General features: G+C 38.0%; 44 protein-coding genes, 1 tRNA gene, 1 pseudogene and 1 riboswitch (2 of these 47 running past the window's edge). Of the genes and pseudogenes, 29 read left to right on the plus strand and 17 right to left on the minus strand.

Annotation, left to right across the window (positions count from 1 at the left end):
- Positions 1-109 precede the first annotated feature (109 nt).
- Positions 110-1,756 carry a TIGR04028 family ABC transporter substrate-binding protein gene (locus ME5_RS08545; RefSeq protein WP_008040258.1) on the minus strand — a complete coding sequence of 549 codons (1,647 nt, stop codon included), beginning with the start codon at positions 1,754-1,756 and terminating at the stop codon, positions 110-112.
- Between the two features lie 629 nt (positions 1,757-2,385).
- On the opposite strand from ME5_RS08545, the gene ME5_RS08550 reads away from it, so the two are divergent.
- The 5 genes from ME5_RS08550 (at position 2,386) to ME5_RS08570 (ending at position 10,072) form a co-directional block, all read left to right on the plus strand.
- On the plus strand, positions 2,386-3,264 hold the full coding sequence (locus ME5_RS08550) for a VOC family protein (protein ID WP_008040260.1): 879 nt from the start codon (positions 2,386-2,388) through the stop codon (positions 3,262-3,264).
- Positions 3,265-3,736: 472 nt separating this feature from the next.
- The gene (locus ME5_RS08555; RefSeq protein ID WP_008040262.1) at positions 3,737-5,890 is read left to right on the plus strand and encodes a TonB-dependent receptor domain-containing protein; all 2,154 of its coding nucleotides are present in this window, start codon (positions 3,737-3,739) and stop codon (positions 5,888-5,890) included.
- 302 nt (positions 5,891-6,192) lie between these two features.
- The gene (locus ME5_RS08560; protein WP_008040264.1) at positions 6,193-7,047 is read left to right on the plus strand and encodes a TonB family protein; all 855 of its coding nucleotides are present in this window, start codon (positions 6,193-6,195) and stop codon (positions 7,045-7,047) included.
- A gap of 199 nt (positions 7,048-7,246) precedes the next feature.
- Positions 7,247-8,374 (plus strand): MFS transporter, encoded by a 1,128-nt coding sequence (locus ME5_RS08565; protein ID WP_008040266.1) that lies wholly within the window; start codon positions 7,247-7,249, stop codon positions 8,372-8,374.
- A gap of 516 nt (positions 8,375-8,890) precedes the next feature.
- Entirely contained in the window at positions 8,891-10,072 is a 1,182-nt protein-coding gene (locus ME5_RS08570; protein WP_008040268.1) for a metallophosphoesterase, read from the plus strand.
- 562 nt (positions 10,073-10,634) lie between these two features.
- Here the strand turns inward: ME5_RS08570 and cycA are convergent.
- The 3 genes from cycA to pyc all read right to left on the minus strand — a co-directional run bounded on the left by cycA (position 10,635) and on the right by pyc (position 17,472).
- Positions 10,635-12,044: a D-serine/D-alanine/glycine transporter gene (gene cycA, locus ME5_RS08575; RefSeq protein WP_008040270.1), complete on the minus strand. Its 1,410-nt coding sequence runs from the start codon at positions 12,042-12,044 to the stop codon at positions 10,635-10,637.
- A 236-nt stretch (positions 12,045-12,280) separates the two neighbouring features.
- Positions 12,281-13,618, minus strand: coding sequence for an amidase family protein (locus ME5_RS08580; RefSeq protein WP_008040272.1), 1,338 nt, complete (start codon positions 13,616-13,618; stop codon positions 12,281-12,283).
- A 395-nt stretch (positions 13,619-14,013) separates the two neighbouring features.
- A complete protein-coding gene (gene pyc, locus ME5_RS08585; RefSeq protein WP_008040273.1) occupies positions 14,014-17,472 on the minus strand; it encodes a pyruvate carboxylase in 3,459 nt (1,152 codons plus the stop codon).
- A gap of 335 nt (positions 17,473-17,807) precedes the next feature.
- On the opposite strand from pyc, the gene ME5_RS08590 reads away from it, so the two are divergent.
- Positions 17,808-18,053: a hypothetical protein gene (locus tag ME5_RS08590; protein WP_008040275.1), complete on the plus strand. Its 246-nt coding sequence runs from the start codon at positions 17,808-17,810 to the stop codon at positions 18,051-18,053.
- Positions 18,043-18,231: a hypothetical protein gene (locus tag ME5_RS08595; protein WP_008040276.1), complete on the plus strand. Its 189-nt coding sequence runs from the start codon at positions 18,043-18,045 to the stop codon at positions 18,229-18,231. The genes ME5_RS08590 and ME5_RS08595 overlap by 11 nt, the downstream gene beginning before the upstream one ends.
- A gap of 165 nt (positions 18,232-18,396) precedes the next feature.
- Here ME5_RS08595 and ME5_RS08600 read toward each other — a convergent pair.
- A tRNA-Ile gene (locus ME5_RS08600) sits at positions 18,397-18,474 on the minus strand.
- Positions 18,475-18,633: 159 nt separating this feature from the next.
- Here ME5_RS08600 and ME5_RS08605 point away from each other — a divergent pair.
- Positions 18,634-19,374 carry an SIMPL domain-containing protein gene (locus tag ME5_RS08605; RefSeq protein ID WP_008040277.1) on the plus strand — a complete coding sequence of 247 codons (741 nt, stop codon included), beginning with the start codon at positions 18,634-18,636 and terminating at the stop codon, positions 19,372-19,374.
- Between the two features lie 231 nt (positions 19,375-19,605).
- Here the strand turns inward: ME5_RS08605 and ME5_RS08610 are convergent, their stop codons facing one another.
- The gene (locus ME5_RS08610) at positions 19,606-20,067 is read right to left on the minus strand and encodes a YcgN family cysteine cluster protein (protein ID WP_008040278.1); all 462 of its coding nucleotides are present in this window, start codon (positions 20,065-20,067) and stop codon (positions 19,606-19,608) included.
- A gap of 384 nt (positions 20,068-20,451) precedes the next feature.
- Between ME5_RS08610 and ME5_RS08615 the strand changes: the two genes are divergently transcribed.
- Positions 20,452-20,850: a (R)-mandelonitrile lyase gene (locus ME5_RS08615; RefSeq protein ID WP_196793536.1), complete on the plus strand. Its 399-nt coding sequence runs from the start codon at positions 20,452-20,454 to the stop codon at positions 20,848-20,850.
- A gap of 449 nt (positions 20,851-21,299) precedes the next feature.
- Here ME5_RS08615 and ME5_RS08620 read toward each other — a convergent pair whose 3' ends face one another.
- The 3 genes from ME5_RS08620 to dnaG all read right to left on the minus strand — a co-directional run bounded on the left by ME5_RS08620 (position 21,300) and on the right by dnaG (position 26,078).
- The gene (locus ME5_RS08620; RefSeq protein WP_008040282.1) at positions 21,300-21,596 is read right to left on the minus strand and encodes an HlyU family transcriptional regulator; all 297 of its coding nucleotides are present in this window, start codon (positions 21,594-21,596) and stop codon (positions 21,300-21,302) included.
- A gap of 53 nt (positions 21,597-21,649) precedes the next feature.
- A complete protein-coding gene (gene rpoD / locus ME5_RS08625) occupies positions 21,650-23,665 on the minus strand; it encodes an RNA polymerase sigma factor RpoD (protein ID WP_008040284.1) in 2,016 nt (671 codons plus the stop codon).
- Positions 23,666-24,167: 502 nt separating this feature from the next.
- The gene (dnaG, locus tag ME5_RS08630) at positions 24,168-26,078 is read right to left on the minus strand and encodes a DNA primase (protein WP_008040285.1); all 1,911 of its coding nucleotides are present in this window, start codon (positions 26,076-26,078) and stop codon (positions 24,168-24,170) included.
- 131 nt (positions 26,079-26,209) lie between these two features.
- On the opposite strand from dnaG, the gene ME5_RS08635 reads away from it, so the two are divergent.
- Positions 26,210-27,463, plus strand: coding sequence for a mechanosensitive ion channel family protein (locus tag ME5_RS08635; protein WP_196793535.1), 1,254 nt, complete (start codon positions 26,210-26,212; stop codon positions 27,461-27,463).
- Positions 27,464-27,918: 455 nt separating this feature from the next.
- A complete protein-coding gene (locus ME5_RS08640) occupies positions 27,919-28,170 on the plus strand; it encodes a GlsB/YeaQ/YmgE family stress response membrane protein (RefSeq protein WP_008040287.1) in 252 nt (83 codons plus the stop codon).
- A gap of 253 nt (positions 28,171-28,423) precedes the next feature.
- Here the strand turns inward: ME5_RS08640 and ME5_RS08645 are convergent, their stop codons facing one another.
- Positions 28,424-28,885: a GatB/YqeY domain-containing protein gene (locus tag ME5_RS08645; RefSeq protein ID WP_008040296.1), complete on the minus strand. Its 462-nt coding sequence runs from the start codon at positions 28,883-28,885 to the stop codon at positions 28,424-28,426.
- A 260-nt stretch (positions 28,886-29,145) separates the two neighbouring features.
- On the opposite strand from ME5_RS08645, the gene carA reads away from it, so the two are divergent.
- From carA to ME5_RS08695, 10 genes are all read left to right on the plus strand, one after another.
- Positions 29,146-30,342, plus strand: coding sequence for a glutamine-hydrolyzing carbamoyl-phosphate synthase small subunit (carA, locus tag ME5_RS08650; protein ID WP_008040297.1), 1,197 nt, complete (start codon positions 29,146-29,148; stop codon positions 30,340-30,342).
- Between the two features lie 592 nt (positions 30,343-30,934).
- On the plus strand, positions 30,935-34,420 hold the full coding sequence (carB, locus tag ME5_RS08655; protein WP_008040298.1) for a carbamoyl-phosphate synthase large subunit: 3,486 nt from the start codon (positions 30,935-30,937) through the stop codon (positions 34,418-34,420).
- A gap of 500 nt (positions 34,421-34,920) precedes the next feature.
- Entirely contained in the window at positions 34,921-35,130 is a 210-nt protein-coding gene (locus ME5_RS08660) for a cold-shock protein (RefSeq protein ID WP_008040299.1), read from the plus strand.
- A 256-nt stretch (positions 35,131-35,386) separates the two neighbouring features.
- A riboswitch (cobalamin riboswitch) is annotated at positions 35,387-35,635 on the plus strand.
- 51 nt (positions 35,636-35,686) lie between these two features.
- The gene (locus tag ME5_RS08665; RefSeq protein WP_008040300.1) at positions 35,687-36,820 is read left to right on the plus strand and encodes an ABC transporter substrate-binding protein; all 1,134 of its coding nucleotides are present in this window, start codon (positions 35,687-35,689) and stop codon (positions 36,818-36,820) included.
- Positions 36,821-36,858: 38 nt separating this feature from the next.
- Positions 36,859-37,899, plus strand: a complete 1,041-nt coding sequence (locus tag ME5_RS08670) for an ABC transporter substrate-binding protein (RefSeq protein ID WP_008040301.1) — start codon at positions 36,859-36,861, stop codon at positions 37,897-37,899.
- A complete protein-coding gene (locus ME5_RS08675; RefSeq protein ID WP_008040302.1) occupies positions 37,896-38,918 on the plus strand; it encodes a FecCD family ABC transporter permease in 1,023 nt (340 codons plus the stop codon). The genes ME5_RS08670 and ME5_RS08675 overlap by 4 nt, the downstream gene beginning before the upstream one ends.
- Complete coding sequence (locus ME5_RS08680) at positions 38,915-39,691, plus strand: ABC transporter ATP-binding protein (RefSeq protein WP_008040303.1); 777 nt, start codon at positions 38,915-38,917, stop codon at positions 39,689-39,691. The genes ME5_RS08675 and ME5_RS08680 overlap by 4 nt, the downstream gene beginning before the upstream one ends.
- Before the next feature lie 34 nt (positions 39,692-39,725).
- Complete coding sequence (locus tag ME5_RS08685) at positions 39,726-40,157, plus strand: pseudoazurin (protein WP_008040304.1); 432 nt, start codon at positions 39,726-39,728, stop codon at positions 40,155-40,157.
- Positions 40,158-40,351: 194 nt separating this feature from the next.
- Positions 40,352-41,554, plus strand: a complete 1,203-nt coding sequence (locus tag ME5_RS08690) for a pyridoxal phosphate-dependent aminotransferase (protein ID WP_008040305.1) — start codon at positions 40,352-40,354, stop codon at positions 41,552-41,554.
- A gap of 412 nt (positions 41,555-41,966) precedes the next feature.
- On the plus strand, positions 41,967-42,353 hold the full coding sequence (locus ME5_RS08695; protein ID WP_008040306.1) for an acyl-CoA thioesterase: 387 nt from the start codon (positions 41,967-41,969) through the stop codon (positions 42,351-42,353).
- 748 nt (positions 42,354-43,101) lie between these two features.
- On the opposite strand, the gene ME5_RS08700 is transcribed toward ME5_RS08695, so the two are convergent.
- Together ME5_RS08700 and trxB are read right to left on the minus strand one after the other, a co-directional pair.
- Complete coding sequence (locus ME5_RS08700; RefSeq protein ID WP_008040307.1) at positions 43,102-44,007, minus strand: LysR family transcriptional regulator; 906 nt, start codon at positions 44,005-44,007, stop codon at positions 43,102-43,104.
- Between the two features lie 94 nt (positions 44,008-44,101).
- Entirely contained in the window at positions 44,102-45,076 is a 975-nt protein-coding gene (gene trxB, locus ME5_RS08705) for a thioredoxin-disulfide reductase (protein WP_008040308.1), read from the minus strand.
- A gap of 301 nt (positions 45,077-45,377) precedes the next feature.
- Between trxB and ME5_RS08710 the strand changes: the two genes are divergently transcribed.
- A complete protein-coding gene (locus ME5_RS08710) occupies positions 45,378-46,766 on the plus strand; it encodes a TrkH family potassium uptake protein (RefSeq protein ID WP_035000372.1) in 1,389 nt (462 codons plus the stop codon).
- 72 nt (positions 46,767-46,838) lie between these two features.
- Positions 46,839-47,309 (plus strand): Lrp/AsnC family transcriptional regulator, encoded by a 471-nt coding sequence (locus ME5_RS08715; protein WP_008040310.1) that lies wholly within the window; start codon positions 46,839-46,841, stop codon positions 47,307-47,309.
- A gap of 125 nt (positions 47,310-47,434) precedes the next feature.
- Here the strand turns inward: ME5_RS08715 and ME5_RS08720 are convergent, their stop codons facing one another.
- Positions 47,435-48,511 carry a glycosyltransferase family 4 protein gene (locus ME5_RS08720; RefSeq protein ID WP_008040311.1) on the minus strand — a complete coding sequence of 359 codons (1,077 nt, stop codon included), beginning with the start codon at positions 48,509-48,511 and terminating at the stop codon, positions 47,435-47,437.
- An 11-nt stretch (positions 48,512-48,522) separates the two neighbouring features.
- Positions 48,523-48,996, minus strand: coding sequence for a transcription elongation factor GreA (gene greA, locus ME5_RS08725; protein WP_008040312.1), 474 nt, complete (start codon positions 48,994-48,996; stop codon positions 48,523-48,525).
- A 272-nt stretch (positions 48,997-49,268) separates the two neighbouring features.
- Here greA and ME5_RS08730 point away from each other — a divergent pair, with 272 nt between their 5' ends.
- The 4 genes and pseudogenes from ME5_RS08730 to ME5_RS08745 all read left to right on the plus strand — a co-directional run bounded on the left by ME5_RS08730 (position 49,269) and on the right by ME5_RS08745 (position 54,141).
- A complete protein-coding gene (locus ME5_RS08730; protein WP_008040313.1) occupies positions 49,269-49,616 on the plus strand; it encodes an SH3 domain-containing protein in 348 nt (115 codons plus the stop codon).
- A 133-nt stretch (positions 49,617-49,749) separates the two neighbouring features.
- A pseudogene (gene uvrB / locus ME5_RS08735) lies at positions 49,750-52,225 on the plus strand (excinuclease ABC subunit UvrB); the annotation flags it as partial.
- Between the two features lie 863 nt (positions 52,226-53,088).
- Positions 53,089-53,307, plus strand: coding sequence for a cold-shock protein (locus ME5_RS08740; protein ID WP_008040315.1), 219 nt, complete (start codon positions 53,089-53,091; stop codon positions 53,305-53,307).
- A 345-nt stretch (positions 53,308-53,652) separates the two neighbouring features.
- Positions 53,653-54,141, plus strand: coding sequence for a BA14K family protein (locus tag ME5_RS08745; protein WP_008040327.1), 489 nt, complete (start codon positions 53,653-53,655; stop codon positions 54,139-54,141).
- A gap of 103 nt (positions 54,142-54,244) precedes the next feature.
- On the opposite strand, the gene ME5_RS08750 is transcribed toward ME5_RS08745, so the two are convergent.
- Positions 54,245-54,889 carry an MBL fold metallo-hydrolase gene (locus ME5_RS08750; protein WP_008040328.1) on the minus strand — a complete coding sequence of 215 codons (645 nt, stop codon included), beginning with the start codon at positions 54,887-54,889 and terminating at the stop codon, positions 54,245-54,247.
- 235 nt (positions 54,890-55,124) lie between these two features.
- Here ME5_RS08750 and ME5_RS08755 point away from each other — a divergent pair, with 235 nt between their 5' ends.
- Positions 55,125-55,829 (plus strand): response regulator, encoded by a 705-nt coding sequence (locus ME5_RS08755; protein WP_008040329.1) that lies wholly within the window; start codon positions 55,125-55,127, stop codon positions 55,827-55,829.
- A gap of 5 nt (positions 55,830-55,834) precedes the next feature.
- Complete coding sequence (locus tag ME5_RS08760; protein ID WP_008040330.1) at positions 55,835-57,175, plus strand: ATP-binding protein; 1,341 nt, start codon at positions 55,835-55,837, stop codon at positions 57,173-57,175.
- A gap of 130 nt (positions 57,176-57,305) precedes the next feature.
- On the opposite strand, the gene ME5_RS08765 is transcribed toward ME5_RS08760, so the two are convergent.
- On the minus strand, positions 57,306-57,671 hold the 3' portion of the coding sequence (locus tag ME5_RS08765) for a tRNA-binding protein (protein WP_008040331.1). The gene runs 9 nt beyond the window's last position; only the last 366 of its 375 coding nucleotides appear in the window; its start codon lies off the right edge, out of view; its stop codon occupies positions 57,306-57,308.
- Positions 57,649-57,671, minus strand: the 3' portion of a protein-coding gene (locus ME5_RS08770) for a type III secretion system chaperone family protein (RefSeq protein WP_008040332.1). It continues 478 nt past the right edge of the window; only the last 23 of its 501 coding nucleotides appear in the window; its start codon lies beyond the right edge, outside the window; the stop codon is at positions 57,649-57,651. Before ME5_RS08770 ends, ME5_RS08765 begins: the two co-directional genes overlap by 32 nt.

Consider the following 57,671-nt stretch of genomic DNA (forward strand, 5'->3'; position numbering starts at 1 on the left):
AAGCTGCACAAAAACAGGACAAGATTGAAACTTTCATTCAATTTTGTGTCCTTTTATGGTGGCGTTATTATTGATATTGTCTCTTTTCACTTGCATTTATTTTTTAAATTTACTGAGCAATCCAGCTATTATAAAAGCTTGGACGTCCAACAGCTTCAAAACCAACGCCTTTCACAAAAGCCGCGCCACCATAAACTTGCGGTTCTTCAAAAATTGGGATGACATAAGCTTTTTGAAGCATGTGATTGGTGGCTTCAATCAATAATTCATTGCGCTTTTGCGGGTCGGATTCTTTCGCAATATCTTCAAGTTCTTTGTTCAATTTTTCATCAACAAAGTTTTGGACCTTATCGCTTATACCGCCCTTTTGTAACAATGAATCTCGATTTTTAGGATAATATAGACTTTTAAGAACATCTGGATCAGCTCGCCCCACCATTGATGTCGCCACAGGGGTTTTTTCAGGATCAAGATTATCAATCACACTATTTGTGCCATCATAATTTTTCACATTCAAAACAACACCCACACGTTTCCATTGTTGCGCAATTAATTGCAACATTGCCTTACTTTGAGGTTGTTGTGCGGCTTCATAAGCAGTTAAAATAAGTTTTTTCCCATTCTTTTCCCGTTTACCATCATGCGCCATTATCCAACCCGCTTCATCAAGAAGGCGATTGGACAAATCCTCATCAAATTTTAATTTTTCACTTTGATCAGAATAACCAAAAGCATTATGCGCCATAATAGACGTTGCAAGCGGATAATGGTCGGAATAAAGGGTTTTCAGAATTTCTGGTCGATCTGTGGCATGAAGCAATGCCTGACGCACTTTCACATCACGAACAAGTGGATTATCAGGGCGAAAAATTACTGAATTATTGACCCCACGTGTTGAGACTGAATACACAATATTGCCTGCATCTTCGACGCGTTTTTCATCATAAGCCTGCAATTGACGAATAAAATGGGCTTGACCTGCTATCAAAGCACCAATACGCACACTGTCTTCAGGTACGGTTAAAAATTTCATTTCATCTAGATAAGCACGTCCTTGATGGGGAGATTTTTGTGGGGCCCAATCATAATCTTTACGAACGCTTAAAAGAATTTGTTTGCCTAATGTTTCACTTTCAATCACAAAAGGGCCTGATCCAATAATTTTTGTTGCATCGCCCATCTGATCAAACGGTAAATCCAACGTCTTTTGAGCAATAATGCCTGAATTTATCGTCGATGTTGCCTGCAAAAAACCCGGAGATGGTGCTTTAAAATAAAAGCGCACTGTCAACGGATCAACCACCTCACTACGCTCATAATTGTTCACAACCTCTGAAATGGGCTGGCGCAATTGTGTATTTCCAAGACCATAAACATCAAAATTATTGGCAACAATCTGTGCATCTAGTGGCGTTTGATCAGAAAAAGTCACATTTGGACGCAAGTGGAATGTATATTCACTGGCATCATCATTGACTTCCCACGACGTAGCAAGCCAAGGCTCAATTTCAAGCGTTTTAGGATTTTGATAGGTAAGACGATCAATAATCTGATTTAAAATTCCGCCATTAGTATATGTACCAGCAAGTGGTGGATAAAGATTGGTATGCACCTGCTTATCAAGATAAATAAGCGTGCCCCCTTCAATAGGTGCTTCAGCACTTTTTGTCTCTTGTGCCTTTGCACCAACAAACGAAAAATTCATAGCACTAAAAAGTGCACTGACCACTAAAAAAGATTTTAAAAAAGGTCGCATATCATCGTGTCCTTATCCTTCATTTAAAGAATAAGGATAGTATTTTCCATTGAGTTTTGAACGGATAACTCCACCTTGAAAAGGGTATTATTAAAAAAATATTCTTTTAAAATTGAATTTAATAAAATATTTGACTATAAGCATTCAAAATACAGCAGTAACATCATTGATTAATCATCAAAAAACAGCCCTCCTCTTATAGAAGAAGATTATTGCATATGAGCATGAAGATAATGCATGTGCATCCTTTTATGGAGATCAACAGATTTTAAAAATTCGCATTCTAACACATATAAAGCCTCATTAAAAAAATTTCTTTAAATATGCGTTTTAATCAGAAAATTTATTTCTTTTTCACACTCACTGCAAAAAGCTTATACTGGTTTCATATCGTCGTGTTCTCTATACTTAAAAGACTAAATTTGCTCTGAAATGATATTTTTCATGCAAAATGAAAAAGGTATACTGTCAATGCATAAAAAATAATGCACAAAAACTTTTGAAGATTTTTGCATCTATTTCATGTCATATTTTCAGCAAAACCTATCAACTGTATTTTGCTTAAGAAAAGAGCACATACACATTTCATATGTCTTTATGAAGACATGATAAGAACTGGAAAAAGACTGATGAACCATCCTGTAAAAGGCATTGATCATTGTTATCTTCTTGTTGACGACTTGGAAGAAAGTGCTGAGAGATATCGCCGCTTAGGTTTTCAGCTTTCACCGCTTGGACGCCATAGCGCACATATGGGAACGGCGAATTACACAATCATCTTTTATAATGATTATATTGAATTGTTAGGCATTATTGAAGACACACCGCTCAGCACCATTCAACGCCAAAAACTTGAGAATTTAGGCCAAGGGCTCCACGCCGTTGCTGCACGTATTGACGATGCAGAAAAAGCAAAAAAATCTTTAAACGCATTTGGTTTCAATGTCGATAATGTTCAGAAATTTTCTCGTCCTTTGCAAACCGCGAACGGACATGAAGAAACGGCTCATTTTGAAACGCTAGATTTTAATATAAGCGAAATTCCACAAGGTCGCTTATTTATGTGCGCACACAAAACACCTCACCTCATATGGCAAAATCATTTAAGTCGCCATCAAAATGGAGCTTTGGCTCTCGGTGGTATTTTCATTGTTGCCGATCATCCAGAAGAAACGGCAAAACGCTTCGGTCGTTTGTTTCAGCGTCAAAAAATTATTACAAATTCAGATCATACAATCATGAATGAGAGCCTCATTCTTGAAACGGGCATTGACACCGCATCCTTTTATATCATGTCAATAAACGCTTTAAAACGCCGTTTTCCAACACTTTTACAAACTGAAATAGCCCAAGAACACTATGCAGGGCTTTCCATTCACGTTGATCAGCTTGAAAAGACGAAAAAAGCATTGGATGAACGTCATGTTTCATGGGCGCAAACACCCCAAGGCAGTATCGTTGTTTCACCACAAAATGCCGCAGGTGCCTTTATCGAATTTTGTGTATAAAATACTCTTTTTTTTGTCGCTTTCTTAAAACAAGAAACTATCTTGTTAAACATTCAGTATGGTTTTATCAGACTCTTTAAAATCTTCATAAAAAGGACATATGTAGAAGGGCGGCAAATCCTCATCACAAAATTTTTTTATAAGCATTTTTCAATGCACATCATCTCATATGAGTCAAAATTATCAACGAAAGATAGAATCACTTTAACGAATAATTAGATCTTTTTGTTTCTCGTAAACACCAGTTTAGTGCATAAATGCCACACTCCCATTAAAACCTTCTATTTTTACTCATATTTAGTTTGGAACGTCTCTTAACTCAATCTTTTTTCTAAAGATAAAAATGATATAACCAACTGAATTATATTCATAAATATAATATCTTCTTAAGAAAGATCTCTTTCTCACATGCCTTGACAAGAGGAACAAAATATTTAATGTGACCAAAATTATCAAGTATTTGGAGAGTGGGATGAACAATCATTTGATGGGGCTGATGAAATGTCTTCTATTATCAAGCTGTGTATTAATGGTTACGCCAGTATTGGCTCAGCAATTACCAGCTGATGAAATGCTACAACAAACGCCACAAGAGGCAGCAGCGATAAGTCAAATCGACCAAAATGCCGATATTGGCACAATGCCAATTGAAAGTATGGCTGGCACGCTTCAAGATACAAATTTATCAGTAAGCAATAATGCGGTATTAGACCGTGTGGTTGTCACAGGCACATCCGTTGCCACCAATATCCGTAATGCACCTGCCAGTATTTCTGTGCTTGATCAAGAGCAATTGCAGCAAAAAGCAGCGCCTGATTTGACAGAAATGTTACGAACAGTTCCCGGTGTCAATGTTGGCTTTGGTAGTGATGGTACGCGTGGTATTTCTATGCGCGGTATGGGGTCTGGCTATACGCTGATTTTGGTTGATGGCAAACGTGTCAATGCTGGCTTATCAACCATGCGCCATTACCGCAGTGATCTTGACTGGGTGCCCATTGATGCGATTGATCGTATTGAAGTGGTGCGTGGACCCATGTCAACTCTTTATGGCTCTGATGCTTTGGGCGGTGTAATCAATATTATTACAAAAAAAGCGACAGATCGTTGGCATGGTTCGATCACGGGTGAATGGATCCAGCCTGAAAGTGACCGCACCGGTGTCACAAAACGCGTCAATGGATATATTAGTGGTCCAATTGTGCCTGATGAATTAAGCGTTGCGGCTTATGCCAGTGGCACACGCCAAAAACCGAGTGAACCTGGACAAAATGAAGATATCCAGCTTCCTATTGGTTCAGATAATTATGACTTTAACACAACCTTCACATGGACACCGACAATTGGCCAAATGTTTGAATTTTCAGCTGGCAAAGGCCGTGATAAATATAAACCAGTTTTGGGTGAAGGCGAAATTGACACATCCAAAACTCAAATTATCCGTACGACATTTTCTGCTCGCCATGTTGGGGATTGGGATTTTGGGACATCCACCATCAATGCTTATGTTGAACGGGCAGAAAACAAACACAATACAACAAATCGTGCAGGACAGATCACAGGTGATACAGAAATCACTTTAGATACCTATACGGTTGATGGTCATTTAACAATGCCCTTTACACTTGGTTTTGATCAAGATCTGACAGTTGGTGCTGAATACCGACTTGAAGAAATGAGCGATCCAGAAAATCTTGGTAAGTTTAACACTGTCACTCAAAGCGAGGGTTCAAGTGACACCAGTATGTGGACTGCCGCTGTTTTTATGGAAGATCAGATAAAGCTAACCGAAATGTTAAAAATGACGGCTGGCGTGCGTGTTGATCAACATGAAGAATTTGGCACGCATACCAGCCCACGTATTTATTTCAATTACGATGTCAATGAAAACTTGACCTTTAAGGCTGGTTGGGCGCAAGCTTTCAAAGCTCCAAATTTGCGTCAGCTTAACCCCAATTGGGTACAAACGTCACGTGGACGTGGGTGTGGTGCTGTTGGCGGCCCGTGTGAAATGGTCGGTAACCCAGATTTAAAACCAGAAACAAGCAACAGCTATGAGTTTGGCGCGCTTTACACAAACACACTGTTTGATGCTGGTCTTACCTATTTCTATAATGAAATTGATGATAAAATCACCTCAGCCCGCACAGCAACCTTGATTACAGATGCAGGCACGAAATTTGTTGAACAAGTCAATGTTGATCGTGCCCGCACACAAGGTTTGGAAGGCAGTTTCATACTTTATCCGCATCCTGACTGGACATGGACAAATACAGCAACCTATCTGATTGAATCTAAAAATTTAGAAACAGGTATGCCGCTTTCTGCTGATCCTGAATATTCTGTTCACACAGAAGTTTCATGGAAAGCACGCGAAGATCTACATTTGACAGGGTCTTGGGATTTTTATGGCAAGCAAGTGGACTATGTTTCAAATCCAGAAACGCTTGTTGCACAGAATGTTTCAGCTTATAATATGGCAGGTTTTTCAGTCAAATATGACCCAACACAAAATTTTTCCATGCGTGCGGGGATTAATAATCTTTTTGATAAAACACCAAAATCAGAATCCAATTATACAGAATATGGGCGCAGTTACTTCATCGCTCTTACATCTAAATTTTAAAGTTGGTGACAAAAAGAGAAAACAACAACACTCGGATGATGCTCATTTTTCAATAGATATCATCCGACCATTCAAAACAACAATAGGTTCATGTATACATGCATGAAAACGCAATTAATAGAAAACAATGACTTAAACCTAAAAGGATAAAACTTAATCACGTTTTTTTAAAAGATAAATTAAGGAATTCTTCCATTGAAAAGTCAAAATTTTATCTTTTAATAAAGAATGAAACTGGTTGATACGGTCAATATGTTTTAAGACATGTTTCAACGAAGAGTAAAGATCAATATATTAAGACAATGCTCATAAAAAAGACAGCGCCAAAACAAATTCTTGCATGGAGTAGTGCCGCTTTAATCGTGGTTAGCATGCATGTTGGCGTCGGATATTTGGCTTTATCATTAGCAAAAAATAACAATACAGTCATGGGTGGACAAGAAGCCATCATGCTTGAATTTGCTGAAGAGCCTATGGCACCTGATGTTGATGAAGTTTCGGAAACAATACAGGAAGAAACCGTTGCAGATGTGCCAAAGGAAATCACCCAAATTGAAGAAAAACCTAAGGAAGTTGCACAGGCGGAGCCACAGTTTTTAAAACCAGAAAACATCACTCAACCTGATACACCAGAGCAAGAATTGAAAGATTCTGATATGGTAGAAGAGGTTAAAAAACCTGAAGAAGTTCCAATCCCTCTTAAAAAACCAGAAGAGGTTAAAAAGGTTGTAAAAAAACCAAAATCAGAACAAAAAAAAGCAGCACCAAAACGTCCAGTAAAAAAGGCTGAAAAAACACAAAAAGCCAAAGGACCTCAAATTGTTGCCAAAAAAGGTTCGACTTTTGCAGCTCCAAATAATAACCGACAATTTGGGGATAATGGTCGTCTTGTCGCATCATGGCAAAACAAAGTACAACGACGCATTGCCTTTATGGCATCTCGTTCTTCAAGTATAAAATCGGCCCGTGGCAAATCGACTTATGTGACATTTAGCTTTGACCAAAAAGGCAATATTTTAGGTGCGAGAACATCGCGCTCATCAGGGGATTCCACTGTAGATTCATTGGCTTTGCAAATTATCCAAAAATCAAGTCCAATTCCATCTCCACCAGAAGGATGGAGTGGTCCATTAACCGTACCCGTGGAAATGCGCTAAGTTTTTCTTAAATCATACGAAACATTTGATCTTAAAGGTGAAATTATTTCAATATTATTGAGATAATTTTGATTGTTTTATTTTTAAAATTATAAGAAAGAATAGTGGGTAATGTAAAATTAAATTTTTATAAAGTATTTATTTTATGAATTAATAATGATAAATTCTGTTTATTTCTTAAAAAGATAGGAATAAAAGAGTGAATAAACATCTATTTAAGCTTGTTTATTTGGGTTCTTTTATGACATCTTTTTCCTATGGAGTGATGTTAACTCTTCCTTTATTTTTATCAACAACATTAAATCTCTCATTGATAAAATCAGGGCAGATTATATCTATGGGAATAATTGGGGTTATTGTCTCAATCACTTCAATTCCGTATTTTTTAAAATATATAAGTACGAGTGTCATGGCCAGCATGGGTTCTTTCATCTATACAATTGCTATCGTACTTATTTTATACACAAATAGTATTTTTCTTTATTTAGCAGAATTGTTACTTGGGGCTGGATGGGGAATTATTTATACTTTGGGACCAATCATCGTATCGTCCATAAGTCTGGAAAAAGAATTAAGTAAAAATTTTATGTTTCTCTCTGCATTCAATATGCTTGGTGCTGGTTTATCCCCAGTCATCGTGAAAATAGTGATAGATCAAGATAGTGCGATTGAAAACATCTTTATTTTTGCGGCTTTGTTAAGTTTTTTGGCAAGCATTATTTTTTTGAGTGTAAATATTCAAAAAAACAAAAATAACAAAAGCTTACCTATTTTACCCATCATTAAAATAATTTTTACTTCAAGATCTATCATCCCATTATTTATGGTATTTCTTGGTGCATGTATTTATATTTCAATGATGAATTTTCAATTTGTTTTTGCAACAAATAATAATTTAAATTTTTCTGTATTTTATATCTCTTATACGATTGCGTTATTATTTGGACGCTTTTTCCTATCTGAGTTTATTTTAAAAATTTCACCCCCTACAGCAATATTAAGTTTGCTGTTATTGATGCTTGTATCCTTATGTCTTTTTCTTATAACAACGAACAATATTTTTTATGCCTTGCCTTCATCCTTATTAGGAATAAGTTATGGTCTTGTTTATCCTTTAATACAAACACAAATGGTTAATAACATCTCCTCAGAAAAAAGAAGTACATATTTGACTATTTTTAGTTTGAGCTATTTTTTAGGAGTATTTGGCTATCCCTATATATACACTTTAAGTGTCGATACAGGCGGCATTTTAGTCTCTTTTTCAGTTTTAATTTTTCTTTGTATATTGGATATTGTATTTGGTCTTTTCTTATTTAAAAAATAGCTTTTATAAGAAAATTTAAATTTTAGATAATTCAATAAAGGTGTGATTTGAAAGATGTTTGAAACACCGCTTCATTGTTTATGTAATAGCGTCATTTAATTATTAGGAAAATGACGTACTTTTGGAAACAGAAACTTGAACCCCTGTTACAGCTTTTCCAATAAGATATAAGAGCGCAGTGTGTTTCACAAGTATATATCAAATTCTATTATAATTGTTAAATTGTTTTAAGAGTATTCAAAGCTTGCAAAAACATCATTCTAAATTTTCCAAATATCATTTTTAAAATGACGTTTGTTTCATTTTTACCTCATTATATCATGCCATTATAATACATTTCATTACACTCAAATGCCATGAGCTCGATTTGATGTCGTATGCGTGGTTCAACATACAATAATAATAGGTCACATGTCATATCAAATTAAGAAAAACGTCATCGCGCTGTCATGTAAAAATGAAAAGAATACCCCTGACATTTTTAAAAAATGCGTGAATAACTTTAAAGGGGCTATTATGGCAAAATCTAAATTTAAAAACATGCTTCTTATCGGTGTCAGTGCTTTTTTCCTGCATCATAGCCAAGCATGGGCAGAAAAATTCACAATAGGTGTTATTTCTGATACACAAAATTATACAGATGTAACTTATGAACAACCGCGCGGTGTCAATGCTTTCATACAGCAAATGCGTTATATTGTTGATCATAAAGAAGATAAAAACATTGTTTTTGTAACTCATGTTGGTGATATTGTCCAACATGGTGATGGCCGTTTTAAAACAGGTATCGTTGGTCAATATACTTATTGGGATACACGTGCTGAATGGGAATATGCCAACCTTGCTCTTTCCATTTTATCTAAAAGCAACATTCCATTTTCAGTGGTGCCTGGCAATCATGATTATGATAATTATTCATGGTATGAAGAACCAAATGGTCCTGGTAAAAACCGACCACTCAAAGGCGGCAGTGTTTTTAATCATTATTTTGGACCCAATTCACAACATTTTTATAAAAAAGACTGGTATGGTGGCACGTATTGGGGTGGTTTAAACAGTTTCCAAATTTTTGAAGCTGCTGGAAAAAAATTCCTTCATTTAGGATTGGAACAACAACCAAACATGCCCGTGCTTAATTGGGCTCAAAATGTTCTTGATAATAATCCAGGTCTGCCTGTCATTATAACCACACATGAATGGTTAACACCTGATTCAGACAACACACACAATTTGGGTGGTCGAGATTCACGCGGTGTTATGGCTCGCTCTAACGATCATGCCTCATATTTTAGTGGAACCGATCATTTAACACCAGACGAAATATGGGAACGTTTTGTCAAGAAAAATGCCCGCATTTTCTTAATCCTTAGCGGTCATTCCTTCACTGTTCCAGTCTCAGGTGTATCAAGTGGTGAAAATTTACGCATTGACACCAATGATGCTGGCTATCCAGTTTACCAATCATTGCAGGACTATCAAGGCAACACTGTTGGAAAAGACGGTAAAGCAAATTCTGATAATGGTGGTGCAGGTTGGATGCGCTTTATAGAATTTGATACAGATAAGCAAAAAATGCACTTCTATACTTATTCTACGCTTCTGAATAAATATGCTGGAAGAAATGGAGAAAGAACATTTGGAGTTGATCCTAAATATTCGGATTTTGTTCTTGATTTTCCACCGCAATTATCAAATTAGTAAATTTTTTTAAACATTGAACTATCCATTGAATCCCACCATGATCTTAAAAAAGCTCATGGTGGATTTCATAAAAGTGATGTTATGACATGACAGGGACTTATGTGTTATCTATTTTCTTTTAGACACGATAAATTTTCTTTGCCATATTTTTATAAGAATAATATTGAGGTATTGAACATCTCTTGCATGTTGGATTTTATCCAAACAGCATTTAAAACATAAATCTAAAATATCTTATATGTGTTTTTTCACGCGTGTTGTTTCATTAAAAATTATGTCTTACCCACTCTTGTTTGAAATCTTTCATGCAATGAACAATAAAACATTTGCACTATTGAAATGCAAAGAAAGAGAAATATTCTTAAGACATCTTAAGCATGAAGTAATAACGACACTATCAATCAAACAAACTCTTTTAATGCAAAAAAGGATAAAAAAACATTGATCAAAGCGTTAATGAGATTGCCTATTGCGCCATTGTCTAAGTTTTAAGCAAATACATATAGAAAAAGCCCGCATCATAACGATGCGGGCTTTTTATTCGTTTTGCGAACGAACTTTATTTTAAATAATATTTTTTGCGTACAAATAAGAAAAAACATCCTGCAAGAAAGACAAACCAGAGCGGTGTAAATGTTAAAGCCATACGTGTTTCTTCTTGAAGTGAAAGCAAGACAAGAATAAAGACGAAAAACGCCATAACAACAAAACACATCGGCACACCACCCGGCATTTTATAGACTGAGCGATCATGCAATTCAGGACGTTTTTGCCGATAAGCGATATAACTGATTAAAATAATCGTCCATACAAACATAAACAAAATTGCCGAGATCGTTGTTATCACCACAAAGGCTCCCATAACAGTGGGAATAAACGACAAGACAGAATAACCAATTAAGATACATAAACAAGAAAACAATAATCCATTAGCGGGGACATGTTTCTTGGATAAGATCCCTAAAATTTTCGGGGCGCCTTTTTTTTCTGCCAAACCATAAACCATTCGACTTGTAGAAAATACACCACTATTGGCAGATGATGCGGCTGATGTCAGCACAACAAAATTCACAAGGCTTGCCGCAATAGGAACACCAATAAGCACAAACATATCAACAAATGGGCTTTTTTCAGGATCCACATCATACCAAGGGGTAACGGACATAATGACAATCAGCGACAAAATATAAAAGAAGATAATACGGATTGGAATGGAATTAATGGCCTTAGGCAATGTCTGTTCAGGATGTTTGACTTCAGCGGCCGCTGTACCAGCCAGTTCAATACCAACAAAAGCAAAAACAGCGATTTGAAATCCTGCAAAAAATCCCATAAGCCCTTTAGGAAAAAGATCACCACCATTCCAAACATTGCCAAGAGATGTAACCGTACCATTGGGAGAGGTAAAACCTGTGATGATCATATAAAAACCCACAAGAATAAGAGCAACAATGGCGATAATTTTGATTAAGGCAAACCAAAATTCCATTTCGCCAAAAAGTTTAACAGCAACAATATTTAATACAAAAAAGGCTGCAACACATAAAAGAACGGGTATCCATGCATTCAAATCAGGCCACCAAAAATGCGCATATCCTGCAATGGCAATAACGTCGGCAACACCTGTTACAATCCAGCATAGCCAATAAGTCCAGCCAATAAAAAAACCAGCCCAAGGCCCTAAAAGATCTGCCGAAAAATCGATAAAAGATTTATATTGCGTATTGGCAAGCAACAATTCACCCATTGCGCGCATAACAAAAAACAACATAAAACCAATAATCGCATAAACAAAAACGATAGAAGGGCCAGCAACACTAATTGTCCTACCAGAGCCCATAAAAAGTCCTGTTCCAATAGCACCACCAATGGCAATAAGTTGAATATGTCTGTTTTCTAACCCCCGATACAAATGCTTATCGGAAAAATTATTTAAGTCTTTTTGTTTAATATCTCTTTGATATCCCATAACTTTATGTCCCTCCCCATTCATATAACAAGCCAAATGCGATGCTTGCCAAATGCGATGCTTGTATGCCAAAATCTTTAAGCGTAAAAACTAGCAAGCACGCTTTACGATGTAAATTGCTTTTATTTTATAAATTCCGTTTTATGAAAACAAAATTCAGAGTTTTGAAATTTTTTACGGCTAAAATTTTAAATTTTAACCTTTAAATATATGGCTATTTTACTTTGATATTGTCTTCACATCTTGTTTTTTAATAGGCATTCAATTTCATAACATGCTTGCAAAAGATTTCTATCATTTCCAGAAACGCCAGAAACGAGCAGGCCACTAGGCAGAGTTTTTTTTCTGAAACGATTTGGTAATGTTACGCTCGGCATATCTAAAAAACTGCCCGGCATCGCTAATCGCAATGTTTTTAAATTTGTTTCGTAATAAAGCGCTTCATTTTCAAGCGGTTTTATCAATGGTGCCATATGCGCAACTGTCGGTGTCAAAAGAAAATAACCTCTTAGCTGGTTTCTTAATTGTGAACGCAGCTTCGTCATTTTTTGGTAGAGTGTGATTTGTGTGCTCGCCAAAATAGTTTGCGCATCATCAAGACGTTTGCGCACACGCGGATCAAGAAATGCGGACTGATCACTTTCTAATAAAGGTTTATGCAGTGTATAAGCTTCAGCTAAAGCCGGCCAACCAAAATAATCAATAACATCTAACGCGTCAGAAAATGCAAAAATGGTTTTTTCTACAATATTCACCCCACACTCTTTAAGATGATCAATACACTGATTAAATTGTGTCATCACCTCAGCTTGAATATTTTGAGCGGTGATAAAATCCCAATCAACAATCAATTTCATGTCCTCAACATCATGCATAAGACAAGTGTCTTCTTCATTTGAAGAACGCAACAACTGGTCAAGTATTATGCAGTCTTTGACACTTTTTGCCAAAGGTCCAATTGTATCCAAAGAGCTTGCCAAAGGATAAACGCCTTGTTGTGCATAGCGCTTCATACTGCTGCGATATCCAATCACGCCATTAAAACAGGCAGGAATGCAAATAGAACCTGCAGTGTCTGTTCCAAAAGATAAGGGAACAATATTTTTTGCTACACAAACTGCTGCTCCACTTAATGAACCACCAGGAATATAATCTTCATCACACGCATTTGAAGGTGTGCCAAAATATTTATTAAGACCTAAGCCAGAATAGGCAAATTCGGTTAGATTGGTTTTACCAATACATACCATGCCAAATTGCGCCAATTTGGCAACGACGCTTGCATCATTTTGTGCTTTTGGTGCCTTTAAGCACGTGGCTGCCCCTGCTGTTGTGAGAGTACCTGCAACATCAAATAAATCTTTATAGGCGATTGGCACCCCATCAAAAGGCGATAAAGGTGTCATTGTTTGCCATCTTTTTGTCGAAGCTTCAGCCTCTCGATAGGCTCTCTCATATGTTGTTGAAATGAAAACATATGGATTTGCTTTTATCATTTCAGCAATCGGCTCCAAAAGTGCAATTGGGGTCAGAGATCCCTCCTCATATTTTTTAGACATCTCTAACGCATTCATTTCTCTCATCCTTGTCAAATTTGATGATAATTTCATACTATTGAAACACTATTTTCTTATTAGATAAATGACTTATTGTTAGAATATTTCTTTGATTCTTTTATATGAAATAAAAAGAAGATAAGTTCGGTTCTTTTGTGTTTGGTTAAAATAACTCTTTTTAAATATTAAGTTCAAAATTTCATATAAAACGTGTGATCTTTATCAAATCTTTTAAAAAACGCACTTAACATCTAAAAATTCATATATAGAGAATTTAACACTAAGAAAAAAAATTTTCAAAGTTTATAAAGTGATCAATTCTCACCCACAACCAAAGTATTTTAGGCTTTAAAATAAGCGTTCACTTTTCACGAGTTTAAAAAATTTCCTAATATGACACGAAAAAAAACATACTAGTCTAAAACAACCAAAAGATCTTTTGCATCAATTTGATCGCCTTGAGTAACCAGAACATCAACAATTGTTGCATCTTTTTCAGCATGTAAGACAGTTTCCATTTTCATCGCTTCAATCGCAATAAGAACATCCCCCGCTTTCACTTTTTGTCCCACTTTCACATCAACGCTTGATATAATGCCGGGCATCGGCGCTCCAATATGCGAAACATTGCCATTCTCAATTTTAGGGCGCGTTTTTGTGGGCAAATTATGAATGCGATCAGGCACCTTAATGCGTCTTGGCTGACCATTCAATTCGAAAAAGACACTAACCATGCCCTGATCATCGGCTTCTGTTACACTGAGATTACGAACAACCAAAGATTTGCCCTTTTCAATGTCAATAACCACCTCTTGTTCTAGTGGCAAACCATAAAAATATACATGTGTGGGCAAAACACTCACAGGTCCATAAAGACTAGAAGCGGCACTGTAATCTACAAAGACTTTCGGATACATAAGATAAGATGCAAATTCATGGTCTTGCATCTCATGCCCGATTTTTTCAACAGCTTGGGTTCGCTCAATGACAAGATCTGCAGGCTCCAACAAAGAACCCGGACGAACTGTAAAGGGTTTTTGTCCTTTTAGTGCTTTTTCTTGTAAAGCTTTTGGCCAGCCTCCTTCTGGTTGTCCAAGCTCACCCCGCAACATAGAAACAACCGATTCAGGAAAGGCAATATCTACATTGGGGCTTTCAACATCGGCAACAGTTAAATTTTGGCTAACCATCATCAATGCCATATCCCCCACCACTTTTGATGAGGGTGTGACCTTAACAATATCACCAAACATTTTATTCACATCAGCATAAGCTTGTGCCACTTCATGCCAACGACTTTCCAATCCCAGCGCGCGTGCTTGCTCTTTTAAATTGGTAAACTGACCCCCGGGCATTTCATGCAAATAGACCTCTGATGCTGGTCCTTTCAAATCACTTTCAAAAGCAGCATATTGATGACGTACAGTCTCAAAGTAAAAAGAAATACGTCGTATCCATTCCCGATCAAGTTCTGTATCGCGCTCTGTACCAACCAAGGCTTCCACAATCGAACCAAGACAAGGTTGTGAAGTATTGCCAGAAAACGCATCCATCGCTGCATCGACAATATCCACACCTGATGCAACAGCTGCCAAAACAGTTGCAGCCCCAATGCCTGAAGTATCATGAGTGTGAAAATGAATAGGCAAATCCGTTGTTTGTCTTAATGCTTTAAACAGAACTTCTGCTGCACGCGGTTTCATAAGACCGGCCATATCTTTAACTGCAAGAATATGCGCGCCTGCTTTCTCCATTTCTTGTGCAAGTTTCAAATAATAATCAAGATTATATTTATCTCTTTGAGGATCAAGAAGATCCCCCGTATAGCACATCGCCGCTTCACATATTTTTCCCTCTTCCAAAACAGTATCAATAGATACACGCATATTTTCAACCCAATTAAGGCTATCAAAAACACGAAAAACATCGATACCATTTTGTGCGGCTTGGCGGATAAAATATTGAACAACATTATCAGGATAGCTTTTATAGCCTACCCCATTGGCACCTCTTAAAAGCATTTGTGTTAAAATATTGGGAGCAGCTTCACGAATTTTATGAAGCCGCTCCCACGGATCTTCGGTTAAAAATCGCATCGCAACATCAAACGTTGCACCACCCCAACATTCTAATGAAAAAAGAGAAGGCAACGCTTGTGCATAAGTACCTGCAATAGCGGCAATATCAAAAGTACGCATGCGCGTTGCCAAAAGCGACTGATGCCCATCACGCATCGTTGTATCGGTGATTAAGGCACGTTTTTGGTCTCTAATCCATTGGCTGAATTTTTGCGCGCCTAAAGCATCAAATGTCTGTTTTGTCCCTGCGAGAATTTCGGTATTTTCTCTATAAGGAAGAGCTGGTGCCATTGCAGAAGCTGGAGGACGCGGACGCTCTTTAACATCTGGATGGCCATTAACTGTGACATCAGCAATATAAGTCAACAATTTGGTTGCTCTATCTTGACGTTTTACATGCGCAAAAAGTTCTGGCGTTGCGTCAATAAAGCGTGTTGTGTATGTGTTATCTGCAAATTTTGGATGGGTCACAATCGCTTCAAGAAACGTCAGATTTGTGGCCACGCCACGAATACGAAACTCTCGCAATGCCCGCTCCATACGCGCAATAACTTCATTTGTTGTTGGCGCCCAAGCTGTGACTTTTTCCAAAAGTGGATCATAAAAACGCGTAATGATCGCGCCTGAATACGCTGTGCCGCCATCTAATCTTATCCCAAAACCTGTCGCTCCACGATAAGCCGTGATGCGGCCATAATCAGGAATAAAATTATATTCAGGATCTTCTGTCGTAATACGGCATTGTAAAGCATGGCCGCGCAACACAATATCGTCTTGTTTGGGTACACCAGATTGAGCCGTGCCAATCACATCCCCTTCTAAAAGATGAATTTGCGCTTTGACAATATCAATACCCGTTACTTCTTCTGTAACAGTATGTTCAACCTGTATTCGGGGATTAACTTCAATAAAATAAAATTTTCCCGTATCGACATCCATTAAAAATTCGACTGTTCCTGCACCAATATACTGTGTTGCTTTGGCAATTTTTAATCCATAATTGGCCAGTTCTTGACGTTGCTCATTATTGAGATAAGGAGCGGGGGCACGTTCCACCACTTTTTGGTTACGACGCTGAATGGAACAATCCCGCTCAAAAAGATGTACAATATTGCCATGTGTATCCCCTAAAATTTGAAGTTCAACATGGCGAGCACGTTCGACCAATTTCTCAAGATACACTTCATCTTTTCCAAAGGCTGCTTTTGCTTCACGCTTGGCTTCTGTTACTTCCCGTTCAATATCCTCGGCACTACGGATCACCCGCATACCGCGTCCCCCCCCACCCCATGATGCCTTCAACATTAAGGGATAGCCAATAGCATCAGCACTTTTTTTCACACTGTTAAGATCATCAGGCAAAGGATCACTCGCTGGCACAACAGGAACCCCGACCTCTACTGCCAAATGACGTGCAGCCACTTTATTGCCAAGACGACGCATGGTTTCGCCTTTAGGACCAATAAAAATTAAACCGTTATCAAGACAAGCATCAGCAAATTCAGGACTTTCAGACAAAAGCCCATAACCGGGGTGAATAGCATCAGCCCCTGACAATTTAGCGATACGCATAATTTCATCAATGGATAAATAGGCTTCAATTGGTCCCATATCGTGCTGAAGATGAGCACCGCTACCGATAAGATAACTTTCATCGGCTTTAAAACGGTGCAACGCCAATTTGTCTTGCTGAGCATAAACAGCTACGGTTTGAATATTTAATTCATTGGCCGCGCGAAAAATACGGATAGCAATTTCTGAACGGTTAGCAACAAGAAGTTTATGAATAGCCATGAAAAATTCTCCCTCGAAACTTTCTTATGCCACAGTCTCAAAGAATCTTGCACTCTTTTTTTTATTTTTTTACTGGTTGTCGTTTAGCCACGTTTTCTAATATGCTATGATCAAATGAAAAATTTTAATAAACAAAGAATAAAAAAAATTAAATAAATATTTTTTTAAAAAAAGAGGTGAAGAAAATGTATGATAAACTAATTGTTATTTTTATGATTCTAAGTATAGTCTCTATTATTCCAATGTTTTTTATAAAAGATCATACATTTTTCTTTGGTCTTGCTCTTTTCACTAATATCATTCAACAAATTTAGAAATATTTTTAATGGAAAAAAATGACAATCGAAACTAAAATATATGAATTGGCAAAAAAATTTAATGTTACGGCTTATGTTACTGAATTAGATAAACTTGCCGATAAATATAGTGAATTGTCAGATGCAGAAGTTGAATTTTCAGTAACAGAACAACTTATATTAAATTTGTGTCGTGAAGGCTATATAACTGGAGATGAAATGAGAGATTACCATCTTCAATATCTTAAAGAGTCAAGAAACGCTGAGGTAGCGAATGGCGTTTGATCCGTTTAATGATTTTGAAAATAATGGTTATTTACAAAATAAACAAAAATTAAAAGATTCTTCAGCTGTCAAGTTAGCAGAAGTACGAGAGGTTAAATCTAACTTAGAAAAAGCGTTAATCAATTTACATGCAAAAAAGAGTATATCTTATGAAGACAGAGGATTTGTGATATTTTAAACTAAAATTATGGAATTACCACTCAGTCTAAAATGACGTTAAAAGAGTTATAAAATTAGTGTCAAAAAGAAAAAGCCAAAAGTGCATATGAACTAAGAGCGCAAAAACGCACAAATAATTTTCATAGAGATTGAAAAACAAACTACATTATGAATTTTAAAAATATGGTGGGCCCGGAGGGACTCGAACCCCCAACCAAGCGGTTATGAGCCGCTGGCTCTAACCAAATTGAGCTACAGGCCCCACGGAAGTCTTCGATCTAAACTAAAAAAACAAAGATATCAAGTCCTCAATATAAAGTTATTGTTGTTTTTTAATGATTGCCACATATTCCTAAGGTTGCCCTAATTTTTGCATCTTCTAAATTTAAAAACGGGTCAGTTTAAAAAAATAGGAGTTTTCATGACAACGACACGTTTACCTCTTGCCCCATTTGCCGCAACCTCTATGTTAGCCTTGGCAACATTAACCACTTTGACAACCACACAAGCTGTGAAAGCAAAGGAAGCAACACAATCTCAACCAACAATCGTTGTGAGTGCAACAGGTCAAACACAAACAGCACCTGATATGGCCGTAATTCATCTTGCTGTTGTTACCAATGGCAAAACGGCTCAAGATGCATTGATTGAAAACAATGAATCCATGAATAATGTGCTAGAGGCATTTAAAAAAAGCGGTATTGAAGAAGCAGATCTTCAAACATCTGGTTTGTCGATTTATCCTGTCGCTGTTGATACCACAACACCTTCTGAAGCTGAACAAACGTATCGTGTATCCAATTCATTGACAGTGCGCATTCGCGATCTCGATAACGCTGGAAAAATGTTTGATCAAGCGATGAATCTTGGCATTAATGCCGTTAATGGTATTTCTTTCACCAATGCGGATCAAAAACCTTTTTATGTGGTCGCACGCAAAAATGCCGTTGCAGAAGCAATGGAAAAAGCTAAAACACTCGCAGAAGCTGCTCATGTTAAACTTGGCTCTGTGCTTTCAATACATGAAGAAAATTACAGCACTGGCGTGACACCGCGATTGATGAGTGCTTCTGCAAAAAGCGATTCTGCTAATACGAATTTTACCAATGGTGAGCTTGATTATAGCGTCAACGTCACAGTAAAATTTGCTATCGAAAACTAAAAGTCATGTCTTTTTTTGCAAAAGACTAAAAAGACACGCATTGTTTTCTTAAAAGCAATGCGTGTTTTATACAAAAGAAGTCTTGTCAAACTTACTTCTTATTGAGTGGTTCGGAATTTATATAAAGTTAAAAAAGGATCATTTTGTCTAAAACAAGATGTTTCCAACACATTACAAAGCAATGCTTTTTATTATAAAATTGAAAATAGATTATTTTTCACAAGTGAAAACTTAACGCCCTTCATCAATTGGACCTATTATATAATCCAAATAGTCTTCAGGCGTTTTAAGTGTATTTTCATGCACGCACACGCTGCCGCGCGCTGATACACGGGCTTCATGAACGCTTTCTCGTCGACCAGAAATTAAAGGATGCCATGGTTCAAGGTCGCGTCCTTCATCAATCAACCGATATGCACATGTTTTCGGTAACCAACGCACCGTACGCACCGTCTTTATATCCAATAATATACAATCAGGCACGATAGATTTGCGTTTGGTATAATTGCTGCATTGACAAGAATGGGCATCTAACAATTGACAGGCAACACTGGTAGCATAAATATCACCAGTATCTTCATCTTCTAATTTATGCATGCAGCATCGACCACAACCATCACAAAGACTTTCCCATTCTTCAACGGACATTTCTTCAAGTGTTTTATATTTCCAAAAGGGGACTGTAGAGTTCATTCTTATAATTTAGCGGTTTTATCCAAAAAAATCCAGCAATCGAAACTATTGATTTTTCATAAGGCATATATGATTGTCATGTTTTTTAACTTTTGTTTGCTTTTAAGCCTATTTCACACGAATGTGACCAAATATCGATATCATTTTTGTTTTAACATCTCAAAAAATCAAATTTTGAAACTTACATAATCTAGAAAGAAAACTCATAATATCAGCTCTTCTTTGTTTTTATAAACAAAAAAAGAGTTAAAATAAACACATCATATAATACCTTGCAAACCAATCCTGTCATAAAAGACAGAGTTATCATTAAAATTTGGGTCGTTACTTTAAAGTAACGATCCTTTAATAAAATTATAAAAACCATCAATAAGGAAAAAAATGATGGAAATTTTACGATCAGGAACGCGTCCTTCTTTAAAAGGTCCACAAGAATGGTTTACTGGCACAGTGCGTATTGATCCAATTATTGATCAGCATCAGGATTCAAATATCACATCTGCACATGTGACCTTTGAACCTGGAGCACGAACAAATTGGCACACGCATCCCATGGGTCAATCTTTAATCATCACATTTGGCCATGGTTGGGTCCAAAAAGAAGGAGGTCCAATTGAAAATGTCAAAGCGGGTGACGTGGTGTGGTTTCTTCCGCATGAAAAACATTGGCATGGGGCCTCTGCGACAACGGCTATGTCTCACATTGCCGTTCAGGAAATGAAAGATGGAAAAAATGTGGATTGGTTAGAACCTGTTTCTGACAAAGACTATCATCACGAATAATCATAAATTTAGGCTAAGGATCACTTCAATTTAACTAGGATCGCACAATAAACAGCATAAAAGGCGAGGAAGAAAGTAAAAAGAGGAGGATATATCCTCCTCTTAGCTTTTTCGGCAAAGCAGATGGAAACGATTTTTGTGTCCTTTGGATATGGAAATTGTATTGGTAACTTTGTTAAGCCGCCTTGGAAATATTCATATTTCCTGCGGCTTTGCTTCCCTTTACCCAAAACCTTATATCATGTAAAAAATGAAATGGTCATGAGCCTCAAGCGCTAAATGTAGAACTGATCCATTTGCGCGTATTGTCAAGAAACTACATTACAAAGCCATTTACCTCACACGACATTACTTGTTTTGATCTTACGCACTGCATAAAATTACGCTTATATATTGTGACGTGAGATAAAATGATGTCATGCATTTTGCTATAAAACCATCATTTTATTCTATGATGACTTAAAAAGCGCATCACCTTGTTCATCAATGATTTGACGCGCTTTAATATGAATCATTTTTACAGCATCTTCTCTGCTTGAAAACTTATCAGCCCTGACAAAGCGATGTTCTTGACGCTCATGATTGGTATTTTTTGAGATAACACCACAGCTTTGCAATTGTCCTTCATTCATATAAGGCGTTGCAAGAATGGTAAATCCATTATAATCAATTTCATCACCAACATTGCTTTGTGTTTTTTCAGTTTTTTGTTTTTCTCTTCCAAAAATTTTCTGAAGTAAAGACATAAACATAAGGCCTTTTGCAAAAAACGCCGCAATATTTTGTGCGGCGTTAAGTTTTAGGAATCAAGGAAACTGCGCAATTTGCGTGAACGACTTGGATGCTTCAACTTACGCAATGCTTTTGCTTCAATTTGGCGAATACGTTCACGCGTGACAGAAAATTGTTGTCCAACTTCTTCCAATGTATGATCCGTATTCATACCAATACCAAAACGCATACGCAAAACCCGTTCTTCACGCGGTGTGAGGGAGGCCAAAACACGTGTCGTGGTATCACGCAAATTGGCTTGAATAGCCGCATCAATCGGCAATAGCGCATTCTTATCTTCAATAAATTCACCCAAATGAGAATCTTCTTCATCGCCAACAGGTGTTTCCAGAGAGATAGGTTCTTTTGCAATTTTCAGCACTTTGCGTACTTTTTCAAGCTGCATAGAAAGTTTTTCCGATAATTCTTCTGGTGTTGGTTCACGACCAATTTCATGCAGCATTTGTCGCGATGTGCGAACAATCTTATTGATCGTCTCGATCATGTGAACAGGAATACGAATAGTACGCGCCTGATCGGCAATTGAGCGTGTAATGGCTTGTCTGATCCACCATGTGGCATAAGTCGAAAATTTATAGCCACGGCGATATTCAAACTTATCAACCGCTTTCATCAAGCCTATATTGCCTTCTTGAATAAGATCAAGAAATTGCAAACCACGATTTGTATATTTTTTTGCAATTGAGATCACCAGACGCAAATTGGCTTCCACCATTTCTTTTTTAGCAATGGTGGCTTCTCTCTCACCTTTTTGCACCTGATTCACAATACGGCGAAATTCACCAATTGAAATCGCAGTTTCTTGCGCCAACATTTGAATTTCACTACGCAATTGATGAATAGCTTTGGCCTCACGCGTTGAAAATTCCTTCCACCCACGACCAGACAACGTTGCAATATAATTGACCCAATCCGCGTCAAGCTCATGCCCTTGATATTCTTTCAAAAACTCTTCATGACGTACGCCGTAAGAGTCTGCAAGCCGCTTTAATTTGCCTTCATTTTGGACAAGCCGCTTATTAATATCGTATAATTGTTCAACAAGTGCCTCAATACGATTTTGGTTCAAAGATAAAGACTTAACGGCTTTAACCAAATCATCTTTCAACTGCTTATATTTTTTCTTTTGACCTGACGATAAAGCACCTTCATCATGATCAGCTAAACTGCTTTCAACATGTTGATCTTGCAATTTGCGTAATTTCACATAGACATCGGCGATAAAATCAAGCGTTTCCATAACTTGTGGACGCAATTCATTTTCCATCGCAGCAAGTGATAAATTGGCTTCATCATCCTCGTCATCATCATCTTCACTGATTGTTTCACCACCAACATTGGTAATGTCATCATCATCACGTGAAGGACGACGCGGGGTTTCTTCTTTAGGCTTTACTGGCTCAACCCGTTCAACAACAGGCGCTTGTTTTGCTTCAGGCCCCGCATATGTTGTTTCAAGATCAATGATTTCGCGCAATAAAATACGCTCTTCATTCAATTCTTCACGCCAAATAATTAAAGCTTGGAAGGTGAGCGGACTTTCACATAAGCCCGCAATCATCGTTTCACGACCAGCCTCTATGCGTTTGGCAATGGCAATCTCACCCTCACGCGAGAGGAGCTCAACCGCACCCATTTCTCGTAAATACATACGCACAGGATCATCTGTACGATCACCTGCTTCGCGCTTTGTTGTGGTCGCTACAGAACGTCCAGATGCCTCAACAAGATCTCCACCTTCAACGCCTGAATTATCATCATTGTCGGCTTCACCTTCTTCATCATCTTCAACAACATTAATGCCCATATCAGAAAGCATCGCCATGATGTCTTCTATCTGTTCAGATGAAACTTGACCTGATGGTAGGACAGCATTCAACTCATCCATAGTGACATAACAGCGCTTTTTCGCATCTTTAATCATTTTTTTGACAGCGCTATCAGATAGGTCAAGAAGGGGACCATCCGAACTTACATCGCGTTCGATCTCAACATTGTCTTTCTGTTTCGCCTTTGTTGCCATTTAATTCCAACTCCACTTAGTCATGGCTCATACCTACATGACCAGTCATTTCAAAATTCTTAACCCAATACACCATAAATATGGCTTATCCGCTTTACATCATTATTTCGACATCGCATTTTAAATGCGATAGATGATAATTACATTCTTAAAAAAACACTTAAATTTGTCATTCCATTAAATTTTATAACCACCACTGCCTCTATTATATGTTTTATAATGTTTTGACAGGTTTATCGTTCATTTCTAATGAGTTCTATAATGGCCTTTATTACGCTAATGATCTTTAATTAAGCTTTTTTGCAAACCAATTGCTTTCATTCAAACCAGAAATCCGACAGATTCTTTATATCTTTCACTTCATAAAACTGTAAAAATCATTGGCAGAATGTCATTTATTCACTGTCAACAAAACTACAATAAAATCTAAGTGGCTGATTCTCGTCAAAAAAGCGAATCATTTCTTTTGATTCGTATCAAACTCATTTGATTCGTCATCTTTTCAACGCCCAAATCCTTCAATCAGCGCTTGTGTTGCTTCAGCTTGTTCCAATTCTTGTTTTATATCGCGCAACAAAACAAAAATATCACTTTGTGGATTTTCCATCAGTTGCGTTTCTATATCGCGCAATCTTTCATTTAGGTTATACGCACGAAAATGCAAGTATATCGCCTGCTTTAAAGCTTCTCTCGCATCCTCTATTGGAGCATCTTCAAAGGCACTGCGCATTCCTGATTTATGTAAGAGAGCATGAATTTGATTAAATATTTTACCCTGCCCTTTTTGCTCAAGCAATAAGCGCATTGCTTGAGCATCATCAGGTTGCCATTCTCCCATAATTTCAAGCATAGAACGATGAAAGGTAATTAAGTCACGATTGTCTAATTTAAGCTTTGCAAGCGTTTCAAAATCTTCATGCCATAAATCTGGGTGCGTTGCTAAAGTCATCAAAATCGCACCTTCACGCAAAGGAATTCTTTCCGAAGGTGCCCGCACCAAATTTGATTTTGCAAGGGATGAATGATTGCCATTTTGCATAGGAGCAAATTGTGTTTTATGACGATGCAAAGAGGCTTTATAAGTATTTTTATAAGCAAAATTATTTTGATATGCTGGTCGGAAAAATTGACGTAATCTTTCGCGCATATCTTGTAAATAATAATGGCGTAAACTTTCATCTTTAATTTTAAAAATAGCCTGTTTTAAAGTCCGTTCTAAACCTGCACGCTCTTCGGGTGTTTGAAACTGTCCTAAAGAGGTATATCGAAACCATAAAAGTTCTGCCAAAGAAATCGCTTTATCGAGCTCTGCTTGAAATGCGTTTGCCCCTCCTTGTTTAACGATATCATCTGGATCTTTTCCTTGTGGTAGCAAAACAAAACGAGCTGAAACGCCGGCTTTCAGTAATGGAAATATCCTTTCGGCTGTTCGAAAAGCGGCATGGATACCAGCTTGATCTCCATCAAAACAAAAAATGGGATCATGGTTCATACGCCATAAAAGTAAAATTTGCGCCTCTCCCAAAGCTGTCCCTAATGGCGCGAGTGCTGTAGGAAATCCAGCTTGATAAAGCGCAATAACATCCATATACCCCTCAACCACTATGAGCGCGCGTGATGCAGTGCCGTTTTGTGACTGGCACGCCTGACGCGCATTGCGTGCATTATAAAGTATATCACCTTTATGAAAGAGAACTGTTTCAGGACTATTGAGATATTTGGCCCGAGCATTTTTGTCGAGCGCACGCCCACCAAAGGCAACAATGCGCCCACGCAAATCTTCTATTGGATACATAATGCGATTACGAAATCGGTCATACGTCGACGTTTTATCCTCACTTGATGCAATCAAGCCACAGGCTTCCATTTGCTCTAAGCTGATATTTTTTGCAGTCAAAGCATCTTTTAGCGCGTTGTGACTATTTGGCGCAAATCCAAGACGAAAATGTTGTCGCGTTTTAAGCTCAAGGGCGCGTTGATCAAGATAAAGCCGTGCTGAACGCCCTTGCTCAACATTAAGTTGTTGTGAAAAAAACTGTGCCGCCATTTCCATAACATCATAAAGATTCGCTTTTGTTTTTTGTCGTTTTTCACTTTCAAGATCCCGTTCAGGTAACTTCAAACCCGCTTGATCAGCCAAACGTTCAATAGATTCGGGAAAGGACACCCCATCCAATTCACATATGAAACGAAAGACATCTCCGCTTCGTCCACAACCAAAACAATGATAGCGACCTTTAGGGTCTACACAATGAAAACTAGGGGTTTTTTCACCGTGAAATGGGCAACATCCCCAAAAGTCTCCACGTGAAGGGTTGCTTTTTTTGGCATCAAATGCCACTCTTTGGCCAACCACCGTTGAAATTGGAAGTCGGGCACGGATCTCATCAAGGAAATCAGGCGGGTAACGCATTAGCTCTCACATTTTTGTAAAGTGTTAAATGTTATGTAACCACTCTTGTGAGGGATTCCAACACTTGTCTTTGACCGATTATCAGTTTTACATTATGAAACTAAACAATACGGATATTCAATATGGATACGATTAATGATTTCTTAGCGCAACATGCATGGTTGGAAACTGCACTATGGCTTGTTGGACTGATCATATTGGCGATCATTGTCAAAGTTATTTTTCGCGCAATTCTAACGCGGGCTGTGCAGAAAATAGCGCTTTTACTGCATTCAGACAAATCGACAGATGTTGATCAAACCATTCGTCATATCACCAATGTGGCTCCAGCACTCATTTTCACTGTTGGTGTGCGGTTTGTACCCTCTATGCCACCTGCACTAACGGCTATTATTCAAAACGTTTCAAATGCATTTATAATTTTGACCATAATGTTGGCGATCTCGTCAATGCTTAACGTTGTAAATCGCATTTATGAAAGACGTCCAGAAGCGAAACTTAAGCCAATTAAAGGACTTATTCAGATTGTCAAATTAGCAATGTTTGCTATTGGGGCGATCTTAATCTTAGCAACATTGATTGATCGCTCACCACTTATCCTGCTTTCAGGTCTCGGTGCCATGGCCGCCGTCTTGATCTTGGTTTTCCAAGATACACTTCTTTCACTCGTTGCGGGTATTCAAATTTCATCCACTGATATGGTTCGTGTTGGTGACTGGATTGAGATCCCACATTTAAGTGCCGATGGTGAGGTAACGGAAATTGCTCTTCATACGGTTAAAGTGCAAAATTTTGATAATACTGTTTCAACTGTCCCTATTCGCAAACTTGTAACAGATCCCTTCAAAAATTGGCGTGCAATGCAAGAATCTGGTGGACGACGTATCAAACGTTCCCTTAACATTGACCAGGCAAGCATTAATTTTCTAAAAGATGAAGAGCGTCAACATCTTTCCCATCTCAATCTTCTTGAAGATTATTTCAAGACAAAAGATGAAGAAATTAAAAGCTGGAATTCTAAAGTTCAAAAAAATATTGAAAATGCCGACAACACAAGACGTATGACGAATATTGGGACTTTCCGCGCTTACGTCATGGCCTATTTAGAAAACCATCCGGGCATCAATCAAACTATGACACTACTTGTGCGACAATTGGAACCAAGCCCTGAAGGTTTACCAATTGAGATTTATTGCTTTACCAATACAGTGGCATGGGCAGGTTACGAAACCATCCAATCTGATATTTTTGATCATCTTTATTCCATTTTACCAAGTTTTGGTTTGCGCGTTTTCCAAAATCCAAGTGGTAATGATTTTAATGGTGTGGTCATTGAGGCAGAGCCAAAACACATCACTCATAAACAAACTGAAAAAAAGAAATAATAATTCTTGCAATTGAAAACAGCGTGAACACTTTTCATGATGACATGAGGTTTGCGCTGTTTTTCAACCACCATATCTAATGGTTATATTTTGCATCAAGATGATCTCAATTTTATTTATTTCAACCAATTGATTAAAAGCTGATTGTTTGAGACGAAACAGAAGAAGAAATGTAGGATACAATGCCATTATTCTTAAAAAATAATGACATTGTTTTTGTCATAAACGTGAACATGTAACATGAATATATGTTGTGTATGATTGTAGAAAAAATTATCCTTAAACGGTTGATCTTTTTAAATTAGTTAAGGCTATAAAAAGTTTAACATCATTAAATAGTATTTATAAAAATCTCTTTCAAAATATATTGGTAAAAAAAATCATAGATTTTTATATCTTGATTTTAGTGAAAAGAGCCTATCTTTAACATTTAGGCGTAATAATAGGAGACGAATATGGAAAATGCAGGCATTGGTTGGATTGCAGCAATCATCATTGGCGGCTTAGCGGGATGGGCAGCTCAAATGTTTATGAAAAGTAACACGGGCATGCTCTTAAATATTATTTTAGGCATTGTTGGTGCTTCACTTTCAAGCTTTTTATTTCAATTTTTTGGCGTCAGTTTTGGTGGTCAATTTGGATATCTCATTTCAGGATTTATTGGCGCTTGCATTCTTTTATGGCTTGCCCGTTCAATCCGACGTTAATTTTGGTGATCAGACATAAAGTCACACAAAATACTTATAATATTTTGTTCAGTTAATATATGCACTGCGTTAAAAAGACAACGTTTTGAATAAGACGTCTTATTCTTTAAGCGGTGGTCTTTTTAGAGTTTCACAATGAATATATTTTAATCAGCAAATTTTCCTATCAGGTCTTTATTACGTTTATCCATTCAATCAGTTTGCTTAAAAGCTCAAAAATTCATATTAGCTAAAACACCATAAAAACAAGTATTTATGTCAGTGACTGTAACTTTGAACGAATAAAACCACTTGCCTTTGCAAAATCCATTTGTCCTGTAAAACGCTCTTTAAGCCAAGCCATAACTTTTCCCATATCACGCAAACCTTCTGCATATGTTTGCGAAATAGCATCTTCTATGGCTTGCTGCATATCCTCATCACTCAATTGAGGAGGCAAATAGTCTTGAATAATTGCAATTTCATCCCGTTCTGCCTTTGCGAGTTCTGCCCGTCCACCCTCGTCATAAAGGCGTGCTGATTCTTCACGTTGTTTAATCATACGCGCTAAAATAGCCTGCAAAGCAGTTTCATCCGCTACTGGTTTTCCCTCACCACGATTGGCGATATCACGATCTTTAAAGGCAGCATTGATGAGACGCAATGTTGCCAAACGCTCTTTATTTTGCGCTTTCATCGCCGTTTTTAATGCATTTTCTATCTGTTCGCGAAGCATAGCTACCATCCAATTGTTTGTTTTAAACTTCTCTAACCACTCAATACGAAGCCTGCAACGAATTTATTAGCTTTTATCAACAATGGAGCTTAATAAAGGAAAAAACATCTTAACCTCTTTACCTTATCAACTAATCGTCCTATATCTTAAATCTTAGCAGAACATTGAAAACAACAACGCCAAGTGGATCTTTATCCACCGCTTGTGCCTGAGTTCAATATTGCGCCTTTTGAAATCCACTTGATAATGGAAAGTTGGCCATGACACATATCGAACAAACATCCTCACCTTGGAGTATAAGCAAACCCACAGCGGTTTTGGTTTTGGCAAATGGCACTGTTATTGAAGGAAAAGGATTGGGCGCAACAGGTGCAATTGAAGCCGAAGTGTGCTTTAACACTGCATTGACTGGCTATGAAGAAATTCTCACCGATCCTTCTTACACAGGACAGATTGTTACCTTTACATTTCCACATATTGGTAATGTTGGGACCAATCAAGATGATATTGAAGATTTACACCCTGCAAATCGCCACGGCGCGGTTGGTGCTGTATTAAAAGCCGACATCACCCACCCGTCAAATTACCGTGCCTCGCAAGATTTGGGGCAATGGCTCAAAAATCGTGGCATTATTGCTCTTTCTGGTATCGACACACGTGCATTAACCGCCCTCATTCGTGAAAAAGGATTGGCAAATGCTGTCATTGCTCATGATCCTTCAGGGGTTTTTGATTTTGAGGCATTGAAAAAACGCGCTCAAGATTGGTCGGGTCTTATTGGACTTGATCTTGCAAAAGAAGTGACATCAGGACAATCAAGCGAATGGAAACAAACAACATGGGTGTGGAATGAAGGTTATGGTGAAGACAATCATCACGATCTCCATATTGTCGCCGTTGATTATGGTCTTAAGCGCAACATTTTGCGTCTTTTAGCCAGTCTTCATGCTCGTGTCACGATTGTGTCTGCAACAACAAGTGCCGAAGATATTATAGCATTACAACCTGATGGTATTTTTCTATCAAATGGTCCGGGCGATCCAGCAGCAACGGGTGAATATGCTGTACCGATTATTAAAAAACTTATTGAAAGCGGTCTTCCTATTTTTGGCATTTGTCTTGGTCACCAAATGCTAGCCATTGCAACAGGTGGAAATACAGTAAAAATGCATCAAGGACATCATGGTGCCAATCATCCTGTGAAAGATTTTACAACTGGAAAAGTTGAAATTGTTTCTATGAATCATGGATTTGCAGTGGATTCAAACACATTGCCAAAAGGTGTTGAAGAAACCCATGTGTCGCTTTTTGATGGTACAAATTGCGGCATTCGTCTTACAGACAAACCTGTTTTTTCTGTGCAACACCATCCTGAAGCTTCTCCAGGCCCCCAAGATAGCCACTATTTGTTTCAACGTTTTGGAGACATGATCCGCGCTCATAAGAAAACTGCTTAAGAACACATGCATCACATATGTTGTTTTAAACTTGCATAAGGTATGAGCAAAATTTTTAAACTGGATGAAAGTTTAGATTTCTGAGTTAAATGATTACTCTTTGAAGCCACCTATAGATATATTTATATCTTATCTTTGATAAACGAAGTTCAGTATATTTTTAAAATGTTGCATAAAAAACGAATCTATAAATGTTTTATGATTTATGCACACAAGCTTGGATACACTCAATTATATTATTATACATTTTAATTTGATTAGACGCGTTTTCTTCATGCACATTTATCATGTAAAAGATAATAGAATACCTGCTTTGCTTTATACAATTTGTTAAAATTCATAAAAGAGTATTTTTGGCGTGTATGCTTTTAAGGACAAATTTGACTGAATATAACATTTAGGAGGCACTGTTTAACTCTTTCTATTCATGATGTTTTATGGAAGAGATCTGTGATTAATTTTAAAAAAATTTTGGTAAGCGTATTTTTGGGGTTACTTTCGTCAAGATTATACCTATAAAGCAAGCTTAGCCTTAAAATTTTATTCTTTAACCTGCCGGGTTTCCGCGTGGGTGTTTGCTATAGGAAATGTCATGCCAAAACGCACAGATATTCAATCCATTCTCATCATCGGTGCAGGTCCCATTATCATTGGTCAGGCATGCGAATTTGATTATTCAGGCACGCAAGCCTGTAAAGCCCTTAAAGAAGAAGGCTATCGCATCATTTTAGTCAATTCCAATCCAGCCACTATTATGACGGATCCTGATTTAGCAGATGCCACTTATATTGAACCGATCACACCTGAAGTGGTTGCTAAAATTATTGCCCGAGAAAAGCCTGATGCCCTTCTTCCTACGATGGGTGGGCAAACTGCACTTAACACAGCGCTTTCATTGAAACGTATGGGCATTCTTGATCGTTACAATGTTGAAATGATCGGTGCCGATGCAACCGCCATTGATAAGGCTGAAGATCGCGCATTATTCCGCGAAGCTATGGAAAAAATTGGTTTAGATACACCTCGTTCAATGTTAGCAAATGCTACAGAAATAAAAGAAGAAGATCGAAACCGCTATGAAGAAATGCGCAAGGCGCTCCAAGCTGAGCATTCAAACGAAGAAGCACAACTTGCCCTTGATCGGCTAGAGCATGAATGGCAATTAGGTGAAGCGGATCGCAAGCAGCGTTATATGGCACATGCGATCGGAAAAGCTGGGCAAGCTCTCGACCATGTGGGACTGCCTGCCATTATTCGCCCCTCCTTTACTTTAGGCGGCACAGGTGGCGGCATTGCTTATAACCGCTCAGAATTTTATGATATTATTGAACGCGGTCTTGATGCCTCTCCCACCACAGAAGTTCTTATTGAAGAAAGCGTTTTGGGGTGGAAAGAATATGAGATGGAAGTGGTTCGTGACAAAAAAGACAATTGCATCATTATTTGCTCCATTGAAAATATTGATCCAATGGGTGTTCATACGGGTGATTCCATTACGGTGGCACCCGCACTGACATTAACGGATAAAGAATATCAAATCATGCGAAATGCTTCTATTGCCGTTTTGCGTGAAATAGGTGTTGAAACAGGTGGATCAAATGTTCAATTTGCCGTCAATCCAGAAAATGGACGCTTGATCGTCATTGAAATGAATCCTCGCGTGTCGCGTTCTTCAGCGCTTGCATCAAAAGCCACAGGCTTTCCCATCGCGAAAGTGGCGGCCAAACTCGCCGTTGGCTATACACTCGATGAGTTGGAAAATGATATAACAGGTGGCGCAACACCAGCGTCTTTTGAGCCTTCAATTGATTACGTCGTCACAAAAATTCCTCGTTTTGCCTTTGAGAAATTTCCCGGCGCATCGCCTGTTTTAACAACGGCGATGAAATCAGTTGGTGAAGTTATGGCAATTGGACGGACATTTCAAGAATCCTTGCAAAAGGCGCTTCGTGGATTGGAAACAGGATTAACAGGTCTTGATGAAATCACTATTCCCGAGCATGCTGAAGGTGACGAAAAAAATGCCATCCGCTCTGCGATTGGAACACCAACACCAGACAGGTTACGTTATGTAGCTCAAGCCATGCGTATGGGATTATCGGTGAATGAAATTCATCAAGTTAGCAAAATTGATCCATGGTTTTTAGAACAAATTGCATCTCTCATAGATATGGAAAAACGTATCCGTGAACATGGTCTACCAAATGATCCTGACAATTTACGACTTTTAAAATCCATGGGTTTTTCAGACAGCCGTCTTGCCTATTTAACTCAACAAGACAGTCAAGATGTTGCACTTGCCCGTCACCGTCTTGGTGTGAAACCTGTCTTCAAACGAATTGACACATGCGCGGCTGAATTTTCTTCACCAACGGCCTATATGTATTCCACCTATGAGGTTCCCTTTGCAGGTCAATTGCGCTCTGAAGCGAATGTCTCCAACCGTAAAAAGGTTGTAATTTTAGGTGGTGGGCCTAACCGTATAGGTCAAGGCATAGAATTTGATTATTGCTGTTGCCATGCCGCTTTTGCTTTACGTGATGCAGGTTATGAAGCCATTATGATCAATTGCAACCCTGAAACTGTTTCAACCGATTATGATACATCAGATCGGCTCTATTTCGAGCCACTAACAGATGAGGATGTGTTAGAGATTTTAGAAGCCGAAAAAGCGCAAGGAGAACTGGTGGGCGTTATTGTGCAATTTGGCGGACAAACACCACTAAAACTTGCCCAATCGCTTGAAAAAGCAGGAATACCTATTTTAGGCACCTCACCAGATGCGATCGATCTTGCAGAAGATCGTGATCGTTTTCAAAAATTGCTTATTAAACTGAACTTAACCCAACCTAAAAACGGCATAGCCTATTCAGTTGAACAGGCACGTTTAATCGCTAATGATCTTGGATTTCCGCTTGTTGTGCGCCCTTCTTATGTTTTAGGAGGTCGGGCAATGCAAATCATTCACGATGAGCGTGGACTTCAAACTTATCTTTTAGATACAGTTCCCGAATTGGTGCCAGAAGAAATAAAAGCGCGCTATCCAAATGATAAAACAGGACAAATTAATACGCTTTTAGGTAAAAATCCTCTTTTATTTGATACATATTTAACAGATGCTATAGAGGTTGATGTGGATTGCCTTTGCGATGGCCAAGACACTTTGGTTGCTGGTATTATGGAACATATTGAAGAAGCCGGCATTCACTCTGGCGATTCTGCGTGTTCACTTCCCGTAAACACATTAACAAAAGATATTGTACAAGAACTTGAACGCCAAACCCAAGCTTTAGCAAAAGCCTTGAATGTTGGTGGTTTAATGAATGTTCAATATGCCATTAAAGATGGTATTATCTATGTTTTAGAAGTCAATCCACGTGCCTCGCGCACCGTTCCGTTTGTGGCAAAAACCATTGGTCGTCCAATTGCCAAAGTTGCAGCGCGTATTATGTCCGGTGAGGCTCTAAAAGGTGCTATGAATGCTTATGGCGGCATTATTGAAACACACCAAAAACCACATATTGCTGTTAAAGAAGCAGTTTTTCCTTTTGCACGTTTTACAGGTGTGGACACATTACTTGGGCCTGAAATGCGTTCAACGGGAGAAGTCATGGGGCTTGATTATGATTTTGCGCTGGCTTTTGCCAAAGCACAAATTGGGGCGGGAGCTGATTTGCCTCGTGAAGGCACTTTATTTGTCTCTGTACGTGATAAGGATAAAGCGCGCGTTTTAAAACCTGTCAAACGTCTTGCTCAACTTGGTTTTTTGATTTTAGCGTCTGAAGGAACACAAAAATATTTAGTTGAAAATGGTGTTGAAGCAAATAAAATAAATAAAGTTCTTGAAGGTCATCCGCATATTGAAGATGCTATTCGCAATCGTCAGGTTCATATTGTCTTTAACACGACAGATACGGCAAGCTCGATTTCTGATTCTAAATCACTGCGCCGTGCAGCTTTAATGCAAAAAGTCCCCTATTATACCACAATGTCTGGGGCAGAATCTGTTGCAGAAGCAATTGAAGCTTTGCGTGCAGACACGTTACAAGTCCGTCCTTTGCAAGACTATTTTTCTTAAAAAGAATAACGTCCATGAGCAGGTTTTAAAATTATTTAAAATGTGCTCATGAGACGAGAAATGAATAAATATTCAAACGCACAAATACTCTTTAGTCTTATCTTCTTACACTAAGATCAAACTCATAGCATAATTTTAAATACAATAGGCGTATTTCATTAACTCTAGGCAAATGAGTATTCATACAAAAATGGTGTAATGATAAGAAAAATAGACATATTAATTATCTTTTTCAGATACAAAATCATCCATTCATTAATCGCTATTGATTTTATCAAATAGTCCCATAATGACCGATTAATCTTTATCCACGATGAAATAAACTTGATTTTTTTAAAAAGACACTTTAAGTGCTAAATTATCGATTTTTCGGTTGCGCGACTTTCTTTTCCTGTGCAAAAGCACTTTTTACGAAGCTCCCCTTTCTAAACATCGATCTAACCCAGTATGAGGGCATTTTGCTCTTATACTATATACTATTATTTTTTTAGGAGTTTCCTATGTCTACAGGAACAGTTAAGTGGTTCAACACAACTAAAGGCTTTGGCTTTATTCAACCTGATGATGGCGGTGCGGACGTATTCGTTCACATTTCTGCTGTTGAACGTTCAGGCATGAGCAGCTTGAATGAAGGTCAAAAAATTTCTTATGAAGTTTTACAAGACCGTCGCTCAGGCAAATCAGCTGCTGGCAACCTTGCAGCTGTCTAAGATCTTTTATCAATACTAAGGTAAAATTACATTTTACTTTGTATCGTTAAAAGTTGTGTTAAAAGAGATCATTTTATACAAACTTTTTTAAAAGAATGTTTATTACTTAAGCCCCGCTTTATAGTGGGGCTTTTTCTTTAAAAATGCTTATTATACTTTTCCTTTACTTGTAATTTTTTTTCAAAAAAAACACATTTTCTTTGATAGTAACATTAAGAAGAAAAATTCAGCGTGCCTTGCGCTCAATAAAAATCTCTGTATAAATATTTATGACGGTTTCCCCTGAAGAAGGCTCTAGAGGGGAAATAATAGGGAACACGGAAAAATTGACCTTAAAAGGAATTAATGCCGTGGCTGCCCCCGCAACTGTATGCGGTAGTATTTTGTCACAAAACAGTCTTTTGACAAAAATCAATATGACTGTTTAAGCCACTGTGAAAATGGGAAGGCTGATAAAAGATTATGATCCGCAAGCCAGGAGACCTGCCGTTGCAAATTAAGGATATGCGTCCTTTATATAAACTCAAATGCACGGTGGGTGCACAGGAGATGCGATATGCAAGAGAAAATACGCAGGGCATTTTTATGTCCTCAATACGCACAGTGCGGCCTAAAGTTTTATAAATCTTTATTTCACTATTTAATTTTCTTGAAAAGAAAGAAACAAATACAAAAGCAATTGGCAGGTTTTTTATTATTAGCGGCTATTTACAGTCTGTCGTTAATACAAGCCAAGGCACTTGAAACACATTATCCATTAAAAATGTTAAATTGCGATCGGGAAATTATTATCGAAAAAAAACCTGAACGTGTTGTTTCTGTTGGACAAAACACAACAGAAATTCTTTATTCTTTAGGTCTTGGTGACAAAGTTAAAGGGACAGCTCTTTGGTATTCTCCCGTACTTTCTCAGTTTGAAGAACTCAATAAAAAAGTCAAAGTTTTATCGCCCGATATTCCAAGTTTTGAAAGCATCATGGCTGAAAAACCAGATATCGTTGCCAGTCATCAAGAATGGGTTATTGGCCCTACCGGCAGTTCGGCAACTTATGCGCAATTTGAAGATTTTAATATTCCTGTCTATACCGCACCTTCTGATTGCATTGGCAAGGACAATTTGGCTGGTGGTGATGGTTTGCGCACTCAAGCTTTTACCATGGATATGATTTATCAAGAAATTGCAGAATTAGCCGCAATTTTTAATGTGCAAGAACGGGGAAATATTTTAATTTCTGATCTCAAGAAACGTGAAAAAGCAGCTATTGATAAAGTAAAAAATGCGACAAAGCATAAGAACAGTTCGGTTTTATTTTGGTATTCAAGTGCTGATCTTGATATCGACCCTTATGTTGCGGGGCAACTTGGCGCGCCTGGATATATTGTGTCTATTTTATGCATTAAGAATATTATCAAATCCAATCATGAATGGCCAACAGTCAGTTGGGAAACAATCGTCAAATCTGATCCAACCATTATCGTTTTGGCAGAAATGAACCGAAGACGTTTTCCTGCGGACGATATTGATGTAAAACGTAAATTTTTGAATACGGATCCCCTCACCAAACTAATGTCTGCTGTTACAAATGATCATCTCGTTATTATGGATGCTCAGTCTATGAATACAACAATGCGGACCATTGATGGGATTGAAGTGCTCGCAAATGCATTTGAAACAATGAATATTGATTGAGTTCAAACAAATTAATCGATTATTGGGGAATTTTCACAATGAAAACAACAATATATCCTATCCATCCTATTTTCATAGGCTTATATCTCTTTTTAGCTTTTATTGGGCTAGCCAAAGCTGAGCCGACACATTATCCGCTAACACTCAAAAATTGTAATCGAGACATCACTTTTAATAAACCACCAGAACGAGTGGTAGCTGTTGGGCAAAATACAACGGAAATTCTTTATTCCTTAGGTCTTGGAAATAAGGTCAAAGGCACAGCCCTTTGGTTTCAACAAGTTATGCCTGAATTTACCGCCATTAATGAGACAATTGATGTTCTTTCAAATGACACACCAAGTCTTGAATCTATCGTTTCTAAAAAACCTGATTTCGTCACCAATCAATATGAGGTCATTATTGGACCAGCGGGTGCGGCAACAACCTATCAACAATTGGATGATCTTGATATTCCCGTTTACACATCTCCATCAGATTGTTTAGGAAAAGACAATTTGGCCGGTGGCGATGGTTTGCGTTCCATACCCTTTTCTATGGAAATGGTTTATCAAGAAATTCAAGAACTTTCGCAAATTTTTGATATTGAAGAGCGTGGGCACACCCTTATTACACAGCTTAAAGAAAGAGAAAATAAGGCACGTGAAAAAGCGGCGCGATTTTCTGATCAAAAAATATCTGCCGTCGCATGGTTTTCAAGTGCTGAATTAAAAATGGATCCTTTTGTAGCAGGTCAATTGGGCGCACCAGGATATCTGTTTAAAACATTAAACATCCACAATATCGTTGCCTCGGATCATGATTGGCCTATGGTAAGCTGGGAAACAATTGCCAAAAAAAATCCATCTATCATTATTTTAGCTGAAATGAAAAGACGACGTTATCCTGGCGATGATGTTCATATCAAACGTCAATTTTTAAAAAATGATCCTGTTTTAAGTCTCATGGATGCCGTCAAACAAGATCATTTGGTGGTTTTGGATGCACAAGCTCTTAACGGCTCACTTCATACAATGGATGCTTTGGAGTTACTTGCAAATAAAATTGAGCAATTTGGTTTGGTGCGTAAAAACAAATGAAAGTTGTGATTAGCCGTGTTTTTATCGTAATTGTTGCGCTTTTTCTCATAGTTATCGCCATTGGTTTTGGCACAGCCATTGGTGAAATATCGATACCTTTTTCGACAATGTTAAAAGCACTCGCCAATGGTTTTTTTAATGCCAATTATGCAATTGATAAAATTGATGAAGGTATTATTTGGAATTATCGTCTCAACCGTGCAATTGTTGGCGCGTGTTGTGGGGCGAGCCTGTCTCTTTGTGGTGTCATTTTGCAATCTTTATTGCGTAATCCTTTAGCTGATCCCTATATCCTCGGACTGTCCGCAGGGGCTTCAACTGGTGCTGTTGCTGTCACAATATGGGGGTTGGGTGCAGGTTTTATCTCTATGTCATTTGGTGCTTTTACCGGCGCAATCTTGGCGTTTTTATGTGTTGCATTATTAGCTTTAAAATCAGGACGCAGCCCAACAGCCATTATTCTTTCCGGTGTGGCTGGTGCACAATTATTTAATGCCCTTACTGCCCTTATTGTAACAAAATGGGCAGATGCTGAAGCTGCTCGCGGTATCATGTTTTGGCTTTTAGGAAATCTTTCTGCTGTAAGGTGGTCGGATGCTTATATTGCGCTGCCAGCCACATTGGTCGCTTTTTTCATCTGTCTTTTCCATACAAGAGCGCTTGATGCTTTTACCTTTGGCTCTCAATCGGCGGGGTCACTTGGTGTTTCAATCATGCGTATTTACATTATCTTGATCGGAATTTGTGCTTTTTTAACAGCAATCATGGTATCAATGGTCGGGGCTATAGGTTTTGTTGGTCTGGTTATTCCCCATGTTGCACGTTTTTTGGTTGGTGTCCGTCATGGTGTTTTAATTCCGATGTCGGCTTTTATAGGCGCGATTTTCATGATTATTTGTGACATCGTCTCAAGAACACTCGTTACAGGACAAGTTATTCCCATTGGTGTCATCACCGCACTCATCGGCGCTCCAGCTTTTGCGATCATTCTTGCGCGTAAAAATGGGAATATGACATGATTAGAGTTAAAAATCTTGAGTGGAAAACTGGTGATAAGCATATTCTCAATGATATTTCTTTGCATGTTGAAAAAAAAGAATTTCTAGGTTTAATTGGCCCTAATGGATGCGGAAAAACATCACTTTTAAATATTATTGCAGGTCTCAAACACCCCACCAAAGGGCAAGTAGAGCTTGAAGGAGAACCTTTAACAAATCTCACGAGACGCACAATTGCCCGCAAAATGGCGCTTGTTGAACAACATGCCGATACAGGTGAGGCTATTAACGCAAAACAAACAGTTGAACTTGGAAGGACACCGCATTTAACAGCATGGACACCATGGTCGAAAGAAGATCATCATTATGTTGATGAAGCACTAAAAAAAGTAAATATGTCAGAGTTTGCAACGAGAAAATGGCAAACCCTCTCTGGTGGAGAAAAACAACGATTGCATTTTGCCCGTGCCTTGGCACAAAATCCATCCGTCATGTTGCTTGATGAACCAACCAATCATCTTGATATTCGCCATCAACTTGGCTTGTTACAATTGATTAAAGGTGAATCTTTGACCATTATAAGCGCCCTTCATGATCTCAATCATGCAGCATTTTTTTGTGATCGAATTGCTGTTTTACATAATGGGCATTTAATCACCATCGGCACTCCACGCGATGTTTTAACCCAGGAGCTTATTCGTGATGTCTTTCAAGTTGATGCTGAAATAAATTATAGTGGAGAAAAACAAATGCATATACGTTTTTTTCCACTATCCAATTCTATCATAACATAATCAGTCCAACACTCTATTATAGAAAGTCATGTCCATGCGTCTTTATATATTGATATTTATTCTTTTTGGTCTTTTTTCTACAAGCGCTTATGCAGAAACCTTTGAGGTTAAGATGCTTAATCGTGGAGAAAAAGGCAGCATGGTTTTTGAACCTGATTATCTTGAAATAAAACCAGGTGATAAGATCCATTTCATTGCCACTCAAAAAAGTCACAATGCTGCGACTATAGATCATATGATTCCACAGGGTGCATCCCCATTTAAGAGTAAAATTGATGAAGAATTGGTTGTGACATTTGATAAAAGTGGTTTTTACGGCATCAAATGTACCCCCCATTATGCTATGGGCATGGTGATGCTCGTAAAAGTTGGACAAGCAACATTTCCGCAAACTTATCGTGATATAAAATTTCCTGGACTTGCTAAAAAACGCTTTCAAGTCATATTTAATGATGCAAATCTATAAAATAAACGCGTATGTAATGCCAAAAAACTTCTTATAAATAATGAAGCATTGTCAAATTTATTTTTAACTGCAATGTGATTTAAGAGATTTCTTGCTTTTTTTTAACACTTACGACATAGCTAAAACATCTTATAAAACTATCTGTTTCTTAAGATTTATAATTCTGAATATCATCCATTCTAGGAGATAATATTATGGCTTTTATTGCCGATACGCTTTCTCGTATTAAACCCTCAGCGACGATTGCTGTTTCACAAAAAGCACGCGAGCTTAAAGCAGCTGGGCGTGATGTTATTGCGCTAAGTGCTGGTGAACCTGATTTAGATACACCTGATAACGTTAAAAATGCCGCAATTGAAGCTATAAAAGCTGGCAAAACTAAATATACACCTGTGCCGGGCATACCTGAATTGCGTCAAGCGATTGTTAACAAGTTTAAACGCGAAAATGGCCTTGATTATAAACCCGAACAAATTATTGTCGGAACAGGTGGCAAACAAATCTTATTTAATGCTTTTATGGCAACTCTGAATGAAGGTGATGAGGTCATTATCCCCGCCCCCTATTGGGTGAGTTATCCTGAAATGGTTGCTGTTAATAATGGAACGCCCATTTTTGTCGATACGCATGCTGAATTTAACTATAAATTGCAATCGAAAGACCTTGAAGCGGCAATTACACCAAAAACCAAATGGTTTATGTTTAACTCCCCTTCCAATCCCTCAGGGGCAGCTTATACACATGATGAATTAAAGAATCTTACAGATGTTTTGCTCAAATATCCTCATGTTTATATTTTAACAGATGATATTTATGAACATCTGACTTATGATAATTTTGAATTTGCCACGCCTGCAAGTGTTGAGCCAAAACTTTATGAACGCACATTGACCATGAATGGTCTTTCAAAAGCCTATGCGATGACAGGATGGCGCATTGGCTATGCAGGCGGTCCTATTGAACTCATTAAGGCTATGGATACAATTCAGGGACAACAAACATCTGGTACAAGCAGCATTTCACAATGGGCAGCAGTAGAAGCGTTAAATGGTTCACAAGATTTTATTCAACGCAATAAAAAGATTTTTCAAAAACGGCGTGATTTAGTCGTTTCCATGTTAAATCAAGCCAGCGGTCTTGAATGTCCAAGGCCAGAAGGTGCATTTTATGTTTTTCCTTCTTGTGCAGCTTTAATTGGCAAAAAAACTATTGATGGTACACTCATTAAAACAGATGAGGATTTTGTCACAGAACTCTTAAAAGCAGAAGCTGTTGCTGTTGTTCATGGTTCAGCATTTGGCGCAGGCCCTGCTTTTCGTGTATCTTATGCAACCTCTGAAAAGATTTTAGAAGAAGCATGCAAACGGATTCAACGATTTTGCGCAAGCCTAAAATGATAAACCACATCAATGATGAAACATCGTGTTTCATCATTTGGTAGGAAAATTCAGGTGACAAAAAAATTAAGAATCCATTTAATAATAGTCTTATAATTACTTTTTAAGGCTATTACAATTATAAATAAAAAGTCATGGATTAATCATTGCAATCTTCATTGAGTTTGTTCTTTTCGTGTTCGTATTTTATGCATAAATAAAAGTAGTGTATTTATGCTTGTGCATATTGATAATTTTAAAAAAACTTAAATGATATTTCCAATTTTTTATAAACGCATTTTGAATCGTATTTGATCAATATGAATTGAGTAAGAAAAAAGTGAAGGGAAAACATTAAATTGACTTTTTATTTTCGCATTTCTCTTTAAAACTTAGCAACAAATCATAACAGTTAAAGTATTTGAGAGAAAAAATGACAGAAGACATAAAACCACAAGGACAGTTAAGCTTAAAGGTATCGGCTATGCCTAAAGATGCCAATGCCGCAGGTGATATTTTTGGCGGTTGGGTCATGTCACAAATGGATTCAGCAGCCAGTCTATGTGCTTCAGAAGTTGCCCATAGCCGAGTAGTCACTGCTGGTGTGAATGCCATGTCATTTGAGCGCCCTGTAAAAGTCGGAGATACTTTAGCCATTTACACAGATGATATTCGTGTTGGCACGACCTCCATTCGCTTTCGTGTTGAAGCGTGGGCTATTCGTTATTTAAGTCATGAACTTGAACGCGTTACAGTATCTGAATTTGTTATGGTCGCTTTAGACGAATATGGCAAACCTAAACCTGTAAAAGATAAATGATAAGTTTAAACTTATCATACGAAAATACATCTTCAGGAAAAAATAATCATATTCTAAAGCTCTAAGAAAAATGAAAATAAATTCGATGTATTCTGCATGCAGTCTTTGTTTTTATTTGTATATATGACATATCACTGTCAAAGCTTTATGAATTATACAAAACAATCACTATATTTATAAGAGATTTTTATGATCTGATTATCTTTTAAAGATTATAATGCATAAATATTTAAAATTTTTACTTAAGATGAGCATTTTGTCATTTGCTTTTTCTTATAAAAATGAACGCTTTATCTAAATTTAAATGTGGCAAACACTAAAAGTCGCATATTTTATTCAAATGACTTGATAAGCTGGCCACAAATAATAACGGGTGATGAAAGAACACATATCTTACACTTAAAATTTACCTAAAATAGTACCATATCATCACAATATACTCACATCATGACATGTCATTTTAGCTATTTGAAATCATAAAAAAAAAGCCGGACAATTGTCCGGCTAAAGTTTGAAGATCTCGGCGATAATATCAGCCATGAAAATCTTCAGAGGGGAACACTCAAGAAACGCAATGGGAGGAGACGTAATCTTGAGACAGTCTTTTTATGCATCGATTAAATAAAATTTACAATAAAGTATTAAGCAAGGCAGCCATGCGTTAAACGCATGGCTAAAAGTTTTGTAAAACTAAAAAGGGTGTATAAATTTTCATAGGCAATGAAAACAAGACAGTTTGTGAATACACTTAATAAGACCATTTTCTAGCTTTTGCAAAAATATAGTCTCTAAAAGCCTTTAATTTTGCCGAATTTTTTAAAGCATCAGGATAACAAAAGAATGTATCGAATGAAGGTATTGTTGTCATTTCTGGAAAAAGACGAATAAGGTCCGTATCGCTATCAACAATATAATCAGGCAAAACCGCAATACCAAGATGACGCATAGCAGCCTTTTTAATAGAAATAACATTATTTATTCGCAAAGAAGGAACTCTCAAAGAGCCATCGCTTCGCCCTGCTGTTTCAAGCCAATTTAATCCTGCCAGATAGGTTGGCACAGGTTCACCGAAGGAAATGATCCGATGCTCATCTAGATCTTCAAGACGTTCAGGTTTTCCATGTGTTGCGATATATCCCGACGACGCATAAACATGCATATGAACAGTGAATAAACGTCGTTGAATTAAATCTGGTTGCTGTGGCTGACGCAAACGCACGGCACAATCAGCATGGCGCATAGTCAAATCCAACTCCTCATCATCAAGAAGAAGCTGAATTTGCACATCGGGATAAAGATCTAAAAATTCAGGCATACGATCAACCAACCAGCCAGAACCCATTCCAAATGTTGTTGTCACACGCAAATGACCCGTAGGTTTTTCTCGACTCTCACTTAACTTAAAGCGCACATTTTCCAGCTTCATCAAAACATCATGTGCCGTACGATAAAGAATTTCCCCTTGTTCGGTTAAAATTAATCCCCGGGCATGCCTTTGGAAAAGAGGAACACCAACATCTTGCTCAAGTGAAGAAACCTGACGCGATATAGCCGATTGAGATAGATGCAATGTTTGCGCAGCATGCGTAAAAGAACCTGCTTCAGCAGCAGCATGAAAAATTCTCAATTTATCCCAGTCTAAAGGCGCAGCCACAATCTCCCCTCCCATTTAAACGCGTTATTGAGATTATTTTAAGCCATATATTTAATATTTAAAGTGGCGCAAAATATATTGCGCCACATCATCATTATTCAGCGGCTTCATTCTGCCTACTATATATATCCAAAAAACGCTCAGCTTCAAGCGCCGCCATACAACCACGTCCAGCGGCTGTTACAGCTTGACGAAACACATCATCAGAAACATCCCCCGCCGCAAAAACGCCTGGTATATTTGTGGCTGTGGAATCAGGCGCTGTCCATAAATAGCCACCTGGTTTTTGACGCAACTGATCGCCAAAAATTTCTACGGCTGGCGCATGTCCAATCGCAATAAAAATTCCATCGGCATCAAGAAGCATTTCTCCATCTGTTTTTGTATTCTTTAAACGTGCACCTGTCACGATAGGACCAGCAGGTGGTTGTGCTGGCGTTCCAATAATTTCTTCGACCTCGTGGTTCCAAATGATACGAACATTGTCACGAGCCAGCAAACGATCTTGCATTATTTTTTCTGCTCTAAATTGATCGCGACGATGCACTATCGTGACCGTTTTTGCCAGATGCGAAAGGTAAAGTGCCTCCTCCACAGCTGTGTTACCACCACCGACAACAATAACGTCTTTACCACGATAAAAGAAACCATCACATGTCGCACAGGCAGAAACCCCACCTCCCATAAATGTTTGTTCACTTTCAAGACCAAGCCAACGCGCTTGTGCGCCTGTCGCAATAATCAAAGCATCACATGTATAAACTGTTCCAGAATCGCCATGTAAAATGAAAGGACTTTTTGTAAGGTCTGCTTTAGTTATAATATCATAAACAAATTCAGTCCCTACATGCTGTGCCTGTTTTGCCATTTGTTCAACCAGCCACGGCCCTTGAATAGGATCTGCAAATCCCGGATAATTTTCGACATCGGTAGTAATGGTCAATTGTCCACCTTGTTGCAATCCTGTCAATAAAACAGGCTTTAACATGGCGCGCGCTGCATAAATAGCAGCCGTATAACCTGCAGGTCCAGAGCCAATAATGAGTACGGGAATATGACGATCTGACATAAATTTACTTTCTCATACACCATTTCCATGCATCATTATGCATGGTGTAATAATCAATTATGATTTAAAACTTATGGCTTAGCATCTGTTTTTGCAAGGCTCGACCACTATCATATTATTTTTTGTCACAACTTGATTTAAAGAGAGTCAATATAAATATTGTCAGCGGCATAAAAGCTCGTATAAATAGAAGGTGTTATCATCACATTTTAAAAGCCAATGAACGTTAGTCTCGAGGTTTGTTATTTTTCTTTTTGTAAGCAATGTATGTGCGCGCTTTGCCCTCATTATGGGCGCAACAATGATTTTGCCAGCTTTGGTAGATCTGCGTGTTGGTAATAGTGACTGGATTGTTTTTTTACGTGCAAGTACTCTAACATTGATGTTGGCGACATTAGTATTTTTAGCAACACGTGGGAGCTCATATCGCTTTAGTGCTCGTTTAGGTTTTTTACTCACTGTCAGTCTTTGGGTCACTGGTTGCTTACTTGGTGCTTTGCCTCTTTATTTTTCTCATATTCCTTTATCATTTGCATCCGCAATTTTTGAATCCGTCTCAGGGATCACAACAACTGGAGCGACAGTTTTAAAGCAATTGGATGACTTACCACCGGGTATATTACTTTGGCGCTCACTGTTATGCTGGATAGGTGGCATTGGATTTATCGCACTTGCTCTTCTTATTTTACCTTCCCTTCGTATTGGTGGAGTACGGCTGTTTCACATGGAATCATCTGATAAATCAGAAAAAATATTTCCGCGGATCAATCAAATTGCCAATGGGATCATCGTTGCCTATGTAAGTCTAACCATACTTTGCCTTATTTGCTATTTTGCCGCGGGCATGTCACTCTTTGACGCAGCAAACCATGCAATGACAACTGTCGCTACAGCTGGATTTTCTACACATGATGCATCTCTTGGTTTTTTTTCCCAAACACCGTTAGTGCTTATTATTGCCACAATTTTTATGGTGCTTTCTGCTTTACCTTTTGCGCTTTATGTTAAACTCGTCCTTCCAGGAAAGACGAGAAAGCTCCTTGATCCGCAAATAATTCTTTTTTTTCTGATCATTGCATTTGCTAGCATAAGCTTGAGCAGTTGGCTTTATTTTCAAAACACAATGACATTTCGTCATGCTTTTTTGACATCACTCTTTCATTTTGTTTCCATCATAACAACAACTGGTTATACGTCTGAAAATTATTTACTATGGGGTCCTTTAGCGATTGGCTTTTTCTTTATCGCTTCTTTCATAGGAGGCTGCGCTGGTTCGACAGCAGGTGGCATAAAAATTAACCGCCTCATTATTTTTTGGGGTGTTTTAAAAGCCGCTTTCACTCAACTATTGTCTCCCAATAGTATCGTCAAAGTGCGTTATGGTCATTTTGATGTTTCACAAAACATTATAATGACAGTATTATTATTTTTATGCCTATATATCTTCTCACTTATTGTAGGTGCAACACTATTAATGATAACAGGGCTTGATATCATCTCAGCTTTTACAGGTGCATTAACTGCATTGTCCAATATTGGACCGGGATTTGGTTCAAAAATCGGGCCAGTCGGAAACTTTTCAACAATTGAAGACCCTGCATTATGGGTCTTAAGTTTTCTTATGTTGATTGGCAGACTAGAAATTGTAACAGTTTTCATCCTTTTCACACCAGCTTTTTGGCAAAAATAGTTTTATTGCGTGACGTTTGTGTCTGGCAATGATAGAGCATAAGGAACCATAACAGAAATAAAGCTAGAATTGATGAAGATAAACGCCGATCTTGATTCCATCGACTGGAAGATTCTTAAAGAATTACAAAATGATGGACGCATTACAAATGTCGAACTGGCTTCAAAAGTCGGCATGTCTGCACCGCCATGCTTACGTAGGGTCAAACGCTTGGAACAAGAAGGAATTATTAAAAGTTATCAAGCTATTTTAAACGGCGCTATTATTGGTCAGGATCTTGTTGCTTTTTGTTTTGTTGGACTTCACCGACAATCTGAAGCTGATTTGCGTGGCTTTGCAGCAATGGCCTATAAATGGCCACTGGTTCGCAAAGCGTGGATGGTTTCAGGCGAATCTGATTTTCTATTGCATTGCGTGGCGTCTGATTTAAAAAGCTTTCAAAGTTTTGTTATTGAGCAATTAACGGCGGCATCGAATGTAGGATCTGTACGCACGGCTTTGACTATACGTGTAATTAAAGACGACCCACTGTTTATTTTATAGTGTATCTTCGAAAGAATTTTAAAATATAGTGTCAATATAAAGCTTATACTTTTTATCATTATGAGAGAATAAACTCTAAAACAACTGCCCTTTCTAACAATGTCTTTTAAATTTTTATCGCAAATCTATATTTTATGATGTTTTTTTGCACCATCTTCTGTGAAAATGGTTTCATAAACTTCATTAATGGCACGTGCTTCTTTTTCCAAAGGAAAATGTTTGCGCACATGTTCAAGTGCATATTCACCAGCAGCAAGAGTGGCAACAGGATTTGCTAAATAAGGCTCAATCGCAGCTGTCAATGCTGCACCATCTCCCGCTTCAACTACACTTCCTGCACCCTCTACCACAAGTTCACTATATGCACCCGCATCACTTGCGACAATTGCAGTTTTTGATGCCATGGCCTCAAGTGGTGTCAAACCAAAACCTTCATTACGCGACGGGGCAACATAAAGACTGACCCTTTTATACCAAATACTCACATCATCCACTTCACCAAGAATAAAGATACGATCTGCCAAACCTGCTGCAGCAACTTTTACGCGCAAATTTTGTTCAAATTTTTGATGCTCAGATGTTGTTCGCCCTGTAATAACAGCTGTCCATTCAGGATATTTGGGTAAAAGCGCAATCATTGCATCAACAAACAGATCCGTTCCCTTTTGATGACGAACACGCCCAAAACATCCCACTGCAAATTTTCCAGGCATTTTAGTCGCATTAAAATAATCGTTTGTATTTTTCGGTGGTGCAAATTTTTCTAAATCAATGCCATGCATAATCACTTGATGATGCACTTCTAAATAAGAACCTGAACGTTTGCTCGTGGCAATGACTTTATCCATCCGCCGAATGAGCCATTTTGTGTAAGCTTTGTGATGGCGTTGAGCTGCAGAGGTAAAAACCAAACGTAATTTCATCCGTAAAACATCCCGCATAAGGATGCCTGCCAGCATTTCAACATTACGACGTGCATGCCAAATGCGAAATGTCCGATTTTGTGGTTTTTGCCAAAAAGATAAAAGATTTCCCCACCCTATTGAAGCCAAAGAATGGGGAAGACCAGGTCCAAGCGTAGCAATATGTTGACCCATTTTTCTTTGAAGAGGAATCAATTGCACAATAGTCGATGTGACACCTGACAACCGTTTTTTAAAGTTAGGCGCAATAATTTCTGTTTCTTCAACAGGCACACGCATAGTAAGACCGATTATTTATAAATAATTGTCAGAATTTCAAAACCGCGAGCACCACCTGGTGCATTCACTTCGATTGTATCACCTTCTGCTTTTCCAATAAGCGCGCGCGCAATCGGAGAAGATATGGAAATTTTCCCTTTTTTGACATCAGCTTCCTGATCACCAACAATTTGATACGTTTTTTCTTCTTCAGTATCTTCATCGATTAATTTAACGGTTGCACCAAATTTAATTTTATCCCCAGTCAATTTAGAAACATCAATCACTTCAGCACGCGCAATATAATCCTCAACTTCATTAATGCGTCCTTCATTAAGACTCTGAGCCTCTTTAGCTGCATGATATTCCGCATTTTCAGACAAATCACCATGGGCACGCGCTTCAGCGATAGCCTCAATAATACGAGGACGCTCATCTTGCTGACGCCAGCGCAATTCTTCTTTTAATTGCTCATATCCACCCGTTGTCATGGGAACTTTTTCCATTATTTGTCCCTTTCTTTTCCTCGCAAGATTCTTAAAGCACAAAAAGAAACGGCTTCTGAAATTGCTCTCAGAACCCGTCTTATTACCTATAATCTTATCACCTTACCACAAGTAAAATGATTTATCATCTAAAAAATGCACTGTTGCTTAAATGCTTTCCAAAGAGTTGGAAAAATCGTATAAAATTTTGAAGCATACTTTTGTAATATAATTTTTTTAGTTAAATACTCATAATGCAATTTCGCTATAATCTATATTGAAAAGCGCACAAAATGCCAAAATTGTTGATTTTTACTTTTCTCTCTTGTTTTTTAGTTGTATTTTCTTTTTTGGGTGAAAATAAATTACATGCCCAAAATACTTTTACACCAAAATTATCGTCAGAAAATAGAATTTCTGCACTTGTAACCGCACCTCTTAATCTTCGAAGCGGTCCAGGAATAAAGTATCATCGTATAACATTGATCCCTTTACACTCAAAAATTAACGTTCGCACTTGTTCACAAAATTGGTGCCAAGTGACTTACGGTGAATATTTAGGGTGGTCATCTGTGCGTTATCTTGCTTTTTTAAACAGTAATGATCTTTATAAAAGCTACCAAATAGATGAAAATGAATAATTTCAATCACTCTGTTTAAAAACATGCTTTTTTCAAGAATCTTTTCTATAAATGTAAAAAAGCAATAAAGGTGAGATGATTAAGACAGGTTTCCTCTTTTTTTTCAAAGAAAAGATCCCATATTTAATAAGTCATGGTAAAATCGACGAAAAAAATAAAACAACCACATGTAAAATCTGGGTTTTCAGAGGGACCTCAAACTCCCTTTGAAGCAATGCCCTTATCATCGTCTATTGCTGATTGGGCTCATACTCTTCACTCTGAAGAAAATACCCCAAAAGAAGAAAAAACTGCAATAACAAAGTCGGTTAAAAAACAAACAAAAACTGGGGCTAAAAAAACCAAAACCAAACCTATAAAAACAGCGCGCGGAACCTCTATTGGAGAAGCCACGAGTGCCAAACAACGTGCAGCCGCAGGTCTTAATCCTGTCGCAGGATTAGATATTGGCCTTGAAGAGGCACAAGGGATTTCATCAGGTGGTGCGACAGCAACAGTGGAAGCTCTTTCTTCATTGATAGAATCTGGCAATCCATTGTTTAAAAATGGCAAATTATGGACACCACATCGTCCTGAGCGTCCTCAAAAATCTGAAGGCGGCATTCCTTTTAAAATGGAAACGCCTTTTTCGCCCTCTGGTGACCAACCAACAGCCATAAAAGATTTGGTTGAGGGCATTCAAAATAATGATCGTACACAAGTCTTACTGGGTGTAACAGGCTCTGGTAAAACCTATACAATGGCTAAAGTCATTGAAGCAACGCAGCGCCCTGCCCTTATTTTAGCACCAAACAAAACGCTTGCTGCACAATTATATGGTGAGTTTAAAAGTTTTTTTCCTCATAACGCCGTTGAATATTTTGTCTCTTATTATGACTATTATCAACCAGAGGCCTATGTTGCGCGCTCTGATACCTATATTGAAAAGGATTCTTCCGTTAATGAACAGATTGACCGTATGCGCCATGCCGCAACACGTGCCGTGCTTGAACGCGATGATGTTATCATCGTTGCTTCTGTATCTTGTATTTATGGTATAGGATCGGTTGAAACCTATACTGCGATGACATTTCAAATGCAGGTAGGCGATCGTCTTGACCAACGACAATTGCTTACAGATCTTGTTGCTCAACAATATAAGCGTCAAGATTTAAACTTTATACGCGGTTCCTTTCGCGTGCGTGGTGATACGATTGAAATATTTCCTGCCCATTTAGAGGATAGGGCATGGCGTATTTCATTATTTGGCGATGAAATTGATGCCATCGTTGAATTTGATCCATTAACAGGCAAAAAAACGGGTGATTTACAATCTGTAAAGATTTACGCCAATTCACACTATGTGACACCGCGCCCAACACTTAATCAAGCCATTAAATCCATCAAAGATGAATTACGTCATCGCCTTGACGAATTAAACCGTGCAGGACGCTTACTTGAAGCCCAAAGGCTTGAACAGCGAACAACATTTGATCTTGAAATGCTTGAAGCAACAGGCTCCTGTGCTAGTATTGAAAATTATTCACGCTATTTAACAGGCAGAAAACCAGGCGAACCGCCGCCAACAATGTTTGAATATATACCAGATAATGCGTTAATATTTGCAGATGAAAGCCATGTCACAATACCACAAATTGGTGGCATGTATCGTGGTGACTTTCGCCGAAAAGCAACACTAGCCGAATATGGTTTTCGTCTACCTTCATGCATGGATAACCGTCCTTTGCGTTTTGAAGAATGGGATGCCATGCGCCCACAAACAATAGCTGTGTCAGCAACACCTGGTCGTTGGGAATTGGAAGCTGCAGGCGGTGTTTTTGCGGAACAAGTTATCCGCCCAACGGGATTGATTGACCCTCCAGTTGAAATCAGACCAGCACGTACACAAGTTGATGATGTTTTAGGCGAAATTCGAAAAACAACAAAACAGGGCTATCGTACACTTGTTACAGTGTTAACAAAACGCATGGCAGAAGATTTAACAGAATATCTGCACGAACAGGGAATCCGAGTACGTTATATGCATTCGGATATTGATACATTAGAACGCATTGAAATAATTAGAGACTTACGTCTTGGAGCGTTTGATGTTTTGATTGGTATTAACCTTTTGCGAGAAGGTTTGGATATTCCAGAATGTGGATTTGTTGCCATACTTGATGCTGATAAGGAAGGTTTTTTGCGCTCTGAGACCTCTCTTATTCAAACAATTGGACGTGCAGCTCGTAATGTTGATGGACGCGTCATTCTTTATGCAGATAACAAAACGGGATCCATGGAAAGAGCATTACTTGAGACCGGTCGCAGACGCGAAAAACAAATAGCTTACAATCAAGAGCACCACATAACACCTTCCAGTGTGAAAAAGAATATCGCTGACATATTAGATTCTGTTTATGAACGCGATCATGTACGCGCAGATATTTCAAATTTTGCGGCTGATGGAAATATGGTCGGAAATAATCTTGAAACCCATATCCAACATATGGAAAAATGCATGCGCGACGCAGCAGCTGATCTTGATTTTGAAGAAGCTGCCCGCTTACGCGATGAAATCAAACGCTTACAAGAAAAGCAATTGGCAATTTCAGATGACCCTTTATCACGCGATATTGAAAAATCGATTGAAAAAAGTGAAAAAAATAAGGGACTCTTTATAAAGCCAGACATTGAAAATATGGGTCCCAGTATGGATGTCGGGATTTTACGCAATAAAGAAAAAAAGACGAAATTTCATAAAAACTCATTAGATGAAATGTCGATCAAACGCACGGAACTTCCCAAAAGCAGTACGGATGATCTAAAACCGCTCAAACGAGAACGTGCAGGAATAGGTTCTTATGAAGATCCAGCTGAGACGTTAAAAAAACGTTATCGTCCGAATAAAACAGGACGACCACGCCGTTAATAAAAGATAAAAAAACATACGCAATTGTCGTCATAACATTTATAAAAAGAACATCATTGTCTTTTAAATGAGTGTCTTTTTTCATGAAGGAAGAACCTTCAACATCAATCCTATTTAAATTTTTTTATGAGTGAAAAAAGATCACCAATCAAAAGACAAGGCACTTTTTTTAACTTTTACATTACATTATTTTAATGAAAAATAAATTCTAGATAGAAATAGTTTTATGTAATTTTATATTTAAATATTATAATTCAAGAAAGACGTTTCTTATATTTTCTATAAATTATTCCATAATGAAGTTAACACAATAATAAAGAAAAGAAAAAGACTTGCCAAAACGAAGAATTTAAAGCAATCTAATTATGTTCGGGCATTTTACGAACATTGGAAGACCATTAACAGGCGCACCATAACCGCTATAAGTTATGGGCCAGTAAAAAACTGGTAAATAGAGTGCTTTCCAGACTTCAAGAACTGCCTGCATAATGCCGTTTGCGCATGGTGCGTGTTGCGGTTTTTCAATTGACCTGTTTTTCAGGTGGTCAGATGAGGAAAGATTCTATGGCTCAAACTGGTGAAGTAAAGTTCTTCAATAATGATAAAGGTTTTGGATTTATAAAACCTGATGATGGAGGTGCAGATATTTTTGTGCATATTTCTGCTGTGCAGGAATCCGGATTAACTGGATTGAATGATGCGCAAAAAGTTTCCTTCGATACAGAACCTGATCGTCGCGGAAAAGGCCCAAAAGCCGTTAATATCAGTGTTATCAACGCGTAAGTCATTCATACGCTTATAAAGAAGGCTTTTTCATTCAGCTTTTATATTTACTTTATAAACCCGTTAATTCTTAACGGGTTTATTTTTATTGTATCAACTGATCAAACTTTTCACACATGAAAACATCAACATTACAAATAATACTCAATAATCAAGGTCAGCGTGCTCTTTTTGTAAGTCACTAAATGATTTTATAGTCTAAAACAAAACAAAGTATGAAAAGTCGTTTTTATAAAAAAATAACCGATTTAATATGCCTGATTATTTTTAATTTTACCCCTTCAGCTTGGGTTCAGCTTTTACCATATATTATTTAAGCATAAACCATAGAAAAGGAATAAGGCCATGACATCACTCTTTAAAATGGCTATACTTTCAACCCTCACAATTGCAACCATTGCTACTCCATTAGCCAATGCGCAAGCACGAAGCCACCATCATCATCGTTGGGACGGCCCACGCTATTATGACCACCATCATCGTCATCGACATAATAATGGTGGCAATGCACTTGCCGCTGGCGTGATCGGACTGGCTGCAGGCGCAATTATAGCAAGCACTTTATCACGAACGTCCCCTCAACCAAGTGTTATTTATCGGCAATCACCACACGTTATTTATCAAGAACCACGTGCGATTTATCCTGCTCGACCAAGCTATTATCCAGCACCTCCTGGTTATTACCCACCACCGCCTGCAGCATATCGTCCCATCTATCAGCCATGGTCACCTGCATGGTATCAAAGATGTGCAAGTAAATATCGTTCATTTAATCCACAAACAGGAACCTATCGCGGATATGATGGTCGCGATCATCTTTGTCGTGCAAATTAAAACTTTAATCAGATGACCAGCATTTTAAAATGCTGGTCGAATATCATAAAATAAGAATTTTACTGTAAAAACATGAAATTTAAAAAAGAACAAACAAGAATTTTCACAAAGACTGAAGAAATGGATTGTTTTGTCGCTCATATCCAATTGTACTGCTGGGTCCGTGACCACATATAAAGGCTATATCGTCACCAAGTGGCAAGATTTTTTCTCGAATGGAATGCATTAATACATCGTAATCAGCATAAGGTAAATCTGTACGTCCTATCGATCCACGAAATAAATCATCGCCTAATAAAGCAAATTTCGCATTTTTATTTACAAATATAACATGTCCTGGAGCATGTCCTGGTGTATGATAAATATGAAAATCATGCCCAGAAAAATGCAACTGATCCCCCTCTTCAAGCCAACGATCTGGAATACAATTGCGCACTTTTGGCAAATTATAATTTCTATTTATTTCAACAATAGTGTCCATCCAAACTTTATCATCAATATGAGAACCAATAATGCGAACATTAAGCGCTTCTTTGGCTTCCATAGCTGCACCCACGTGGTCAATATGACCATGGGTTATCCATATTTCTTCAATATGAACGTCCATTTCAGTGATCACATTATTTATTTTTAACCAATCCCCACCAGGATCAACGAGCACGCCTTTTTGACTTTCGTCATCATATAAAATCGTACAATTTTGCTGAAAGGGAGTCACGATGATTGTTTTTGTTTTTAAGTTTCCCATAAGATACCTTCATGAAGGAGAGGCAAAAGCCAAAATTATCACAAAGTGATAATTTTCTTGAATAATATTTGTCATTTTCCTCAATAATTTTTCAAGAAAACGCTTCAATAATAACGCAAAGTTTCATAAATTAATCATCAAGAAACAACATGCCACATTGTTTTGCCGTCTTTATATATAATAAATGCTTATTGAAATTTTAATATATCACAAATGAATTTTTTGGATTTTATAAATGATGCAAGAACCCCAAACACTTAGTGATGACGCTCCCCATCTTTTGGTTATTGATGATGATACGCGTATTCGCAATCTTTTGTCACAATTTCTTTTAAAAAATGGTTTTCGTGTATCCGTTGCCGCTAGTGCGGATGAAGCGAGAAGACAATTAACGGGTCTTGATTTTGATCTTCTTATTGTTGATGTCATGATGCCAGGAGAAAACGGCATTTCACTGACACGTTCATTAAGAGAAACAAAGATTGTTCCAATTTTAATGCTCACCGCATTATCAGAAACAGGAAACCGCATTGAAGGGCTTGAAGCAGGTGCAGACGATTATCTGCCAAAACCATTTGATCCGCGAGAACTTTTATTACGCGTCAATGCAATTTTGAGGCGCGGCACTCCAAATGATCAGCTAAAAATTGAACAAATTGTCTTTGGTCCTTATACATTTTCGATACTCCGCCGTGAATTAAAAAAATCAGGGGAAGTGATTAAATTAACGGATCGTGAACAAGAAATCATGGTCATTTTTGCTGAAAATGCTGGCGAAACAATAGCGCGACACGCTCTTTCCATTGGTGAAGAAGAAGTTGGAGAACGTACAATTGACGTTCAGATCAATCGCTTGCGTAGAAAAATAGAAAAAGATCCTGCTAATCCAGTTTGGCTACAAACTGTGCGTGGTATTGGTTATAAACTTTCAATTGAGTAAATAAAATGGCCGAACCCATAAGCAGTTTTGGACGATGGTTGGCAAAAAAAATGCCAAAACGCCTCTATGCGCGTTCGCTTATCATTATTATTGCCCCCATGGTTTTGCTACAATCTGTTATTGCTTATGTCTTTATGGAGCGTCACTGGCAAATGGTTACAGAGCGCTTATCCATGGCTGTTGTTCGGGATATTTCTGCAATCATTGATATTATTGAAACATATCCCCAAGACGATAATTATGCCAATATTACACGTATTGCGCAACAGCGTATGGGGCTTAATATTTCAATCTTACCGCCTGATCCTTTGCCTGCACCCGGGCCCAAACCGTTTTTTGCTATTCTTGATTATTTTTTAGGTGAGGAAATAACACGCCAAATCAACCGCCCTTTCTGGATTGATACTGTGGGAGATTCAAATCTTGTTGAAATTCGTATCAGACTTGACACTGCTGTTTTACGAGTTTTTGCCACCAGATCACAAACATATGCTTCGAATACTGGTATTTTCTTAAGTTGGATGATTGGCACCGCTTTGGTTTTGTTAATTATTTCAATTTTCTTTTTACGTAGCCAAATCAAACCTATTCAACAATTAGCAGCAGCCGCTGAAAGTTTTGGCCGTGGGCGTTCACTTCCAGAAGGATTTCAACCTCGCGGTGCAGATGAAGTTCGCCGTGCTGGTCGAGCATTTATACGTATGAGAGAGCGTATAGAACGACAGATTGAACAACGCACTATGATGCTTTCAGGTGTCAGCCATGATCTGCGTACTATTTTAACACGCTTTAAACTTCAACTTGCTCTAAACAATGGAGATTTTGATACTGCCCCCTTAGAACGCGATATATCCGACATGCAAGATATGCTTGAAGGATATTTAACCTTCGCACGTGGTGATGGGCCTGAAGATAGCAAAACAATGGATTTTAAAGCACTTATGCAAAAATTAAGAGCAGACGCAAATCTTAGAGAGCGCGGATTTCATTATAAACTTTTAGGTAAGCTTGATATAGAATTACGACCAAAAGCATTTTCTCGTCTTATCAATAATCTCGTTTTTAACGCATTTCGGTATGCAAAAAATGTTCATGTCACAATCAATCAAAATGAAACCACCCTTCAAATGTTTATTGATGATGATGGTCCAGGCATTCCTAAAGACATGCGCGATAATGTCTTTAAACCTTTTTTCCGTTTAGATGAAGCACGCAATCAAGATGCAAGCGGAACGGGTCTTGGCTTGTCAATTGCATTAGATATTGCAAGAAGCCATGGTGGTAACATCACTTTAGATGATAGCCCACAAGGTGGCTTACGGGTAAAGGTTGATATACCTGTATAAATGTGGGAATTAAAACCATAACATAAAATGACGCTTACCTATTATGATCTTTTCATTATATCCTTTGAGGAGTAAAGAAATTCATTATGCCGCAAATGATGAGAAAACATTGAGCATGTTAATTAAAGTGCTAAAAAAGGCGACTGCCATTTGGCACATACGCATTGGGTGAAACCAGAATAACATCACCTTTTTCATCTGCAACACCAAGTGTTAAAACTTCAGACACAAAAGGACCAATTTGACGAGGTGGAAAATTAACGACCGCCATAATTTTAACACCAACAAGTTTATCTACCGAATAACACGCCGTAATTTGAGCAGATGATTTTTTAATCCCAATATCATCACCAGAATCGATTTTTAATTCATAGGCTGGTTTATGTGCTTCGGGGAAAGCGGCAGCCTCAATAATCTCCCCAACACGAATATCTATTTTTAAAAAATCATCAAAACGTGCATCAACCATATTTTCAAGCATTCCCAACTGTGTCAA

Source organism: Bartonella tamiae Th239 (genome assembly GCF_000278275.1).
Classification (GTDB): domain Bacteria; phylum Pseudomonadota; class Alphaproteobacteria; order Rhizobiales; family Rhizobiaceae; genus Bartonella; species Bartonella tamiae.

Coding starts and splice junctions, on each gene's coding strand:
- ME5_RS08545 (WP_008040258.1), bottom strand. CDS start 1,756: ATGCGACCTTTTTTAAAATCTTTTTTAGTGGTCAGTGCACTTTTTAGT.
- ME5_RS08550 (WP_008040260.1), top strand. CDS start 2,386: ATGAACCATCCTGTAAAAGGCATTGATCATTGTTATCTTCTTGTTGAC.
- ME5_RS08555 (WP_008040262.1), top strand. CDS start 3,737: ATGAACAATCATTTGATGGGGCTGATGAAATGTCTTCTATTATCAAGC.
- ME5_RS08560 (WP_008040264.1), top strand. CDS start 6,193: ATGCTCATAAAAAAGACAGCGCCAAAACAAATTCTTGCATGGAGTAGT.
- ME5_RS08570 (WP_008040268.1), top strand. CDS start 8,891: ATGGCAAAATCTAAATTTAAAAACATGCTTCTTATCGGTGTCAGTGCT.
- cycA (WP_008040270.1), bottom strand. CDS start 12,044: ATGGGATATCAAAGAGATATTAAACAAAAAGACTTAAATAATTTTTCC.
- ME5_RS08580 (WP_008040272.1), bottom strand. CDS start 13,618: ATGAATGCGTTAGAGATGTCTAAAAAATATGAGGAGGGATCTCTGACC.
- pyc (WP_008040273.1), bottom strand. CDS start 17,472: ATGGCTATTCATAAACTTCTTGTTGCTAACCGTTCAGAAATTGCTATC.
- ME5_RS08590 (WP_008040275.1), top strand. CDS start 17,808: ATGACAATCGAAACTAAAATATATGAATTGGCAAAAAAATTTAATGTT.
- ME5_RS08595 (WP_008040276.1), top strand. CDS start 18,043: ATGGCGTTTGATCCGTTTAATGATTTTGAAAATAATGGTTATTTACAA.
- ME5_RS08605 (WP_008040277.1), top strand. CDS start 18,634: ATGACAACGACACGTTTACCTCTTGCCCCATTTGCCGCAACCTCTATG.
- ME5_RS08610 (WP_008040278.1), bottom strand. CDS start 20,067: ATGAACTCTACAGTCCCCTTTTGGAAATATAAAACACTTGAAGAAATG.
- ME5_RS08615 (WP_196793536.1), top strand. CDS start 20,452: ATGGAAATTTTACGATCAGGAACGCGTCCTTCTTTAAAAGGTCCACAA.
- ME5_RS08620 (WP_008040282.1), bottom strand. CDS start 21,596: ATGTCTTTACTTCAGAAAATTTTTGGAAGAGAAAAACAAAAAACTGAA.
- rpoD (WP_008040284.1), bottom strand. CDS start 23,665: ATGGCAACAAAGGCGAAACAGAAAGACAATGTTGAGATCGAACGCGAT.
- dnaG (WP_008040285.1), bottom strand. CDS start 26,078: ATGCGTTACCCGCCTGATTTCCTTGATGAGATCCGTGCCCGACTTCCA.
- ME5_RS08640 (WP_008040287.1), top strand. CDS start 27,919: ATGGAAAATGCAGGCATTGGTTGGATTGCAGCAATCATCATTGGCGGC.
- ME5_RS08645 (WP_008040296.1), bottom strand. CDS start 28,885: ATGCTTCGCGAACAGATAGAAAATGCATTAAAAACGGCGATGAAAGCG.
- carA (WP_008040297.1), top strand. CDS start 29,146: ATGACACATATCGAACAAACATCCTCACCTTGGAGTATAAGCAAACCC.
- carB (WP_008040298.1), top strand. CDS start 30,935: ATGCCAAAACGCACAGATATTCAATCCATTCTCATCATCGGTGCAGGT.
- ME5_RS08660 (WP_008040299.1), top strand. CDS start 34,921: ATGTCTACAGGAACAGTTAAGTGGTTCAACACAACTAAAGGCTTTGGC.
- ME5_RS08665 (WP_008040300.1), top strand. CDS start 35,687: ATGCAAGAGAAAATACGCAGGGCATTTTTATGTCCTCAATACGCACAG.
- ME5_RS08670 (WP_008040301.1), top strand. CDS start 36,859: ATGAAAACAACAATATATCCTATCCATCCTATTTTCATAGGCTTATAT.
- ME5_RS08675 (WP_008040302.1), top strand. CDS start 37,896: ATGAAAGTTGTGATTAGCCGTGTTTTTATCGTAATTGTTGCGCTTTTT.
- ME5_RS08680 (WP_008040303.1), top strand. CDS start 38,915: ATGATTAGAGTTAAAAATCTTGAGTGGAAAACTGGTGATAAGCATATT.
- ME5_RS08685 (WP_008040304.1), top strand. CDS start 39,726: ATGCGTCTTTATATATTGATATTTATTCTTTTTGGTCTTTTTTCTACA.
- ME5_RS08690 (WP_008040305.1), top strand. CDS start 40,352: ATGGCTTTTATTGCCGATACGCTTTCTCGTATTAAACCCTCAGCGACG.
- ME5_RS08695 (WP_008040306.1), top strand. CDS start 41,967: ATGACAGAAGACATAAAACCACAAGGACAGTTAAGCTTAAAGGTATCG.
- trxB (WP_008040308.1), bottom strand. CDS start 45,076: ATGTCAGATCGTCATATTCCCGTACTCATTATTGGCTCTGGACCTGCA.
- ME5_RS08710 (WP_035000372.1), top strand. CDS start 45,378: ATGATTTTGCCAGCTTTGGTAGATCTGCGTGTTGGTAATAGTGACTGG.
- ME5_RS08715 (WP_008040310.1), top strand. CDS start 46,839: ATGAAGATAAACGCCGATCTTGATTCCATCGACTGGAAGATTCTTAAA.
- ME5_RS08720 (WP_008040311.1), bottom strand. CDS start 48,511: ATGCGTGTGCCTGTTGAAGAAACAGAAATTATTGCGCCTAACTTTAAA.
- greA (WP_008040312.1), bottom strand. CDS start 48,996: ATGGAAAAAGTTCCCATGACAACGGGTGGATATGAGCAATTAAAAGAA.
- ME5_RS08730 (WP_008040313.1), top strand. CDS start 49,269: ATGCCAAAATTGTTGATTTTTACTTTTCTCTCTTGTTTTTTAGTTGTA.
- ME5_RS08740 (WP_008040315.1), top strand. CDS start 53,089: ATGGCTCAAACTGGTGAAGTAAAGTTCTTCAATAATGATAAAGGTTTT.
- ME5_RS08745 (WP_008040327.1), top strand. CDS start 53,653: ATGACATCACTCTTTAAAATGGCTATACTTTCAACCCTCACAATTGCA.
- ME5_RS08750 (WP_008040328.1), bottom strand. CDS start 54,889: ATGGGAAACTTAAAAACAAAAACAATCATCGTGACTCCCTTTCAGCAA.
- ME5_RS08755 (WP_008040329.1), top strand. CDS start 55,125: ATGATGCAAGAACCCCAAACACTTAGTGATGACGCTCCCCATCTTTTG.
- ME5_RS08760 (WP_008040330.1), top strand. CDS start 55,835: ATGGCCGAACCCATAAGCAGTTTTGGACGATGGTTGGCAAAAAAAATG.